Annotated in this window: 47 protein-coding genes and 2 pseudogenes (1 of these 49 running past the window's edge); 27 read left to right on the forward strand and 22 right to left on the reverse strand. The window is 72.3% G+C overall.

What is annotated here, in order from left to right:
- Positions 1-549 precede the first annotated feature (549 nt).
- The 6 genes and pseudogenes from ACFZCD_RS19970 to ACFZCD_RS19995 form a co-directional block, all read right to left on the reverse strand.
- Positions 550-960, reverse strand: a pseudogene (locus ACFZCD_RS19970) (Asp23/Gls24 family envelope stress response protein); the annotation flags it as partial.
- Between the two features lie 313 nt (positions 961-1,273).
- Complete coding sequence (locus ACFZCD_RS19975; RefSeq protein ID WP_391832576.1) at positions 1,274-1,429, reverse strand: DUF6131 family protein; 156 nt, start codon at positions 1,427-1,429, stop codon at positions 1,274-1,276.
- A 516-nt stretch (positions 1,430-1,945) separates the two neighbouring features.
- Complete coding sequence (locus tag ACFZCD_RS19980) at positions 1,946-2,119, reverse strand: CsbD family protein (protein WP_391832578.1); 174 nt, start codon at positions 2,117-2,119, stop codon at positions 1,946-1,948.
- A 94-nt stretch (positions 2,120-2,213) separates the two neighbouring features.
- The gene (locus ACFZCD_RS19985; RefSeq protein ID WP_391832580.1) at positions 2,214-2,387 is read right to left on the reverse strand and encodes a hydrophobic protein; all 174 of its coding nucleotides are present in this window, start codon (positions 2,385-2,387) and stop codon (positions 2,214-2,216) included.
- Positions 2,388-3,726: 1,339 nt separating this feature from the next.
- Positions 3,727-4,596: a slipin family protein gene (locus tag ACFZCD_RS19990; protein ID WP_391832582.1), complete on the reverse strand. Its 870-nt coding sequence runs from the start codon at positions 4,594-4,596 to the stop codon at positions 3,727-3,729.
- A gap of 166 nt (positions 4,597-4,762) precedes the next feature.
- Positions 4,763-5,587, reverse strand: a complete 825-nt coding sequence (locus ACFZCD_RS19995; RefSeq protein ID WP_391832584.1) for a DUF5994 family protein — start codon at positions 5,585-5,587, stop codon at positions 4,763-4,765.
- 186 nt (positions 5,588-5,773) lie between these two features.
- Here ACFZCD_RS19995 and ACFZCD_RS20000 point away from each other — a divergent pair, with 186 nt between their 5' ends.
- On the forward strand, positions 5,774-6,535 hold the full coding sequence (locus ACFZCD_RS20000) for a hypothetical protein (protein ID WP_391832586.1): 762 nt from the start codon (positions 5,774-5,776) through the stop codon (positions 6,533-6,535).
- Between the two features lie 354 nt (positions 6,536-6,889).
- Positions 6,890-9,574: a magnesium-translocating P-type ATPase gene (gene mgtA / locus ACFZCD_RS20005; RefSeq protein ID WP_391832588.1), complete on the forward strand. Its 2,685-nt coding sequence runs from the start codon at positions 6,890-6,892 to the stop codon at positions 9,572-9,574.
- Here mgtA and ACFZCD_RS20010 read toward each other — a convergent pair.
- From ACFZCD_RS20010 to ACFZCD_RS20025, 4 genes are all read right to left on the reverse strand, one after another.
- Positions 9,522-9,779, reverse strand: a complete 258-nt coding sequence (locus tag ACFZCD_RS20010; protein WP_391832590.1) for a chloride channel protein — start codon at positions 9,777-9,779, stop codon at positions 9,522-9,524. The genes mgtA and ACFZCD_RS20010 overlap by 53 nt on opposite strands.
- A 168-nt stretch (positions 9,780-9,947) precedes the next feature.
- Positions 9,948-10,103 (reverse strand): hypothetical protein, encoded by a 156-nt coding sequence (locus tag ACFZCD_RS20015; protein ID WP_391832592.1) that lies wholly within the window; start codon positions 10,101-10,103, stop codon positions 9,948-9,950.
- Positions 10,104-10,211: 108 nt separating this feature from the next.
- Entirely contained in the window at positions 10,212-10,628 is a 417-nt protein-coding gene (locus ACFZCD_RS20020; protein WP_391832594.1) for a VOC family protein, read from the reverse strand.
- 10 nt (positions 10,629-10,638) lie between these two features.
- Complete coding sequence (locus ACFZCD_RS20025; protein WP_391832596.1) at positions 10,639-11,220, reverse strand: helix-turn-helix transcriptional regulator; 582 nt, start codon at positions 11,218-11,220, stop codon at positions 10,639-10,641.
- Between the two features lie 190 nt (positions 11,221-11,410).
- Between ACFZCD_RS20025 and ACFZCD_RS20030 the strand changes: the two genes are divergently transcribed.
- Positions 11,411-13,798, forward strand: a complete 2,388-nt coding sequence (locus ACFZCD_RS20030) for an ATP-binding cassette domain-containing protein (protein WP_391832598.1) — start codon at positions 11,411-11,413, stop codon at positions 13,796-13,798.
- Between the two features lie 90 nt (positions 13,799-13,888).
- Here the strand turns inward: ACFZCD_RS20030 and ACFZCD_RS20035 are convergent, their stop codons facing one another.
- Positions 13,889-14,398 (reverse strand): carboxymuconolactone decarboxylase family protein, encoded by a 510-nt coding sequence (locus tag ACFZCD_RS20035; protein WP_391832600.1) that lies wholly within the window; start codon positions 14,396-14,398, stop codon positions 13,889-13,891.
- A 157-nt stretch (positions 14,399-14,555) separates the two neighbouring features.
- The gene (locus tag ACFZCD_RS20040; protein WP_391832602.1) at positions 14,556-15,212 is read right to left on the reverse strand and encodes a hypothetical protein; all 657 of its coding nucleotides are present in this window, start codon (positions 15,210-15,212) and stop codon (positions 14,556-14,558) included.
- Positions 15,213-15,432: 220 nt separating this feature from the next.
- Here ACFZCD_RS20040 and ACFZCD_RS20045 point away from each other — a divergent pair, with 220 nt between their 5' ends.
- Together ACFZCD_RS20045 and ACFZCD_RS20050 are read left to right on the forward strand one after the other, a co-directional pair.
- Positions 15,433-17,454, forward strand: coding sequence for an FAD-dependent oxidoreductase (locus ACFZCD_RS20045; RefSeq protein ID WP_391832604.1), 2,022 nt, complete (start codon positions 15,433-15,435; stop codon positions 17,452-17,454).
- A 56-nt stretch (positions 17,455-17,510) separates the two neighbouring features.
- Positions 17,511-18,026, forward strand: a pseudogene (locus tag ACFZCD_RS20050) (PadR family transcriptional regulator); the annotation flags it as partial.
- Here ACFZCD_RS20050 and ACFZCD_RS20055 read toward each other — a convergent pair.
- A complete protein-coding gene (locus ACFZCD_RS20055) occupies positions 18,010-19,041 on the reverse strand; it encodes a DUF6114 domain-containing protein (RefSeq protein WP_391832606.1) in 1,032 nt (343 codons plus the stop codon). The pseudogene ACFZCD_RS20050 and the gene ACFZCD_RS20055 overlap by 17 nt on opposite strands.
- Entirely contained in the window at positions 19,032-19,631 is a 600-nt protein-coding gene (locus tag ACFZCD_RS20060; protein WP_391832608.1) for a DUF6230 family protein, read from the reverse strand. The genes ACFZCD_RS20055 and ACFZCD_RS20060 overlap by 10 nt, the downstream gene beginning before the upstream one ends.
- A 331-nt stretch (positions 19,632-19,962) precedes the next feature.
- Between ACFZCD_RS20060 and panD the strand changes: the two genes are divergently transcribed.
- A complete protein-coding gene (gene panD, locus ACFZCD_RS20065; protein ID WP_391832610.1) occupies positions 19,963-20,334 on the forward strand; it encodes an aspartate 1-decarboxylase in 372 nt (123 codons plus the stop codon).
- Positions 20,335-20,340: 6 nt separating this feature from the next.
- On the opposite strand, the gene ACFZCD_RS20070 is transcribed toward panD, so the two are convergent.
- Positions 20,341-28,041, reverse strand: coding sequence for an SDR family NAD(P)-dependent oxidoreductase (locus ACFZCD_RS20070; RefSeq protein ID WP_391832612.1), 7,701 nt, complete (start codon positions 28,039-28,041; stop codon positions 20,341-20,343).
- A 258-nt stretch (positions 28,042-28,299) separates the two neighbouring features.
- On the opposite strand from ACFZCD_RS20070, the gene ACFZCD_RS20075 reads away from it, so the two are divergent.
- Both ACFZCD_RS20075 and ACFZCD_RS20080 read left to right on the forward strand, forming a co-directional pair.
- The gene (locus tag ACFZCD_RS20075; protein WP_391832614.1) at positions 28,300-29,484 is read left to right on the forward strand and encodes an Ig-like domain-containing protein; all 1,185 of its coding nucleotides are present in this window, start codon (positions 28,300-28,302) and stop codon (positions 29,482-29,484) included.
- 340 nt (positions 29,485-29,824) lie between these two features.
- Positions 29,825-30,847, forward strand: a complete 1,023-nt coding sequence (locus tag ACFZCD_RS20080) for a hypothetical protein (RefSeq protein WP_391832616.1) — start codon at positions 29,825-29,827, stop codon at positions 30,845-30,847.
- Here the strand turns inward: ACFZCD_RS20080 and mtnB are convergent.
- From mtnB to ACFZCD_RS20100, 4 genes are all read right to left on the reverse strand, one after another.
- A complete protein-coding gene (gene mtnB / locus ACFZCD_RS20085; RefSeq protein ID WP_391832618.1) occupies positions 30,806-31,510 on the reverse strand; it encodes a methylthioribulose 1-phosphate dehydratase in 705 nt (234 codons plus the stop codon). The genes ACFZCD_RS20080 and mtnB overlap by 42 nt on opposite strands.
- Entirely contained in the window at positions 31,507-32,232 is a 726-nt protein-coding gene (gene mtnC / locus ACFZCD_RS20090) for an acireductone synthase (RefSeq protein ID WP_391832620.1), read from the reverse strand. Before mtnC ends, mtnB begins: the two co-directional genes overlap by 4 nt.
- A gap of 22 nt (positions 32,233-32,254) precedes the next feature.
- Positions 32,255-33,034: a 2OG-Fe dioxygenase family protein gene (locus tag ACFZCD_RS20095; protein ID WP_391832622.1), complete on the reverse strand. Its 780-nt coding sequence runs from the start codon at positions 33,032-33,034 to the stop codon at positions 32,255-32,257.
- A 145-nt stretch (positions 33,035-33,179) separates the two neighbouring features.
- On the reverse strand, positions 33,180-34,178 hold the full coding sequence (locus ACFZCD_RS20100; protein ID WP_391832624.1) for a beta-ketoacyl-ACP synthase 3: 999 nt from the start codon (positions 34,176-34,178) through the stop codon (positions 33,180-33,182).
- A 306-nt stretch (positions 34,179-34,484) separates the two neighbouring features.
- Between ACFZCD_RS20100 and ACFZCD_RS20105 the strand changes: the two genes are divergently transcribed.
- The 14 genes from ACFZCD_RS20105 to ACFZCD_RS20170 all read left to right on the forward strand — a co-directional run bounded on the left by ACFZCD_RS20105 (position 34,485) and on the right by ACFZCD_RS20170 (position 50,654).
- Positions 34,485-35,294: a thioesterase family protein gene (locus ACFZCD_RS20105; RefSeq protein WP_391832626.1), complete on the forward strand. Its 810-nt coding sequence runs from the start codon at positions 34,485-34,487 to the stop codon at positions 35,292-35,294.
- Positions 35,295-35,403: 109 nt separating this feature from the next.
- Positions 35,404-37,185 (forward strand): fatty acyl-AMP ligase, encoded by a 1,782-nt coding sequence (locus ACFZCD_RS20110; protein WP_391832628.1) that lies wholly within the window; start codon positions 35,404-35,406, stop codon positions 37,183-37,185.
- 12 nt (positions 37,186-37,197) lie between these two features.
- Positions 37,198-38,190 (forward strand): acyl-CoA desaturase, encoded by a 993-nt coding sequence (locus tag ACFZCD_RS20115; RefSeq protein WP_391832630.1) that lies wholly within the window; start codon positions 37,198-37,200, stop codon positions 38,188-38,190.
- An 8-nt stretch (positions 38,191-38,198) separates the two neighbouring features.
- The gene (locus ACFZCD_RS20120) at positions 38,199-39,146 is read left to right on the forward strand and encodes an acyl-CoA desaturase (RefSeq protein ID WP_391832632.1); all 948 of its coding nucleotides are present in this window, start codon (positions 38,199-38,201) and stop codon (positions 39,144-39,146) included.
- Between the two features lie 88 nt (positions 39,147-39,234).
- Positions 39,235-39,534, forward strand: a complete 300-nt coding sequence (locus ACFZCD_RS20125; RefSeq protein ID WP_391832634.1) for an acyl carrier protein — start codon at positions 39,235-39,237, stop codon at positions 39,532-39,534.
- Positions 39,535-39,548: 14 nt separating this feature from the next.
- Positions 39,549-40,661 (forward strand): fatty acid desaturase, encoded by a 1,113-nt coding sequence (locus ACFZCD_RS20130; protein WP_391832636.1) that lies wholly within the window; start codon positions 39,549-39,551, stop codon positions 40,659-40,661.
- Entirely contained in the window at positions 40,658-41,521 is an 864-nt protein-coding gene (locus ACFZCD_RS20135) for an alpha/beta fold hydrolase (protein ID WP_391832638.1), read from the forward strand. The genes ACFZCD_RS20130 and ACFZCD_RS20135 overlap by 4 nt, the downstream gene beginning before the upstream one ends.
- Positions 41,518-41,700 carry a rubredoxin gene (locus ACFZCD_RS20140; protein ID WP_391832640.1) on the forward strand — a complete coding sequence of 61 codons (183 nt, stop codon included), beginning with the start codon at positions 41,518-41,520 and terminating at the stop codon, positions 41,698-41,700. Before ACFZCD_RS20135 ends, ACFZCD_RS20140 begins: the two co-directional genes overlap by 4 nt.
- A 47-nt stretch (positions 41,701-41,747) precedes the next feature.
- Complete coding sequence (locus ACFZCD_RS20145; protein WP_391832642.1) at positions 41,748-42,974, forward strand: cytochrome P450; 1,227 nt, start codon at positions 41,748-41,750, stop codon at positions 42,972-42,974.
- Positions 42,975-43,373: 399 nt separating this feature from the next.
- On the forward strand, positions 43,374-44,024 hold the full coding sequence (locus ACFZCD_RS20150; protein ID WP_391832644.1) for a hypothetical protein: 651 nt from the start codon (positions 43,374-43,376) through the stop codon (positions 44,022-44,024).
- Between the two features lie 159 nt (positions 44,025-44,183).
- Positions 44,184-45,590, forward strand: coding sequence for an MFS transporter (locus ACFZCD_RS20155; RefSeq protein ID WP_391832646.1), 1,407 nt, complete (start codon positions 44,184-44,186; stop codon positions 45,588-45,590).
- Positions 45,591-46,134: 544 nt separating this feature from the next.
- Complete coding sequence (locus tag ACFZCD_RS20160) at positions 46,135-47,205, forward strand: hypothetical protein (protein WP_391832648.1); 1,071 nt, start codon at positions 46,135-46,137, stop codon at positions 47,203-47,205.
- Between the two features lie 446 nt (positions 47,206-47,651).
- Positions 47,652-48,722, forward strand: a complete 1,071-nt coding sequence (locus ACFZCD_RS20165; RefSeq protein WP_391832650.1) for a hypothetical protein — start codon at positions 47,652-47,654, stop codon at positions 48,720-48,722.
- Positions 48,723-48,854: 132 nt separating this feature from the next.
- Entirely contained in the window at positions 48,855-50,654 is a 1,800-nt protein-coding gene (locus tag ACFZCD_RS20170; protein ID WP_391832652.1) for a prolyl oligopeptidase family serine peptidase, read from the forward strand.
- A 283-nt stretch (positions 50,655-50,937) separates the two neighbouring features.
- Here ACFZCD_RS20170 and ACFZCD_RS20175 read toward each other — a convergent pair whose 3' ends face one another.
- From ACFZCD_RS20175 to ACFZCD_RS20185, 3 genes are all read right to left on the reverse strand, one after another.
- Positions 50,938-51,678 carry an RraA family protein gene (locus ACFZCD_RS20175; RefSeq protein WP_391832654.1) on the reverse strand — a complete coding sequence of 247 codons (741 nt, stop codon included), beginning with the start codon at positions 51,676-51,678 and terminating at the stop codon, positions 50,938-50,940.
- A gap of 98 nt (positions 51,679-51,776) precedes the next feature.
- On the reverse strand, positions 51,777-52,088 hold the full coding sequence (locus ACFZCD_RS20180) for an AzlD domain-containing protein (RefSeq protein WP_391832656.1): 312 nt from the start codon (positions 52,086-52,088) through the stop codon (positions 51,777-51,779).
- Positions 52,085-52,810 (reverse strand): AzlC family ABC transporter permease, encoded by a 726-nt coding sequence (locus ACFZCD_RS20185; protein ID WP_391832657.1) that lies wholly within the window; start codon positions 52,808-52,810, stop codon positions 52,085-52,087. The genes ACFZCD_RS20180 and ACFZCD_RS20185 overlap by 4 nt, the downstream gene beginning before the upstream one ends.
- Before the next feature lie 178 nt (positions 52,811-52,988).
- Here ACFZCD_RS20185 and ACFZCD_RS20190 point away from each other — a divergent pair, with 178 nt between their 5' ends.
- The 5 genes from ACFZCD_RS20190 to ACFZCD_RS20210 all read left to right on the forward strand — a co-directional run.
- Complete coding sequence (locus ACFZCD_RS20190; RefSeq protein ID WP_391832659.1) at positions 52,989-53,519, forward strand: CGNR zinc finger domain-containing protein; 531 nt, start codon at positions 52,989-52,991, stop codon at positions 53,517-53,519.
- A gap of 135 nt (positions 53,520-53,654) precedes the next feature.
- The gene (locus tag ACFZCD_RS20195) at positions 53,655-54,602 is read left to right on the forward strand and encodes an ABC transporter ATP-binding protein (RefSeq protein WP_391832661.1); all 948 of its coding nucleotides are present in this window, start codon (positions 53,655-53,657) and stop codon (positions 54,600-54,602) included.
- On the forward strand, positions 54,599-55,594 hold the full coding sequence (locus tag ACFZCD_RS20200; RefSeq protein ID WP_391832663.1) for an ABC transporter permease: 996 nt from the start codon (positions 54,599-54,601) through the stop codon (positions 55,592-55,594). Before ACFZCD_RS20195 ends, ACFZCD_RS20200 begins: the two co-directional genes overlap by 4 nt.
- A gap of 51 nt (positions 55,595-55,645) precedes the next feature.
- Positions 55,646-56,032, forward strand: a complete 387-nt coding sequence (locus ACFZCD_RS20205; protein ID WP_391832665.1) for a GntR family transcriptional regulator — start codon at positions 55,646-55,648, stop codon at positions 56,030-56,032.
- A gap of 68 nt (positions 56,033-56,100) precedes the next feature.
- On the forward strand, positions 56,101-56,965 hold the 5' portion of the coding sequence (locus ACFZCD_RS20210) for a hypothetical protein (RefSeq protein ID WP_391832667.1). The gene runs 335 nt beyond the window's last position; 865 of the gene's 1,200 nt are visible here — the first part of the coding sequence; the start codon lies at positions 56,101-56,103; its stop codon lies beyond the right edge, outside the window.

Consider the following 56,965-nt stretch of genomic DNA (forward strand, 5'->3'; position numbering starts at 1 on the left):
GGGTCGGATCGCCGGACAGGCCCTGGGGGTTGTCGTCTGACTGGGGTCAGCCGAGGGGCAGCCCGCCGAGGAGGTCGCCGAGGAGGGGGGCAAGGGGTCGTGGCTTTAAAACCCGCCGTCCCGACGGTAGCCCTCGGAGAGGTAGCGGCTGAGGACTGCGCCGGCCGGTCTCGGGCAAAACGTGTGACCTCCCCCGCAAAACCAGGGCCTGTCCGGTGGGTCGGATCGCCGGACAGGCCCTGGGGGTTGTCGTCTGACTGGGGTCAGCCGAGGGGCAGCCCGCCGAGGAGGTCGCCGAGGAGGGGGGCAAGGGTGGCCAGAAGCCCAGCGAGCGCGTCCATGTGAAACTCCCATCGATGAGTGGTCTATGTGATCTGAAGACGATCGGGCCGTCCTCCAAGGAACGGCCAGGCGGCCGTCATCACTCGTACGAGCGCGCTCAAAGGACCTGCAGTGGACAGGCCGGCCTTGGGGCGGCACTGGTCCGTGGCTGTCCGCGTCGCCTCCACGCGCCCGACCCCGCCATAAGATGCCGGCTCCCGGCCGGAATTCGAGGCCGGCCATCCGCTCCACTGCCGCAATAGCGCTCTCCCGCACGTCCTGGGTAACCTCGGTGATAGCAACGCCGTATTCGACGACCACGGCCAGGTCGACGGCGGCTTGGCGCTCACCCACCTCGACCTTGACCCCGCGAGTGACGTCCGCACGCCCGCCGGGGACCTTGTCGCGGACTGCCCCCATGGTGCGGGCAAATCCCCCGCCCAAGGCGTGAATTCCGGGCGCCTCCCGCGCGGCCATGCCCGCGATCTTCGCCACCACCTCGTCCGCTATCGACGTCTTGCCTCGGGCCGCGGCTGCCTGCGGCCCGGCCGGTTTGGCTCGCGATGCCGTTTCCCTCAGCCCGCCGGACTCGCCTGTGACGGGTTCGTGCACGCCCTCGCCGGTCTGCTCAACCACCATCAGCCTCCTCTTCACATGCCCGGCGCTCCGGGCTGCGTTTCCACCATCTCCGCTTCCTGGTGTTCACCGGGGTCGGATGCCCGGCCGCCACCTCCCCCCGGTCCTTCCCGGTCAACGGTGCCGGCATCCTGAGGAACTCCGGCGTCGCATCAACCTCCCCGTGCGCTGCGCCCCCTTGCTCGCAGATCCGAAACCGGGCGCACCAGGTAACGGTTTCTGCTACTTGCCGCAGGTTGTCACCCCCTGCCGCTCACCCCGGGGGGAGCGGCTCACAGACCGACGCCGACGGGTCTCACTCAGCGAGGGGCTGCTCCTACCAGTAGTGCCGCCGTCCGCCAACTGCGTGGCCCAGGCTGCCCAGGAGGAACAGGGCCGCCCCGACGACAACCAAGACGATTCCGGCAGTCCACAAAAAGGCGATCTTGGCCAGGAACGCCACCATCAGCAGAACAGCTCCGATGACAATCATGGTTTGCTCTGATCATGCACAGCCCCTACCCCCTCCATCGTCCTCCCCCCTGACCCCACCGCCCCCCAACGACAACTGCCGATGAGGTCAGGGGAGGACTTGCCACACCCGCCGCTCCACCAGCCGGAGAGTGCTGCCGGAGTGCGAGCTGTGGTTTCTCCCCCTCCACGTCGGTGCTCTGCTTCCTTGCAGGGCGTGCGGAGGGCACGCCCTCCCCACGAGGGGGTGACCGGGAGGTGGGTTGTGGCTTCGCTGAAGGCGACGGCATGTCGCACTCGGGGTCGAAGCCCTGTTCCAGTGCCTTCCTCCGGCCCGGCCGAGTCCGGTGAAGAACACGGCGGCCCCGGCGGTTGGGGCGATGACTGCGGCTAGGCACATGGCTGCCCTTTCCGGTTTCCGGTGCGCGGACCGGTCTGCTCTGCTTCATTCACCTCAGCCTCTGCTCGCTCGTGCCCCGCATCGGTGCTGCCGGGTGGTGCCCACGCGACGCGGGTACGGCCCGGGGCGGTCCGGGGGTCAGTGCTTGAAGGCGTCCTTGGCCTTCTCGCCGGACTGCTTCAGGTTGCCCGCGACCCGGTCCGTCTTCCCTTCGGCCGTCAGCCGCCTGTTCCCGGTAATCCGCCCGAAGCTCTGTTTGATCCTGCCGTTGAACACTTGCCCCTTGTCCCTGATCTTCTTTGCGAGGCTCATAACGTCCCTGATTTCGTTTTCGTCCCTCGGATGCGGATTTCGCACAGGCCGCCATTCCTGCCGGACGAGACGGGGCCTGACACGGATACACGGATTACCGGCGGTTCCCGGCGTACCGACGTCCGCCGCTGCGGCCGTGACGGTGGCGTGCAAAACCCAGGATCCAGACGATCAGCACCACGGCCGCAGCGATCCACAGCAGATGCGCGACGAAGCCGAACCCCAACAGCACCAGGGCCAGCAGGAGAAGAGCAATCAAGACGATCATGGTCGGGCCTCCGGATGAGCCAGGGAGGATTCCCTGAGTTCCGCGGGGTCCGGGCGAAGCTGGACGGGAGGGTGGCGCCCGGAGGATGCCGGAGCGCCGTAGTCCTTCGCCGTGATGGCCAGTCAACGCCCGGGAGTGCTCCCTGTCAACGAACTGGCAGTACTGGCTCGTTCCGGCCCCGGAGCCGGTACTGACGGGGTTCGCGAGGGAGCGGTGGAGGCTTCCACCGGGTCGGCCGGCGGCAGGACGTGATCCTCCCACCAGGACAGGCCCATGACACCGGCGAGCAGGGCGACGGGGGTGAGAGCGGAGAGGATCAGCGCGTACATGAGTACCGCCTGCCATCTGCGTGCGACATGGACGGGCAGCAGAACGCTGCCCGCGAGGGGCGCACCGGGACCGGGCCAGGATCGCGTGGCGCCGGTGGACGCGGGAGCGGCCCCCGGTCGTGGCGGGGAAGTCCTGCGCCCCCGATGCGCAGAGTGCGCCCCGGGGGCGCACGGGGGGCGTGCTCGATGCCGCCGGGGGCCGGGGCCACACCGCTGCAGGCTAGTCCTCCCTGACTCATCCGAACAGGCTTGTGGGATCGGCCTGTTCGGTTCCTGTCCGCGGTGCATGGGCGGAGCTACGCTGTGCGGCGAGGCCCTGGTCCCCGGCAGCGTGAGATCCCTTCCGCTCCGAGGAGGCGTGCGATGCGCGTAGGTGCCGGAATCTCCCGCACCGCCCTCGGGCAACCGCCTTTCTGCGAGGGTCGCCACCCGCGCCTTATCGTGCCGCCGGCCCTGGTGCTGATCCCAGGTGTCGGCCATGAGCCGGCGGCACGAGTCCCCCGGTCAGTGGAAGGAACCGCAGCGCGACGCCGAAGCGGCAGGGCCCCGGAACGTTCCCGGAACAGCCACCGTCCCGATCAAGACGTCCGGGGCTGCCCGGCCGGTGCCATCTCCAGGGCCGGCGCCGCCCGGCACGCGCTGCACATCTCGCGAACCCGGGAAGAGACCAAGAAATCCCCTGAGTTCGGCAAGGGCAAGCACCTCGGCGACACCGACTACCACCGCGGCGTCGGCTCTGCTACCGGCTCCGCAGCCGCTCTCCGGCCGGGCAGGGCCATCACGCAGGGAAGGCCCTGCGCACCCGTAACGGCCCGGAGGCAGCAGGAGAAGACACTTCGGGCGGGCCTGACGGGGACGGCTTGCGAGGGCTCAGGAGTGTGCTGGGCGGCCGGCCGAGGGAAATCTCCTGCTCGCCGGGAAGAACCAGCAGCTCAGGCAGCAATCAGCCCGCGTGCCGGGGCGCATCCTGACCGCCCCGGCCGCAGGATCGTCGGAAAGTGACTCAGCGCCTACTTCCCGGGGGCGTGAGTGCCCCCATTGACCGGTAAGTCCTGAGCTGGTGGCTTGGTCGCCGAGGGGACTGATGTGTCCGGCACCGGCGGGGCTGCGGCGGCTGCTTCGCGGGCGAGGAAGGAGCCGAGTTCGCCGATGGTGCTCATCAGGGGTGCGGGGAAGACGACGGTGGTGTTCTTGTCGACGCCGATCTCCACGAGGCTCTGCAGGTTGCGGAGTTGCAGAGCCAGGGGGTGGGCCATCATGGTGTCGGAGGCGTCCCCCAGTGCGGCGGCGGCGAGCGACTCGCCCTCGGCCCCGATGATCTTCGCGCGCTTCTCCCGCTCGGCCTCCGCCTGGCGGGCCATCGCCCGCTTCATGCTCTCGGGAAGCTGGATGTCCTTCAGCTCGACCAAGGTGACCTCCACGCCCCACTCCGCGGTGGTGACGTCGAGGATTGCGCGAATGTCGAGGTTGATGCGGTCCGTCTCCGACAGCGTCTCGTCGAGAGTGTGCCGGCCGACGACTTTCCGCAGGGTGGTCTGCGCGATCTGGTCGATCGCTGCGTAGACGTTCTCGATCGCGATGACCGACTTCACGGCGTCGACGACGCGGAAGTAGGCGACCGCGGACACGTCGACGCTCACGTTGTCCTGCGTGATGATGCCCTGGGACTGGATGGGCATGGTGACGATCCGCAGTGACACCCGGTGCAGGACATCGGCGAACGGAATGATGAACCGCAGACCAGGGGCGCGCTCCCCGGCGAGCCGACCGAACCGGAACAGCACCCCCTTCTCGAACTGCTTGACGACCCTGGTGGCCATCGTCAGCCCGATCAGGGCCAGGACAACGACCACCACCACGACGAAGATCAAAGCTGCCATGTCCCACTCCCCGGAATCGGGTCCCGCCGCTCCTGCATGCGGGCCCCGGGCAGTACGTCAGCGACGCGGGTGACGCCCCGTGTGCCGGGGCCCGTTCGCTCTGCGTGCGGCCTGGTCCGTACCTGTTGGTGCTCTTTGCCCTGGGCCCGGTGTTTTCCGCCGGCATTCACCGCGGGCGGGCCGGGCGGGGGAGCGTGACCGGGCTCCCGAGGGCGAACGGCGCGGTACCGCCACCCATCCCCCGTGCCTGTTCCCCGCCATGCCCGGTCTCCTGGGCGCCGGGAGGCTTCTCGCTCGCGATCAAGGTGCTGGCGGTGCAGTGGTTGTGCGGGTCGGCTGCGGCGGCCATCAGCCGGGCGGCCGTGGGCTCGCTGCTCTCCGGCGGTATGACCAGCAGGTCCCAGCGGCCGTCGGTGTAGGAGAGCAGCAGGAGCTTGTGCGGGTCCTGCTCCGCCTCGAACCAGCCCACGTGCACCACATGCCCGGTGACGGGTATCTTTCGCGGGATCACCGGCCAGTAGGCCGGGTTCACCGTGATCCGGGTGATGCGCGCCCAGCGGTGGTCCAGCACATCGGTCAGGGCGGGAAGTTCCCGTGCGAGATCGCGGGAGCGAGGCCACCAGGCCCCGTCCAGGAGACCCCGGTCCGCAACCGCCGGCTTCAGCGCCAGACGCGCCAGTGGGCGCACCGGTGGCGGGGAAACGCCCTCTTTGAGGATCAACGCAGGTTTGATGGGCGTCGTCATGAGACGGACCTGACCCCGGACGCGTTGATGCGCGCCCGGCATAGCCGCTCGCCGGGAACGGCACGACACGGAATCGGTGCACGGAATGTTCCCAGCGGCCTCAGCATACTCCGGCGGGGCAGCTCCAAGAGCTGGGATTCGCGAAATTCTCGCGGCAGAGCGACGGGTCCCACGGTGGGCAGAAGGGCAGGTTTCCTGTGTTTTCACGGCGGAGGCCCGAACGGATCTTCGTGGAGAATCAGCCATGCATTTCCGTGCATCAGCGGAAATTTCGTTATAACGGAAAGGCCTGGAAATGCTACCGCGCTCACTATTTTCGGTTGGGTAGTGTAGCGTCGGAGTCGGTTGTTCATTGGCCGCCGGTGACCGCTCCTGCGGGACGTTTGGGTTTTCTGCCCAGCCACCACCGGTCTCAGTGCCATGAAAGTCCTGATGCGAAACACTCGCACAATTCTCGCCCTTTCCGGCGTCACGGTTCTGGCCGCCGGCGCCGCCGTGCTTCTGCCCGGGACCGCGCAGGCCCGGCCTGCGTCCGTCGCGTGCGACGAGACAGCCCTGGTCACTGCGGTGACCGCGGCGAACGCAGCCGGCGGCGGGACCGTCACCCTGACACCCGGCTGTACGTACGTCCTCACCGCCGGCCACGGCGACGACGGAGTGAACGGTCCTGCCGGCTTGCCGGTCATCACCACCCCCGTCACGCTCGAGGGCAATGCCAACACCATCACCCGTGCGGGAACGGCGCCCGCGTTCCGCATCGCCCAGGTCGGTCCCACCGGCGGCCTCACACTCAAGGCAGTCACGCTCAGCGGCGGTCACGCGGCCGCGACCGGCCACAACAACGGCGGGGGCATCCTCAGCTCCGGTGCGGTCACCCTCACCGGCAGCCAGCTCTCGGGCAACACCGCCGACGGTCTGGGCGGTGCTCTCTCCAGCACCGGCACGGCGTCCGCGGCGACGCTCACCAGCAGCACCGTCAAGAGCAACACCGCTCACCAGGGTGCCGGCATCGCCAGCGTCAACGGGACGCTCACCCTGACCAGCAGCGTGGTCAACGCCAACACCGCCACGGTGAACCCCGGCGGCATCTACTACACCGCCGGCTCGGCAACACTCAACACCTCCACCGTGACCGCCAACATCGCGACCAACTGCACCGGCAGCCCCTCGCCCGTCCCCGGCTGCATCGGCTGACAAGCCGCTGCGCACCGAAGACCCGGCAAGCCGGCCACGGCCGCTCCTTCACAGGGAGCGGCCGTGGCGTTTCCCGGGGTGTGGACGACAGGGCCGGTCAGGCCTGGCGCGGGCGCGAGGCCTGACCGGCAGATCCGGTCGGCCGGTCCGGGTGCTGGTTGCGTGACGAGGGCAGGACTACGCTGTGGGCCGATGCCCCGGCCCCCGGCAGCGTGGAGCCCGTTCCGCTCCCTGGAGGTGCGTGGTGGGCGCAGATGCCGGAGTCACCCTCATCACCTTCATGTGCCGCGGACCCGGAACACCACCTGTCCTCGAACTGCCCGGCGGTTTCCGGTCGATGGGCCTGGTGAGCATGTGGCCGTACAGCGGCCGGGCGCAGTGAACCTCACCGTGCCGGCGCGGCCCCCGGCCCTGGCGGACGTCGCGGCGGCGGCCTGTCTCCCGGGCGAGGAGGTACTGCACGGGCTCGGGGTGACGCGCAAGGGCCTGTCGGCGCGGGAAGCGGCTGAGCGGTTGGCCCGGTGGGGGCCGAACGCGGTCTCCTCGCACCGGGCCCGTCTGCTGCCGGTGTTGTGGCACCAGCTGCGGTCACCGCTGCTGTGCCTCTTGCTGGTTGCTGCGGCGGCTTCCTACCTGGTCGGCGAGCGCAGCGATGCGGTGATCATCGGTGTGATCGTGGCACTGTCCGTCGGGCTCGGCTTCGTCAATGAGTACCGGGCCGAGAAGGCGGCCGAGGCACTGCACGGCCAGGTCCGCCACCAGGCCGTGGTGGTGCGCGGCGGTCACCCGGCCGAGGTGGAGATCACGGCCCTGGTCCCGGGTGACATCGTGGAACTGCGGCTCGGTGACATCGTTCCGGCCGATGTACGGCTGCTCGAGGTCACCGGTCTGGAGTGCGCAGAGTCGGTGCTGACCGGCGAGTCCATGCCGGTGGCCAAGGACACGGAGGCTGCTTCGGCCGGTGCGGCGTTGGCCGAGCTGTCCGGCTGCGCACTGATGGGTACCGTCGTACACGCCGGCAGTGCCCGGGGAGTGGTGGTGGCCACCGGCGCGGTCACCGAGTTCGGGAAGATCGCGGCCGGGCTGGGCACGCATCAGCTGGAGACCGGGTTCCAGGTGGGGTTGCGCCGCTTCTCCATGCTGCTGGTGTATGTCGCGGGAGCGTTGACCACGTCGATCTTCGTGATCAACGTAGTGCTGCACAAACCGCTCATGGACGCCTTGCTGTTCTCCCTGGCGATCGCGGTGGGGATCACCCCGCAGTTGCTGCCCGCGGTGGTGTCCACCAGTCTGGCCGCCGGTTCCCGGCGGATGAGCCGGCTCGGTGTACTGGTCAAACGACTGGTGTGCATTGAGGACCTGGGCGACGTCGACGTGCTGTTCACCGACAAGACCGGAACCCTGACCCAGGGCCGCATCGAGTTCATGCGGAGCCTGCCCGCCGACGGCGAGGACGCGCCGGCGGTACTGCGCTGGGGCCTGCTGTGCACGGAGACCGGCGACGACGACGGTCCGGCGGTGGGGGGCAACCCGCTGGACGCAGCCCTGTGGAAAGCCCCGGCTGCGCAGCGTCAGCGCCAGGCTCTGGCCGGGTACACGCAGGTCGCAGTGGTGCCGTTCGACCACGAGCGGCGCATGGTCTCCACCGTGGTCCGCGACTCCGCGGGCACGACAGTCCTGATCACCAAGGGCGCTCCGGAGAGCGTTCTGGAACGCTGCACATACGTACCCGAAGCAGCTCGGAAGGCACTGGACGCCGAATTCGCGGCAGGCAACCGGGTGGTCGCCGTCGCTACCCGCGAGACCCCCGGGCTCGACCACCCCGCTGCCGCCGACGAGCACCACCTGCGGCTGGCCGGCCTGCTGGTCTTCCTCGACCCGCCCAAACCCGACGCGGCCGAGGCCGTGAGCAGGCTGGCCGGACTCGGTATCGCCGTGAAGATCGTCACTGGTGACAACCCCGTGGTCGCCGCGAAGGTCTGTCACGACCTCGGCCTGACCTCGGCAACTGCGTTGACAGGAGCCGACCTCGCGGCCCTGGACGATACCCGGCTCGCCACCGCGATCGCACACACCACGGTATTCGCCCGGGTGAGCCCGGAGGACAAGGCCCGCGTCGTCCGGATCCAGCGGACGACGGGACGTGATGTCGCCTTCCTCGGCGACGGGGTCAACGACGCCCTGGCCCTGCACGCCGCCGATGTGGGCATCTCCGTCGACTCTGCCACCGACGTCGCCAAGGACGCCGCCGACGTCATCCTGCTGCGCAAAGACCTCAACGTCCTCGCGGACGGCGTCGTGGAGGGACGGCGGATCTTCGCCAACACCATCAAGTACGTGCTCATGGGGACGTCCAGCAACTTCGGCAACATGTTCAGCGCGGCCGGCGCCTCGCTGTTCCTCGGCTTCCTGCCGATGCTGCCCTCCCAGATCCTCCTCAACAACCTGCTCTACGACACCAGCCAACTGGCCATCCCCACCGACCACGTGGACGAGGCACAACTGCGCCGCCCCTCACACTGGGACATCGGCTTCATCCGCCGCTTCATGGTCTGCTTCGGGCCGATCAGCTCGGTGTTCGACTTCGCGGCCTTCGGGGTCATGTTGTGGGTCTTCCACTCCGGGCCCGCCCAATTCCGGACCGGCTGGTTCGTGGAATCCCTCGCCACCCAGACCTTGGTGATCTTCGCGATCCGCACGCGCCGCATTCCGTTCTGGCGCAGCCGCCCTGGCCTTCCGCTGACCCTGGCGGCCCTCGGCGTCACCGTCATCGGTGCCGTCCTACCAGCCACCCCACTGGCGCACACGCTTGGATTCCGCCCGCTTCCCCCGGCTTTCTTCGCCGCTCTGGCCGCCATGGTGGTCTGCTACCTCGCCCTCATCGAATACGGCAAGAGGCTCTTCTACCGGACCCTGCCCACCCCTCCGCCCGCAGCTCCTCGGCCGTCCGCCGACCGCCGGTATCTGCGGCGCCGCACCGCCCGCTTCAGCACCGCAGGCCGCTTGAGCCACCGGTCCCGCCTTGCCGGAGGCAGCTGATCCGGCGCGCCGGATACGCGGGGAGTGCCGACGACCTGACGGCGGAGCCTGGCGAAAGCTCGACCGCCGGCAGAACGGCTGCCACGGGCGAGTTGAAGGTGGCCGCCATGCCGGCGGCGGCGCCGGCCATGAGCAGCGTCTTGCGCTCGGCCGCCGTCAGGTGCCGCACCTGGGTCATCAGGGAGCCGATCGCGCCGCCGGTCATGGTGATCGGCCCTTCGGCACCGAACGGCCGCCGGTGCCGATGCTGATCGCGGCGGAGACGGGCTTGAGCAGGGCCAGCCGCGGGGCAATGACGCTGCCGCGGGTCAGATCGCCTCGATGGCCTCGGGCATACCGTGCCCGAGGATCTTCTCCGAGCCGCACCTGGTCATCACCCCGATGACCAGACCCCCAGGGCCGGGGCGCCGAGGACCAGCCGCCAGGCGGGCCGCGCCTCGCCCGGGGCGATGAGCGACGTGCTGATGCACTGCCGGAAGACGGGGTTGGTGATCAGGCCGATCAGCCGCAGGAGGGCGAGGGCGGCCACGGCCTCCGCCGCCCCGACCGGTAAGGCCGGGGCCGGGAACAGGGCCGTCGACCCGGCCCGCGAGGCTCTCCGGCCCCGCGGGCGGTCGTCCTGCCGTAACGAGGCCGGTCAGCGGGTACGGGGCTGGGTGAAGCGGAGCATGTTGCCGGCCGGGTCGCGGAAGGCGCAGTCGCGGACGCCGTAGGGCTGGTCGATCGGCTCCTGGAGGACTTCGCCGCCGGCCGCGCGGATGCGCTCGAAGGTGGCGTCGCAGTCGTCGGTGGAGAAGATCACGCCGCGCAGCATGCCCTTGGCCAGCAGTTCCGCCATCGCCTGCTTGTCGGCCGGAGAGGCGTTGGGGTTGGCGGCCGGCGGTTCGAGGACGATCTCCACGTCCGGCTGCGCGGGCGACCCGACGGTCACCCAGCGCATCCCCTCGAATCCGACGTCGTTGCGGACCTCCAGGCCGAGGACGTCGCGGTAGAAGGCGAGCGCCTTGTCATGGTCGTCGACGGCGATGAAGCACTGTGAGAGCTTGATGTTCATGCCTCCGACGCTACGAGGCGACGGCGGTTTCCGCTTCTCCGATCCTGACCGGTTCTCCGATGCTGACCGCTTCTCCGGTCCTGACCGGTCGGGCAGCCCTGGCCTCCGGCCCGTCCCCGGCCTCCGGCCCGGCCTCCGGCCCCGCCTCCGTCCCGCCCGTGCCCCGCCGGCCGGCCCCGGCCGGTCCGCCGTTCCTGAGCGGTCGCGTGAGGATCTTGGCCACGCACGCCGGGATCGCGGCCCCCGCCTCGTGGCGGCGGGCCCGGTAGGCGCTCGGGCTCTCGCCCACCAGCTCGGTGAAGCGCGAGCTGAACGACCCCAGCGAGGTGCACCCGACGGCGAAGCAGACCTCCGTCACGCTCAGGTCGCCCCGCCGCAGCAGCGCCTTGGCGCGCTCGACGCGGCGAGTCATCAGATAGCCGTAGGGCGTCTCGCCGAAAGCGGCGCGGAAGCTGCGGGAGAAGTGCCCGGGCGACATGAGGGCGACGGCGGCCAGCGCCGGAACGTCCAGCGGCTGCGCGTAGTCGCGGTCCATCGCGTCCCGGGCGCGGCGCAGTCGTACGAGGTCCTCGAGTGTCACGTGAACCAGCATCGCACGGCACCGGCGAGCCGAAGCCGGACGATCATGAGGGTGGCGGAGCGGGGGATATTCTCGGCCCGCAGCCCGGGCGACGCCGCCGGCGAAGACCGGAGCGACGGCCCCGCCGCACGCCCCAGGCCCCACGCCGCACGCCCCACGCCGCACCGGCGGGGACAGGCAGGACAGCACGGACGGAGAGACGATGAGCAAGGGCACGAGCACGGCCCCGCAGCCGCCCGCCCCGCACGCCGCCGACAGCCATGACCTGATCCGCGTGCACGGCGCGCGCGAGAACAACCTCAAGGACGTCAGCGTCGAGATCCCCAAGCGCCGGCTGACGGTGTTCACCGGCGTCTCCGGCTCGGGCAAGAGCTCGCTGGTGTTCGACACCATCGCCGCCGAGTCGCAGCGGCTGATCAACGAGACCTACAGCGCCTTCGTGCAGGGCTTCATGCCCACCCTGGCACGGCCCGAGGTCGACCTCCTCGACGGCCTCACGACCGCGATCATCGTCGACCAGCAGCGGATGGGCGCCGACCCGCGCTCCACGGTCGGCACCGTCACCGACGCCAACGCGATGCTGCGCATCCTCTTCAGCCGGCTCGGCAAGCCCCGCATCGGCCCGCCCGGCGCGTACGCCTTCAACGTCCCCTCGGTGCACGCGGCCGGCGCGATCACCGTCGAGCGGGGCGCCAAGAAGGCCGAGAAGGTGACCTTCAAGCGCACCGGCGGCATGTGCCCGCGCTGCGAGGGCCGGGGCGCGGTGTCCGACATCGACCTGTCCCAGCTGTACGACGACAGCAAGTCGATCAACGAGGGCGCGTTCACGATTCCCGGCTACACCGGGGGCGGCTGGAACTCCCGGCTCTACGCCGAGTCGGGGTTCTTCGACCCGGACAAGCCGATCCGCAGGTTCACCAAGAAGGAGCTCCACGACCTCCTGCACCGCGAGCCGGTCAGGATGAAGATCGCGGGCATCAACATGACCTACGAGGGGCTGATCCCGCGGCTCCGGAAGTCGGTGCTGGCCAAGGACAAGGAGGCGATGCAGCCGCACGTCCGGGAGTTCGTGGACCGGGCGGTCACCTTCGCCACCTGTCCCGAGTGCGACGGCACCCGGCTCGCCGAGGGGGCCCGCTCGTCGAAGATCAAGCGGAAGAGCATCGCCGACGTCTGCGCGATGCAGATCAGCGACCTGGCCGCATGGGTCCGCGGCCTCGACGAGCCCTCGGTGGCGCCGCTGCTCGCCGCGCTGCAGCAGACCCTCGACTCGTTCGTGGAGATCGGCCTCGGCTACCTGGCACTCGACCGGCCGTCGGGCACGCTGTCGGGCGGGGAGGCGCAGCGCGTGAAGATGATCCGCCACCTCGGCTCCTCGCTCACCGACGTCACCTACGTCTTCGACGAGCCCACCATCGGCCTGCACCCCCACGACGTCCGGCGGATGAACGACCTGCTGCTGCGGCTGCGGGACAAGGGCAACACGGTGCTCGTCGTGGAGCACAAGCCGGAGACGATCGCGATCGCCGACCACATCGTGGACCTCGGGCCGGGCGCCGGCACGGCGGGCGGCACCGTCTGCTTCGAGGGCACCGTCGAAGAGCTGAGGGCCGCCGGCACCGTCACCGGCCGGCACCTCGGCGACCGGGCCGCACTCAAGGAGACGGTGCGCAAGCCCACCGGCCGGCTTCCCATCCGCGGCGCGACGACGAACAACCTGCAGGGCGTCGACGTCGACGTCCCGCTGGGGGTGCTCACCGTCGTCACGGGGGTGGCCGGATCCGGCAAGAGCTCGCTCCTGCACGGGTCGATCCCGGCCGACGCGGGCGTGGTGCCGGTCGACCAGAGCCCGATCCGCGGCTCGCGGCGGAGCAACCCGGCGACGTACACCGGGCTGCTCGACCCGATCCGCAAGGCCTTCGCGAAGGCCAACGGGGTGAAGCCCGGGCTGTTCAGCGCCAACTCCGAGGGCGCCTGCCCCACCTGCAACGGCGCCGGCGTCGTCTACACCGACCTGGCGATGATGGCCGGCGTCGCCACCCCCTGCGAGGAGTGCGAGGGGAAGCGGTTCCAGGCCTCGGTGCTGGACCACCACCTCGGCGGCCGTGACATCAGCGAAGTGCTCGCGATGCCGGTGGCCGAGGCCGAGGAGTTCTTCGGCGCCGGCGAGGCGCGCACGCCGGCCGCGCACCGCATCCTCGGCCGGCTCGCCGACGTGGGGCTCGGCTACCTCACCCTCGGCCAGCCGCTCACCACGCTGTCCGGCGGCGAGCGGCAGCGGCTCAAGCTGGCCACCCACATGGCCGGGAAGGGCGGCATCTACGTCCTCGACGAGCCGACCGCCGGACTGCACCTCGCCGACGTCGAGCAGTTGCTCGGCCTGCTCGACCGGCTCGTGGACTCCGGCAAGTCCGTCGTCGTCATCGAGCACCACCAGGCGGTCATGGCGCACGCCGACTGGATCATCGACCTGGGCCCGGGTGCGGGCCACGACGGCGGCCGGATCGTCTTCGAGGGCACCCCCGCGGCCCTCGTCGCCGCCCGTTCCACCCTCACCGGCGAACACCTCGCGGCCTACGTCGGCGCGTGACGGCGGCCGTCGCGGCAGTGCGCCGGCCGGCGGCAGCCCCTCGGCCGGCAGCCCCTCGGTCCGGGGCTGCCGGCCGAGGCGCCGTCCCCGTCAGTTCCAGGGGTCGGTGAACGACCGGCCCGGGACCGGCTTGGCGACGAGGGCCACGGGGATGAAGAAGCCGACCTGGCCTATCGCGATGGTCAGGGTGACGAGCGCCTTCGGGTCGTAGTGCTCGGCCACCCGGGCGTACAGCTCGTCGGGGACCCTCTCGGCGTGCGGGGCCGACGGCCGGAGCACCGCCTCCACCAGGGCGAGCGCGGCGCGCTCGGCGCTGCTGAAGTACGGGGAGTCCTGCCACGACGCCACCGAAGTGATGCGCTCCTCGGACTCCCCGGCCTTGCGGAGGAAGCCCGTGTGCAGCACGGTCAGGTAGGTGCTGCCGACGATCTGGCCGGCGCGCAGCTGGACCAGGCTGATCGTGGAGCGCGGCACCGAGTGATTGCCGGCGGCCTTGAACAGCGCCGCCGACACGTCCGCCAGCTCGGGGACGAGCGACACGGGGTCCTCGGTCAGCCGCGGTCCCATGGCGATCTCGGCAGTGATCGAACGGGTTTCCATCGTGGTCTCCTTCGCGCTTTCGCGTTGCTGTCACTGCACTGACGGATCGCGGAGGAGAAATGTGACAGGGGGGAGCGGCCCCGTCCGGCGGCGCGGCGGGCCGCCGGACGGAACCGCGGGGTCCCCGCCGGCGCGGGGGACGGGCCGGCGAGGGGCGTCAGCGGGCGGCGACGAAGGCGTGGCCCGCCTTGTTGCCGGACGAGCAGGACGCCTTCTCAGCAGCGGTCATCTTGCGGGTCTTGACGACCACGGCGTTGCTCTGACCGTCCGTGCCGTTCTTGGCGGGGCCGGTGATGGTGTCGGGGACGTACCAGTAGTAGTGGCCCCACTTCGGGCTGTCGTAGTGGGTCTGCCACGTGCCCGAGACGGTCTGCATCACCTGGGCGCGCGAGATCCAGCCGACCTCGCCGGGCTGCACCGTCATGTTCAGCGAGCTGTTCTCCTCGTGCGAACTCGACCACGTGTGGCCGTAGTTCGCCGTCACGCTGACGTCCACGATGCCCGCGATCTTGCCGCCGGCCGTGACGGAGACGCCGACGGAGTCCGTCGAGCCCACCGAGTCGGACCAGCCCATCGACTGCGTGGCGGCCGAAGTGCTGCAGTTGTAGAGCGAGTTGGAGACCTGGCGGAACTCGCCGAGGAACGCCTTGCCGAGCACGGGCTCGTTGAAGCTGCACTTCCCCTCGCCCGACGCGCAGTCGGCTATGAGCTGCTTGCGGGTGGGCTGGTCGTCGGCGGCCGCCGGTGCGGCCATGGCCGCGGTCATGCCCAGTGCCGCCACCGAAAGGGCCGCCAGTCTGCCGACTTTACGCATTGATTGCCTGTTCAACTTGATCCTGTGCCTCTCAACTCACCTGGTGGAACGGGTGATTCCGGTGTTGCTCTTGAGGCTCGCGTATAGCTTGGGTCAACTACACCAAGGGTTGGTAAAGTTGTAGTTGATCTTGAAATGGTGCAGGACCTTATGCAACTGGTTGCAAAACCCTTGGGGGTGCTTTAGAACTGGTGGGAGGACACCGCGAGAAAGGCCTCCGATGAGCCCGTACCCCCACCTGCTGCGCCCCCTCGACCTCGGGTTCACCACCCTCCCCAACCGCGTGATCATGGGGTCGATGCACGTCGGGCTGGAGGAGGCCGAGCGCGGCTTCGAGCGGATGGCCGCCTTCTACGCCGCCCGGGCCCGCGGCGGCGCCGGCCTGATCGTCACCGGCGGGATCGCCCCCAACGAGCACGGGCGCCCCTGGGCCGGCGGCGCCAAGCTGACCACCGCGGCCGAGGCCGAGGAGCACAAGACGGTGACCGCCGCCGTCCACCGCGAAGGCGGCCGGATCGCGCTGCAGATCCTCCACTTCGGCCGGTACGCGCACCACGCCGATCTCGTCGCCCCCAGCGCCCTGCAGGCCCCCATCAGCCCGTACGTCCCGCGCGCCCTCACCGACGACGAGGTCGAGGCGACCGTCGAGGACTTCGTGCGGACCGCCGTGCTGGCCCGGGACGCCGGCTACGACGGCGTCGAGATCATGGGCTCCGAGGGCTACCTGATCAACGAGTTCACCGCCGCCGCGACCAACCGGCGCACCGACCGCTGGGGCGGCCCGTACGAGAACCGGATCCGCTTCCCCCTGGAGATCGTCCGCCGCACCCGCGAGCGCCTCGGCCCCGACTTCATCCTGATCTACCGGCTGTCGATGCTCGACCTCGTGCCCGGCGGCTCCTCCCTGGCCGAGGTGATCACCCTCGCCAAGGAGATCGAGGCCGCCGGCGCCACGATCATCAACACCGGCATCGGCTGGCACGAGGCCCGCATCCCGACCATCGCCACGTCCGTGCCGCGCGGCGCGTACGCCTGGGTGACGAAGAAGCTCATGGGCTCCGTGTCCGTCCCCCTGGTCACCACCAACCGCATCAACACCCCCGAGCTCGCCGAGAAGCTCCTCGCCGAGGGCCACGCCGACCTGGTCTCCCTGGCCCGCCCCTTCCTCGCCGACCCCGGCTTCGTCGCCAAGGCGCGCGAGGGCCGGGCCGACGAGATCAACACCTGCATCGGCTGCAACCAGGCCTGCCTCGACCACACCTTCAGCGGCCGGATCACGTCCTGCCTGGTCAACCCGCGCGCCTGCCACGAGACCGAGCTCGTCCTCGCGCCCACCCGCCGCCGCAAGCGCATCGGCGTCGTCGGCGCGGGCCCCGCGGGACTCGCCTTCGCGGTGTCCGCCGCCGAGCGCGGCCACGCCGTCACGCTCTACGACGCGGCCACGGAGATCGGCGGACAGCTCAACGTCGCCAAGCGGATCCCGGGCAAGGAGGAGTTCGAGGAGACCCTGCGCTACTTCCGCACGCAGCTCGGCCTGCACGGTGTCGACGTGCGCCTCGGCACCCGCGTGACCGCCGCGGACCTCACGGCCGCCGCGTACGACGAGATCGTCCTCGCCACCGGCGTCACGCCCCGCACCCCGGAGATCCCCGGCACCGGCCACCCCAGCGTCCTCGGTTACCTCGACGTCCTGCGCGACGGGGCCGAGGTGGGCGAGCGCGTGGCCGTCGTCGGAGCGGGCGGCATCGGCTTCGACGTCGCCGCCTACCTCACCGACAGCGGCGACGGCGCGAGCCTCGACCCGCAGACGTACTTCCGCCACTGGGGCGTCGACACCGACTACCGGGCGCCCGGCGGCCTCGGCGAGGCCCGCCGCCCGGCCCCGCCCCGCACCGTGCACCTCCTCCAGCGCAAGACCGGCAAGGTCGGCGCCGGCCTCGGCAAGACCACCGGATGGATCCACCGCACCGAGCTCAGGCACCGCGGCGTCACGATGACCGCGGGCGTCACGTACGACCGCATCGACGACGCCGGCCTGCACATCACGGTCGACGGCACCTCCAGCGTGCTGCCCGTCGACACGGTCGTCCTGTGCACCGGCCAGGAGCCGTGCCGCGAGCTCTACGGGGAACTGGCCGCGGCCGGGCAGAGCGTCCACGTCATCGGCGGCGCCGACGCCGCCACCGAACTCGACGCCAAGCGGGCCGTGCGCCAGGGAACGGAGCTCGCCGCGGAGCTCTGACCCACGGGCCGCCGCATCCCCGTCCGGGGCGACCGCCCGGTCCTTAGGATGCGGGCATGTCCCTCCCGCACGCGATCCTCACCGCGCTCCTCGAAAAGCCCTCCTCCGGCCTGGAGCTCGCCCGCCGCTTCGACAAGTCGATCGGCTACTTCTGGTCCGCCACGCACCAGCAGATCTACCGGGAGCTGAGCCGGCTCGAACAGGCCGGGATGATCCGCGCCCTGCCCGCGGCCGCCCCGGCCCGCGGGCAGAAGAAGGAGTACGAGGTCCTGCCCGCGGGCCGCGACGCACTCACCGCCTGGGTCGCCGGGGCCGACGACCCCCGGCCCGTCCGCGACCCGCTCCTGCTGCGCATGCGGGCCGCGGCCGTCGTGGGCACGGCCGGCCTGGAGGAGGAGCTGCGGCGCCACCTGGACCTGCACCTGCGGCAGCTGGCGGAGTACCGGGCGATCGAGGAGCGCGACTTCCCGCCGGAGCGGGACGGCGAGGAGGACCGGCTGCGCCACGCGGTGCTGCGCGGCGGCATCGGCCTGGAGACCTTCTGGACGGAGTGGCTCACCGAGGCTCTCGCGGCGGTGGGGAAACAGGCGGCGGGAGAGCAGGCGGCGGGGGAGCAGGCAAGCGGAGAGCAGGCAGGGCGGGAGCGGGCGGCGGGGGAGCAGGGGAACGGCCGGGCCTGAGGTCCAGGCCGTCGGCTCCGATGGTGCCGCTCGTCACCAGGGCCTGCTCGGCCGTGACGTCCGTCATGAAGACGAACGGAGGCGAGAGCGGCGGCACGGGCAGCCGGTCCGGGGTGAAGGTGAGGCACAGGGCGCCCTGGACGCAGCCGGTGAGGCGGGTGAGGTACAGCGTCACCCGCCCGCCGAGCCTCAGCTCGTCCGCCGACAGGGTCAGTTCGGCGCCGCCGCCGTCCCGCGTCCGCAGCCGGTAGTCGCTGAGGGTCGCGGCCCGCATGCTCAGCACCATCGCCCTGCGCGGGCCGCCCGCGGTCGGGACGTCGGCGACGCGGGCGAAGGTGAGGCCGTCGGGCGCGAACCGGGTCGTGGTCACGGTCGGGGGCGTACGCGGTGTGGTGACGGGGCCGGGATCCTGCGCGCGGGGGGCGGGCGCCGGTGCGGCCGTCGCCGCGAGGAGCACGAGGGGGAGGACGAGCGCCAGCGGCTTCTGGGGCGGGGGACCGGGCGGGTCCGGCGGCCGCGGGGGCGCCGGAGGCACCGGCCGGACCGGTGTCCACGCGAACCCCATCGCACCGCCCGCGATCCCCAGCAGCATCCCCGCGAGGAAGCCGCCCAGGTTCGTCACCGCGAACGACAGCACCGAAAGGATCACCGCGTGCACCCCGACGTAGTGCCGGGTGTGCGGCAGGAACCACAGGAACAGGCCCGCGACGACGAGCGCGGCACCGATGCCGAGCGCGGCGACGCCTCCCCGCCCCAGACCGACCAGGACCGACACGGGCGCCAGCGGCACGACGGCGATCTCGGCGCCCGCGAGGACGAGCAGGGCGCCGGCCCAGAACGGCCGGGTCCGCCGCCAGCGGCGCAGCGCGGCCGGTTCGCACGGCCGCAGGCGGGGGATCAGAAGCACGCCTTGCCGTTCAGCTTCACGCCCAGGGCCAGTCCCTTGAGCTTGAAGTCGCCCCCGGTGGCGGACCGGGCGTGCGACCGCACCCTGGACACCGACGCCTGCGAGGCCTGCAGCCCGAACTGCCCCGCCTCGCCCCGCATCCCGGGCACGGTGTCCAGCGTGGAGGCGTCGCGGCCGATCTGCACCTGCCCGAAGGCGGCGTCCCCGACCAGATCCTCGCTGTCGAGGACCAGGTTGCTCGCCGTGACCTCCCCGGAGTCGCCACCGGCCGTCAGCTTGAAGACGACGGTGCCCAGCGGCGTCCTGACCTGCGCGGACTGGCAGATGTCGGAGAGCGTCGCGTCGCCGATGCCGAGCAGCGCGACCGGGTGGCCCTCGCCGTCCGCGGACCGGTCGACCTGCACGTACGAGGCGAGGCCCTTGCTCGTCAGCCTGCCCGACGACACCTGGAACGCCGACCCCGAAACGGCGAACGACGACGCCAGCACGCCCTCCGCCATGCCGACGGCCAGCACGGCGACGGCCGCCAGCGCCGGTACGGCGATGACGGCGGCCTTCTTCCAGGAGGTCCTGCCTTCGGGTGGGTTCATGCCCGGCTCCTTCTCAAGTGGTGGCGGTGACGAGGAAGTTCATGGCCGGCTTCGGGCAGGCGAGACCGATGGGCGCGGGCGCGGCCGGGCCGGAACATGAGGCATTTCCGGACCCCCGGTGAATAGTGAACTACCCACCGGTTTCACTCGTTCGAGAGACGGACCGGCGCCTCAAGCCGGGGCGGGGAAGCGTGCCCCCGCCCGTCCCCCGCGCCCCCGCGCCCCCGACCCGATCACCTCGGGGCTGTCCGGTACGCGACCCGTTGTAGGCTGCGGAGACAGCCCTTGACCTGCACGAGCAGGCAGGGAGCCGACGACACAGGAGTTCTCCATGCGCCGCACCATGCTCAAGTCCAAGATCCACCGCGCGACCGTCACCGGTGCCGACCTCAACTACATAGGCTCGCTGACCCTCGACCCCGTGCTGATGGAGCAGGCCGACCTGCTGCCGGGCGAGCAGGTCCACATCGTGGACGTGAACAACGGGTCCCGGCTGGAGACCTACGTCATCGAGGGCGAGCGCGGCTCGGGCGTGGTCTGCATCAACGGCGCCGCGGCCCGGCTGGTCGCCCCCGGCGACATCGTGATCATCATCGCGTACGCGTCGGTCGAGGACGAGGAGGCCCGCGCCCTCAAGCCGCGCGTGGTCTTCGTCGACGGCGACAACAAGGCGATCAGCATCGGCGACGACCCGTCCGTCTGAGCCGCCTCAGTCCCCGGGTTCGTCCCGCCGGGGGGCCGGAGCGCCCCCCGCGAGCCCCAGCCGCGCGTGCACGATCCGCGCGAGGTCCGCGACCGTCCCGTCGCTGCGGAGGAGCTCCATCGGCGGAATGTCGACGTCGTACTGCTGCCGCAGGGTGACCAGCAGCTCCGTGGCCATCAGGGAGTCCAGCCCGTACTCGTCGAGGCGGCGGTGGTGGTCGAGCGTCTCGGCGGGGAGCTCCAGGACGGCGGCGAGCATGCCCGCCAAGGAGTCGGCGATGAAGGCCAGCGCCTCGTCGGCCGGCATGCGCACCAGGTCCTCCAGGAGCCTCTCGTGGCTCCGGGCGCCGCCCTCGACCAGGGTGGGCAGCAGGTCGACGAGGCGCGGAGTGTTGATCGTCGGCAGCAGGCGGTGGGCGGCCACCCAGTTGCAGCGGCCCGCGCAGCCGTGTTCGGCGCCGCCGGCGAGGACGTCCTCGGCCACGGCGAACGCCTCCTCGGGCGTGACCGGCTCCAGGCCCGCCCGGGCCACCATCCGGGTCATTCCGTTGCGCTCCACGTAGCCCGTCCCGCCCAGGGCGCCCCAGACGAGGACCGTACCCGCGAGGCCCTCCTGGCGGCGCCGGCGCACCAGGGCCTCCAGGAAGACGTTGGCGGCCGCGTACGGCGCCTGGCCGATGTTGCCGACAAACGCGGCGATCGAGGAGTACACCACGAACAGGTCCAGGGGGCGGCCCCGGGTGACCGCGTCGAGGACGGCGGCGCCGGCCGCCTTCGGAGCCAGCACGGCGCGCAGGCGCTCGTCGTCGAGGTCGGTCAGCGGGGCGTCGTCCACGTGCATCGCCGAGTGGACCACGCCCCGCACGGGCCGGCCCGCGGCGGCCGCGTCCTCGACGATGCCGCGGACGGCCGCCTCGTCGGTGACGTCGACCGCGTGGGCGCGGGCCGTCACGCCCCGGTCGGCCAGCTCGGCCAGCAGGGCCGGCGCTTCGGGCGACCCGGCGCCGCGGCGGCCCAGCAGGGCCAGGTGGCGGGCCCCGAGGCCGGCCAGCCGCCGGGCGGTCGCCGCCCCGAAGCCGCCGAGCCCGCCCGCGACCAGATACGTCGCCTCGCCGTCGAGGCGGGGCGTGCGCCGCCGGCGCTCGACGGTCAGCGGTTCGTCCAGCGGGTCGAAGGAGACCACGAGCTTGCCGATGTGCCGGGAGTGCTGCATCAGGCGGAACGCCTCGGTGACGCGCGCCGCCGGGTGCACGCTGTGCAGCGGCGGCCGGTAGCGCCCCGTCCGCACCAGCGTGGCCACCTGCCGGAACTGGGCGCGGGCCAGCTCCGGTTCGTGGAGCAGCGCCGTGAGGTCCACCCCGAAGAAGGCGATGTTGCCGCGGAACGGGCGCAGCAGCAGCGGCTTGTTCTCCTCGATGTCCCGCTTGCCCAGTTCGACGAAGCGACCGCCCGGCCGCAGCACCTCCAGGCCGCGGGGAATCGCCTCGCCCGCCAGGGAGTTGAGCACCACGTCCACGCCGCGGCCGCCGGTCAGCTCACGGATCTCCTCGGCGAAGGCGAGGCTCCGAGAGTCGAGGACGTGCTCGGCACCGAGCATGCGCAGCAGGTCGCGCTTGAGGTCGTTGCCGGCGGTGGCGATGACGCGGGCGCCGCGCCGCCGGGCGTACTGCAGGGCCGCGAGCCCCACGCCGCCCGCGCCGCCGTGGACCAGGAGCGTCTCCCCGGGCGCCAGCCGGGCCAGGTGCCCGAGGGCGTAGTGGACGGTGAGGAACGCCACGGGCACGGTGGCGCCCTCGGCGAAGCCCATGCTGCGGGGCAGCCGCCCCACGGCGTGCTCGGCCGTCCGCACGTGGGAGGCGAAGGCGCAGGGCGCCAGCGCGAAGACCCGGTCGCCCACGGAGAGGGTGGTCACGTCCGGGCCGGTGGCGGTGACCACGCCCGCGCACTCCATGCCCGGCCGGCCGGCGAGGGCGCCGAGACCGGAGTCCGGGGTCAGGAAGCCCACGGCCTGCATGACGTCCCGGTAGTTGAGGGCCGCGGCCCGTACGGCGATGACGACTTCGCCGGGCCCGGGCGCCGGGGGAGGCTCGGTCTCCACCCACGCGAGCTCGTAGGCGAGGCCCGGGTTGCGGACCTCCAGGGCGAAGGCGGGCACCTCCGTGCTGCAGGCCCGGCCCTGGGGAGCGGCGTCCGTCTCCTCGACGAGGCGCGGCACGAAGCGGCCGCCTGCGGTGAGGGCGATCTCGTCCTCATCGGTGGGGGTGAGGAGCTCCCGGGCGGCCCGGTGGGCGTCCTCGGTCACGTCGCCCGTGCGCTCCAGCGACAGCCGCCGGACCGTCACGTGCGGCAGCTCGTTGGCGAGCGAGCGGGTGGCCCCCCAGACGGCCGCGTCCTGCGGGGCCAGGGGCCGTTCGGGGAAGGGCAGGGCTCCGCTCGGGCGCGTGACCAGCCACAGCCGGATCCGGCGGCCGTCCGGCACCGTTTCGCAGGCGGCCGCGAAGGCCCGCAGCGCGGCCAGCCGGCGGGTGGTCAGGTCCAGGAGCTCCTCCGGGCCCGGGCCGCCGGACTCCTCCTCCGGGCCGTCCAGCAGCAGGACGGCCGTCATGTCGCCGTCGCCGCCGAGGAGTTCAGTCCACTGCTCCGTTTCGCGCGGGGCGTCCGGGCGGTACGTGACGTGTCCGCCGGCAGCCGCGCCGAGGGCACCGGCCACGGCGGCGGGCAGCGCCGCACCCTCCACGCCCTCACCGGCCACGACCCAGTCCTGCGGATCGCCCCCGCACGGCAGGGGCGTGCTCGCCACGACGCCGTCGGGGGCGGCCGCCAGCAGGACGGACAGCTCGGCCGGCGCGCCGTCCCGCCGCCCGTCGCCGGTACGCGTGACGTCGGTGAACCCGCAGCGGCGCAGCAGTCCGGGCCACTGCGCCGCGGGCAGCAGGACGGAGGCCGGGCGCAGTTCGCGGTCCGTGGCGTGCCAGAAGCCCGCCAGCGTGCCGAAGAGCGGAGCCAGCAGCTCCGGGTCGTGCATCTCGATCGCCATGAGGTGGCCACCGGGGGTCAGCAGACGGCGCAGACCCGTCAGGGCGTGCGCGAGGTCCTTGGCCGTGTGCAGGGCGTTGGCCGCGACGACGAGGTCGAAGGAGCCCGCTGCGAAGCCCTGGCCGAGGGGGTCCCCGTCGAGGTCGAACGCCGCGTACTCCACGAAGTCGTGGGCCGCGAAGCGCTTTTCGGCCCGTGCGACGAGGAGCGGGGAGATGTCCGTGAAGCAATAGCGGGTGCGGTCCACCGGCAGGACTGGCAGCAGGGCGGCGGTGGTGCCGCCGGTGCCCGCGCCGACCTCCAGGACGCGCAGCGGCCGGTCGGCCGGCCAGCGCCGGACCGCCTCCCGGGCGAGCGTCTGCAGCAGCCGGTTGTGCAAGCGCATGGTGGGGGCGATGTCGTAGAACTGCTCGACCCGTTCGCGCCCCCCGTCCCCGTACAGCAGTTCAAGGGGGTCGGTCGCGCCTGTCAGCAGCGCTCCGTAGGACGTGGAGGCGGACGCGAGCAGCGCGATCTCGGCGCCGGCCGCGGGGAAGTCCCGTACGAGCTGCCGCACGTGGTCCGCCAGGCGGGACTCCGTCCGGGTCAGCCGCCACCGCCCGTCGCCGGCCGGTACGACGCCGTCGCCGTGGTGCTGCGCGAGCACGAGCAGGTGCTCCGCCAGACGCCGGTGTGCGGGCAGTACCCCCGCGGCGACGAGGTCGTCGACGGTGAAGGGCGCCGTGGGGTCGGGCAGCAGCCCGGCGACGGTCGCCGGGCTGCCCGCGGCGTAGCACTCCTTCAGGCGGCGGGCTCCGGGGGCCGGGCGGGAGCGGCGCCAGTCGACCTGCAGCCGGGCGACGTCCCGGCCGGCGGCGGCGGCGATCCGCGACGGGGGAGGCAGCGGTGACCGGGCGGCCGGCACGTCCGGGTGAGGCGCGGCCCGCATGACGAGCGCGTAGCGGTTCAGGGGCGTGGTGTGCGTCCGGTCGAGGCGGCGGAGCCGGCAGCCCTCCAGTTCGGCCGTGACCGTGCCGTCGTCGTCGGTCACGGTGACGTCCCAGCAGACCTCGGCCGGGGTGCTGCTGCGCTCGCGCACGTGCACCATGCCCTCGGGCGAGGGCGTCCGCCACACGCGGGCGGCTCCGACGGCGGCCGGCAGATAGCCCCGGCGGCCGCCCGCCATCAGGTCCAGCAGCAGCGGGAACCCCGCCTGCAGGGCGCCGTCCAGGAGCGCGGGGTGGGCCTCGTAGCCGTCCGCGGGCGCTTCGTGGCGGTAGGAGGCGAGCGTCTCGCCCCGCCCCACGCGCAGTTCGCGCAGGGGCCGGAACGCGGGACCGTAGTCCAGGCCGGTCTCGTACAGCGCACGGTAGTGCTCGTCGCCGTCGATCCGCCGGCCGCACCGCTCCCGTACGGCCGCGAGGTCGACCGGCGCGGGCTGCCGCCTCAGCAGTAGCCGGACCTGGCCCCGGGCGTGGACCTGGGGCACGCCCGTGCGCCCCGTGCCGCTCGCGACGGTGAGGATGCCGTCGTCGGGCGACAGCGTGCACTGCAGGTGCACGCTGTCCGGCTTCTCCCGCGGCACCACCAGGGCCCGGGTCAGCTCCAGCGCCCGCACCTCCGCGGGGGCGTCCCACACGCGCCGCCCGGCGGCCAGCGCCATCTCCACGTAGGCGGTGGCGGGCAGGATGACCGCTCCGCCGACGCGGTGGTCGGCCAGCCAGGGCACCAGCACCGGCTCCAGCGCACCGCGCCAGACCGGCCCGGCGAGCGGCAGCCGTTCGCCCAGCAGGGGATGGTCGTAACCGCCGTCGCCGTCCACGCCCGTCCACGCCCCCGGGCCGCCGTTCCAGTGCCGCTGCCGCTGCCACGGGTACGCGGGCAGGTCCGCGACCCGGCCGGGCACGGGGAAGGGAACGCTCCGGTCCAGCCGGGCCCCGCACGCCGTCAGCCGGGCCACGGTGGTCCGCAGGTCCGACGGGCCGTCACCGCCCCGCGCCAGCGTGGGCACGACGGCCACCGGCGCGCCGCCCCGGGCCGCCGTGCGGCGCAGGTGCGGGCAGAGCACCGGGTGCGGCCCGATCTCGGTGAAGACGTCGAAGCCGGCGTCACGCAGGTGCCCGACGGCCGCCCGGAAGTCCACCGGCTCGCGGATGTTGCGCCACCAGTACGCGGCGTCCAGCACCTCCCCGTCGACCGGGCCGCCCGTGACCGTGGAGATCACGGGGATCCGGGCCGGGCCCGGCCGCAGCCACTGCAGCGCGGCCTTCAGCGGTCCCTCGGCGGGGTCCATGGCGCGGCTGTGGAACGCGTACGCGACGCCCACGTCCACGCAGGCGACGCCCTCGCCGGCCAGGTCCGCGGCCAGCGCCGCCAGCTGTTCCGCCGGGCCGGAGACCGTCACGTGACGGTCGGAGTTGACGCAGGCGACCTCCAGGCCGGGGCGGCGGGCGGCCGCCTCCGCCGCCTCCTGCAGCGGCAGCGGGACGGCCAGCATCCGTCCCGTCCCCGCCGTCCCCGCCTGCGTGCTGCCGCGCACGGCCACGAGCCTGGCCGCGTCCTCCAGCGACAGGACTCCGGCGACGTGCGCGGCCGCGATCTCGCCCACGCTGTGGCCGACCACGGCCGCCGGGACCACGCCCCGCCGCCGCAGCACCTCCACGATGCCCACCTGGACAGCGAACAGCAGGGGCTGGGCAACCTCCGTGGCCGCCAGCCGTTCCTCCGGCGCCCCGGAATCGGCCAGCAACCCGGCGACCGACCAGCCCAGATGGGGCGCGAAGGCGGCATCCGCGGCCAGCACGGCCTCCCGGAAGCCGGCGTCGCGGTCGAGCAGGTCCGCCCCCATGCCGGCCCACTGGGCGCCGTTACCGGCAAACGCGAACACGACCCGGCCGTCGGCAACGGCCTGACCGGTGGCGCCGTCCGGCGGGGGAGCGGGGTGCGGGGCGGCTGCGCCGTCCGACGGGGGCGCGGCGAGCCCGGCTGCGACGGTGGTGCGGTCCGGCGGTGTCCCGTCACCGTGTACGGGGGTTGCCGTCCCGGCGGGTCGTGTTTCCGCCGCATCCGCCTGCGGAGTTGTGCCTTCCGGCCGCGAGGCCGGGCTCTCCTGCGAGGTGCCCTCACCGGAGGGCGCCGCCGCCCCCGCCACCAGCCGTTCCAGTCGTTCCCCCGCCTCTTCCGGGGTCGTGGCGAGGACGACCGCGCGGTGCGGGTGAAGGCCGCGGCGCAGGGCGGCCGTCCAGGCCAGGTCGTAGAACTCCTCCGGCCCGGCGGCCGCCAGGCGGCGGGCCGTGCGCAGGGCCGCTTCCCGCAGGGCGGCCGCTGAGCGCGCCGAGACCACGACGGGGCGCTCTCCGGGGGCCGGTGTCTCGCGGGCCGCGGGCAGGGGCGGCGGCGGGGCGACCACGACGTGGGCGTTGGCGCCGCCGAAGCCGAACGAGTTGACGCCCACCACGGACCGCTCGCCGACCTCCACGGGGAGCGGCTCCACGACCGGGCGCAACCGCAGCCCGGAGAAGTCGATGTGCTCGCTGGGCGGCGTGGCGTGCAGCGTCGGCGGGACGACCCCGTGCTGCAGGACGAGCATGGCCTTGAGCAGCCCGGCCATGCCGGACGCGGGTTCCAGGTGCCCGAGGTTGGACTTCACCGAGCCCACCGGCAGGTCGCCCCGGGTGCGGCGCACGCCCAGGGCCCGGCCGATGGCCAGGCACTCGGCGGGGTCGCCGGCCGGGGTGCCGGTGCCGTGTGCCTCCACGTAGAGGACGTCGTCGGGATCCACGCCGGACCGGTCGTACACGTCCCGCAGCAGCTGCTCCTGGGCGCGGGGGTTGGGGAGCGCCAGCCCCATGGTGCGGCCGTCGCTGTTGCAGGCCCCGCCCGCCAGCACGGCGCGGACGCGGTCGCCGTCCGCGAGCGCGTCGGAGAGTCGTTTCAGCACCACCATGCCGCCGCCCTCGGCCCGGACGTAGCCGTCGGCGCGGGCGGAGAACGGCCGGCAGCGGCCGCTGGGGGAGAGCATGGCCGCCTGGCAGAAGCCCACGAAGTGGTACGGGCTGAGCAGGAGGTTGACCCCGCCGGCCAGGGCGCACCGGCTGGTGCCGTCGAGCACCGTGCGGCAGGCCTGGACGAGGGCGACGAGGGAGGAGGAGCAGGCGGTGTCCACGATCAGACTGGGCCCGCGCAGGTCGAGGAAGTGCGAGATCCGGTTCGCGGCGATGGCGGAGGCCGCCCCGGACATGGTGTACGCGTTGACGCCCTCCTCCGAGAGCATCTGCAGGGCGCCGTAGGAGGTGTCGGAGATGCCGACGTGGACGGCCGTGTCCGAGCCGGCCAGGGCCGCGGGGGCGATGCCCGCGTCGTCGCACGCCTCCACCGCCAGCTCCAGCAGCAGCCGCTGCTGCGGGTCCATCTGCGCGGCCTCCTTGGGGGAGATCCCGAAGTAGTCCGCGTCGAACGAGGCGATGTCGTCGAGGAATCCGCCCGCTCCCGTATAGCTCTTGCCGGGCCGCGGCACGGCCGGGTCGACGAACCGGAAGGCGGGGAACCGGTCGGCCGGCACCTCCGTGACCAGGTCGCGCCCCTCGTCGAGCGCCTCCCGGAGCCGGTCCGGCCCGTCCACCCCGCCGGGCAGCCGGCAGGCCGCCCCCACCACCGCGACCGCCCGGTCCGCCGCTTTCCCGTCCCACTCCATCGGCCGTCAACTCCCCGCGGAAGAGCGTCGATTGGACACACCGGACGCCGTCCGGTACGACGACTGTGGGGGAGCCGGGGCCCGGGCGGGGTGGAACGGGGGGCGGGGTCACCCGTGAGGGCGAACCACTCGGCCGGACACTCGACCGGGCCTTCCGATACACAAACGTTTCTTTTCTTCCTGCAACCGTACAAGCGTGTGGATCATCTCTACGGGCGAAGGAAAAAACACGCAGAAAGCCAGAAAGGTCGTCTCACCGTGCACGTCGGACCGGGTCGTCGCTCCGCCCTGTGGGCATCCGCCGCTCTCGTGGGATCGCTGGTGCTCAGCGCCTGTTCGGGTGGCTCGGGAGAGGCCGGCCTCGACGCCGGGCCCGAGCCGAAGATCACCGTCACGCCGGGCGACGGCAAGGACGTCAAGTTCGGCTCCCCGATATCCGTGCGCGCCGAGGGCGGACGGCTGACGGACGTCGAGGTCAAGGACGCCAAGGGCAACAAGGTCCCGGGCCGGCTCGCCGACGACGGCGCCTCCTGGACCTCCGACGGCAAGGCCGGCCCGCAGACGACCTACACCGTGCGCTCCAAGGCCAAGGGCGGCAAGGAGGGCAAGGGCAAGGAGGCCATCGCGAGCGCGACCTTCACCACGCAGGCGGCGACCAGCGTGAACAAGCTCTCCAACACTCCCTCCGCCGGGCAGACCGTGGGCACGGGCATGCCCGTCTCGATCCTCTTCGACCACCCCGTGGACAAGAGCAAGCGCGCCGAGATCGAGAAGTCCCTGACGGTCACCTCCGAGCCGAAGGTGGAGGGCGCCTGGGGCTGGGTGAAGGACTGGTCCGGCCAGGACCGCATCGACTGGCGGCCCAAGACCTACTGGCCCAGCGGCACCAAGGTCTCCGTCAAGGGCCTGCTGGCCGGCGTCGACTCCGGCGAGGGCGGCGTCTTCGCCCGCAACTACGACTTCGGCTTCAGCATAGGCGCCGACCACAAGGCCGTCATCGACGTGCCCTCGCACACCCTCACCATGTACGAGGACGGCAAGGCCGTCGGCACCATCAAGGGCTCCGCGGGCTCCCCGGTGGACCCGACCCGCGGTGGCGTCCACACCGTCCGCAGCAAGAACGCCGACGAGGTCATGGACTCCGCCACCATCGGCCACGGCAACGAGTGGATGCTGGACGCGAAGTGGGTCACCCACCTCACCGCCTCAGGCACCTTCCTGCACTCCGCGCCGTGGAACGGCTCCATCGGCGTGGAGAACAACAGCCACGGCTGCTTCGGCATGACCACCGCCGACGCCAAGCGGGCCTACGACTTCCTCCCCATCGGCTCCACCGTCGAGGTCAAGAACACCACCAGCACCAAGGTCACCGACCCCGGCAACGGCCTGGAGGTCTGGCAGGAGTCCTGGGAGCAGTGGCAGAAGCGCAGCGCCCTCAAGTGACCGCCGCGGCCCGGCGGAAGCCACCCTGCCGGCCGGCCGCGCCGATGCCCTCCCGCCCCCATGGCGATCACGCCCCGCGATGCCCTGCCCCGGGCTCGCGGGGCGCCTGGCGTGCGGACTAAGGCCCGGGGCCTATGCAGTGAGCTCCGAATGCGCCCGGCGGCCCCAATGCGCCCAAGCGAGATATGGTTGTCGTTTTAATAGCGGCGTCAACAGGGCAGCACTCAGCCAGGCCCGGGCGGAACGCACGGGGCGGAGCACGTTCTCCGCGCAGGCCGGGGCCCGGCACCGCGAAAGGATCGAGATCGGCTCAGCGCGGCCCTGAAGGAGGCTGGCCTCGATGCCACAGGACATCGCCCTGGACATTCCTTTCCCCAAGCGGCTCAACCCCTATGTGGAGGTGGCGCGGGCGCGCAACCAGCACTGGCTCGTCTCGACGGGCCTGCTCAGCAGTCCGCACAACGTCGAGCGGTACCGGACCTGGCGGATCGAACGGCTCGCCGCGGGGTTCCTGCCCGGCGTGGGCGTCAACGACCTGACGTTCGGGCTCGCCGTGCAGAGCTTCTTCTTCTTTTTCGACGATCTCTTCGACAGCGGGCTGGGAGAGGACCCCGCGGCCACCTACGAGATCTGCCACGAGATGGCCGCCCTGGCCCGCCAGGAGCCGGGCACGGCGGACGTCAGTCCGAGCTTCCCGCTCGCGCGCGTCTGGACCGAGCTGTGGGAGCAGGCGCAGCTGGGCATGTCGGCGGCCTGGCGCACCCGCGCCGTTCGGCACTGGGAGGAGTACTTCCTCACCTACGTCTCGGAGGCCGTCAACCGGCGCAGCGGCACGGTCCTCGGCATGGACTCGTACATGAAGCTGCGGCGCCTCGGCATCGGCAGCGAGGTCGTCGTGGACGTCTCCGAGCGCTGCGGCCACTTCGAGGCGCCCCCCGAGATCCACCAGAGCATGTGCGTCCTGGAGGCCCGGGCCATCACCGCCGAGGTCGTCACCCTCACCAACGACCTGCACTCGCTGGAGAAGGACCTGGCCAACGGGGAGCTCAACAACGCCGTGCTGCTGCTCGGCCTGGAACACCAGTGCTCGCGCGAGGAGGCCATCGGCCACGTCCAGCAGATGATCCGCCGCCGCACCACCCGGTTCCTGCAACTGGAGGCCGAGGCCGCCCGGCTCTGCGAAGTCTTCGGCTTCGGCCCCGAAGAGCGCGAGAACACCCGGCTCTTCCTCGACGCCAACCGCGCCTGCATGCGCGGGAACCTCGACTGGAGCAACGAGACCGGCCGCTACAGCGAGATCGGCGTCCTGCACGTCAACCGGTCACCCAGGATCGAGGACGTGGTCGCCCGCACCGCCGAGTGACCGCCGCCGGGCACCGGCCGGAGGCTCCTCCCTCCGGCCGGCCGGCCCTCCTTCCTCCAGGAGCTCCAGCTCCAGGAGCCACTCCACGACCTCCGTCCGGTGCCGCGCCTCGCGCGGATCCGCACCCCACACGTACAGCCCGTGCCCGGCCACCACCACCGCCGGCACCCGCGGCTCGCGGGCCGCCTCGAGCCGGTCGCCCAGCACCCGCATGTCCTGGCTGTTGGCGATGACCGGCAGGACCACCCCCGGGCCGTCGGCCGGCTGCCCGAGGCCCTTCAGCATCTCCAGGTCCCGCAGGACGATGCCCGCCGGCCGGCGGCGGCCCATCGCCACCGACGCCACCGTGTGCACGTGAACGACCGAGCCCGCGCCCGTCACCCGGGCCACCCGCGCGTGCAGCGCCGCCTCCGAAGACGGCCTGCCGTCCCCCACGGCCGCGCCGTCGCCGTCGACCAGCACCACGTCGGCCGCCGTCAGTTCGCCCTTGTCCAGACCGCTCGCCGTGACCGCGAGCCGCAGCGGCTCCCGGCCGGTGACCACCGACAGGTTCCCCGACGTGCCGCGCATCCAGCCGAACGACGCGAAGCGCGCCGCCTCCGCGGCCAGCACCGCACCGGCCCGCTCCAGGTCCGCGCCGTCGTGCCCGCCGGCGCCGGTCACGGCCCGCCGTCCGCGCGGGCGACCTCGATGCCCGCGAACGACCCGGCCTCCGGGTGGCCGCCCGTGCCCTGCGCGTAGTACGGCTCGCCCGGGCGCCGCACCCCGGCCGTGAGCCAGCCCGCCGCCCGCGCCGCGTCCAGCTCCGCCGGCCGGTCCGACAGGAACAGGGTGCGGCCCGGCGGCGCGCCGATGGCCCGGCTGATCGTCCGGTACGAACCCGGCGACTGCTTCGGCCCGGCGTTCTCCGTGTCGTACAACCCCTCGACCAGCGGCAGCAGATCGCCCTGCGCGCTGTGCCCGAACCACGCGCGCTGCGCCGCCACGGAACCGGACGAGTACACGTGCAGCCGCACCCCGCGCGCGTGCCACCGCCGCAGCGCGGGCACCACGTCCTCGTAGAAGTGCGCGACCAGCTCGCCCCGGGCGAACCCCTCGGACCACACGATGCCCTGCAGCGTCTTCAGCGGCGTGGCCTTGCGGTCCTCGTCCAGCCAGGCGTTGAGGACCTGCTCGATCCGCGGGGCGTCCGCGGCCGGCTCTCCGAGGAGCGTACGGACCTGCTCGGCGGCGCGCCGGACCGCCGGCTCCCCGGCCCGCTCCGTCAGCAGGGGGCCGAACCGGCGGCGCGAGTACGGGTAGAGGACGTCCACGACGAATCCGGTGGCGCTCGTCGTGCCCTCGATGTCGAGGACGACGCTGTCCGCGTCGAACCGCAGGCTCACGCGGGCCGTCCCGGCCGGGCGATCAGCAGCCGGGGTCACGGGGGTCGCCGGGGTCGCCGGGAAAGAAGTCGACCAGCAGCATGTCCCGCACCCCGGAGGCCGCCCCCGGCGCCGGCCGCACCGGCGAGACGCCGTGCAGCAGCCGGCGGTCGTCGAGGACGATCGTCTCCAGCGGGGCCGTGAGCACGGCCCGGTGCAGCGGGCGGCGGCGCAGGTCGTACAGGCAGGACTCCGCGCCGCGGACGTCCTCGCGCCGGATCAGCACCTGGGCCACGTAGCAGTGCCCGTCCTGGTGGACGCCCTCCGGGGCCGGGTGGCCCTCGGCGCCGGCCGTGGCGGTGACGCGTATCTGGTGCACCCCGCAGGCGTCCATGCCGGCCCGCGGGCCGGGGAGGTGGCGGCGGAGGGCGTGCACGACCGCCCGCAGCACCTCACCGCCGGCGACGGCGCCGGTGAGCGGGGCGAACAGGCGCTCCACTCCGCCGTGCACCTTGTTGACGGACGCGTCCTGGAAGAACGCGGCGTGCGGGAGTGGCTCCAGCCGGTCCGCGCGGATGCGGAAGCGGCCGTAGCGGCGGAAGCGGTAGGGGGTGTCGGTGCCGAGGTGGGCGTCGGCCGGCAGGTCCTCCCACGACTCCGCGAACTCCTCGACGGCGCCCGCCGGGACCCCGCCCAGGGCGTCCCGCAGCAGCTCGGGGCCGAAGTGACCGAAGGGCGGGCCGCCGGGGCCCGCCGGTGCGCCGGATGGCGTGCGGGGCGGGCGGGGGGCTGCGGCGGGTGCGCCCGGTGGACTGGAGGTCATGGTGGTTCCTGCCTTCGTACGGGGATGCGCCTGGTACCGACAGTAGGCCGATTACCGGATCGGCTGGCCGGAATGCATCGTTCGGCCGGGCGTCCGGAAGTGCGTTCCCGTAAGAGGACGTTCAGTGACCGGTGCCGCCGGCCGCTCAGGGCAGCCGTACGACCTGGGCCCCCCACGTGAGCCCCGCGCCGAAGCCCAGGAGCAGGGCGAGCCCGCCGCTGCCGGCGGTGCCCAGCTCCTTGAGGCGGGCCACGGCGAGCGGGACCGAGGCGGCGGAGGTGTTCCCGCTGTGCACCACGTCGCGGGCCACGGTGACGTGTGCGGGCAGCGCCAGCCGCTGGCCGACGGCCTCGATCATGCGCAGGTTCGCCTGGTGCGGGACGAACGCGTCGAGGTCCGCGGCCGTGATCCCGGCCGCGTCCAGGGCCTCCCGGGCGACCGTCGGCATCTCCTCCATGGCCCAGCGGAACACCTCGGGCCCGGCCATCCGCATCACGGGCCACGTCCCGGCCGGGTCCTCCCGGAGCGCGTCCCACGCGGCGTCGTGCGCGATGAGCCGGGCGCGGCTGCCGTCCGAGCCCCAGACGACCGGGCCGATCCCCTCGCTCTCCTGCGGGCCGACGACCACCGCCCCCGCCCCGTCCGCGAAGAGGATCGCCGCCGACGGGTCGTCCGGCGCGACGATGTCCGTCATCTTGTCGGAGCCGACCACCAGCACGTACTGCGCGGTGCCGTCGCGCACCATGGCCGCGGCGACCGCGAGGCCGTAACAGAACCCCGCGCAGGCGGCGTTGAGATCAAAAGCGGCGGCGCGGATTCCGAGCCGGTCGGCAATCTCTGCGGCGCCTCCCGGGCTCTGCCGCAGATACGACATGGAGGCGAGGACGACCGCGCCGAGCTTTCCCGGGGCGATACCGGCGTCGGCGGCGGCCTTCCGCGCGGCTTCCACCGCCATATCGGTCACCGATTCGTCCGCTGCCGCATATCGGCGCTCGACGATGCCCGTGCGGCGCTCAATCCACTCCGCGGTACGGCCGGTGCGGGCGGCGACTTCCGCATTGCCCACCACCCGGTGGGGGCGGTACGCGCCGATGCCCAGAATTCCTGCACCGTTCACTGCAGTTCGCTGCGTCAATCCGAGCATCAGGCTCCCCCAAGCCGCCTCTGAACGTGTTGGCGGCGAGAACTATCCCCGGGTGGGTTGGAGGACGCAACCCACTGCCGTAGAGAGTGTGCGTGGTGAACGTCACGCCGCTCCGAGGATTCGAATGCACCGTGATGCGGGTCACAAAATATTCTGCTTGCTTGGTGACACACGGCCCTTCTACGGTCCTCGTGTGATCCAACTCGGCACTTTGAATGGCGCGTTGCCAGGAACCGAGCACCACCACACTAATCCGCCTCTCCTCCGCACCGCCGCCGCCTTGCCGGCCGCCGGGTCGGAGGAGACATGACCAGCACGGCTTCACCGCTTTCCCCGGTGGCGCTCCTGGACCGGCCGTCCGGCCCCGGGATCGCCGCCGGAAGTCATCTGCACGGCTTCGGCGGCTTTCACGGCGGCCTGACGCTCGCGCTCATGGCTTCCGCCATGCAGGACGCCGCCCGTAAGGCGTCCCCCGGCCTGCGGCTGCAGAGCGCAACGGCGCGTTTCCTGCGGCCGATCGGCGATGATTTCCGCCTGGAGACCTCGCTGATCCGTGCCGGGCGCACCCTCACCACTCTCGGTGCCCAAGCGGTTACCGAGAAGGGTATTCACGTAGCGGGATCGGCCGTCTTCGGAAATCCGGAGCCGGCCGAGTGGCAGCCCTTCGCCCCGGCTGCTCCGGACGCCCCGGCGCCGGAGGAGTGCGAGGTCTTCGTCATTCCGCCCGAGTTCGTCGCCATCTCCGCCTACCTGGAGATCCGCCCGGTCGGTCCCAACCGGCCCTACGCGGGCGGCACCGAGCCCGAGCTGATCGCGTGGATCAGGATCCTGGAGGACGAACGGCCGCCGGACGCGGCGCGTTTTGTGTTTCTGATGGATTCACTCGCACCGTCCTACGCGGCGGTGCTCTCGACGCTAGCGTTGGTGCCCACCGTGGAACTCACGGTACGGCCCGGCAGCAATCTCGAGCAGGCGTCCTCGCCGTGGATCCTGCTGCGCGCACGGACCCGTTCCGCCACGGCCGAGGGCTGGGTCGACGAGGAGATCGACGCCTGGGGGAGGGACGGCGCCCACCTGGGCTCCGCACAGCAGCTCCGCATCATCCGTACCGGCTGACAAGGGCGACAGCCGCAGGTACGGCGCACACCAATTTCCGCGGGCCGCCGCGCACCGGTGACACCGGGCGCCGGCCGCCGCGTAACAGAACTGAAATCACGGGGGCGTTGTGGACGACATAGCGGGGCGGGCCCGTCCGGCATTGCCCGGGCTGCCCGGCATTCTCCGGGAGCGGGCGGCCGGGCCCCGGCGCACGGCATTCCGCTTTCTTGCCGACGGTACCGGCGACGAGGCCGTCGACTGGACTTACCACGACGTGTACGAACACGCCGGCCGTATCGCCGCGGACCTGCTGAGCCGCGAACTCACCGGGCGCCGCGTCGTGCTGGCCCTCGATCCCGGGCTGCACTACATCGCCGCCCTCTTCGGGATATTCCGCGCCGGCGCCACCGCGGTGCCGTCCTTCCCGCCCACCGGGAAACGCGCGGTGGCCCGCTTCGCCTCCATCGTCGTGGACAGCACCCCCGACGTGATCATTGCCGACCGGCGGCTGGAGAGCCGCGTCGGGCAATTCACCGCGGAACTCCCCGCAACGGTGCGCGCGCCGGAATGGCTGTTCGTCGACGACGCGTACTTCCTCGGCCCGGTGCCCGCCGAATCCGTGCCGGACGTCGTTTCCGACCCGGCACTCCTGCAGTACACCTCGGGATCCACCGGTGATCCGAAGGGAATCGTGCTCACCCACGAAAACCTGGTGAGCAACTGCCGGGCCCTGGAACACAACATGGGGTACGAAGCCGACCGGGTCGGCTGCACCTGGCTGCCGCCGTACCACGACATGGGCCTCATGGGCACGATCATGCTCGCGGTGCACGGCGGATGGCCGCTCGTGCTGATGGCACCCGCCCATTTCGTCCAGCAGCCGTACCGCTGGCTCAAGGCGATCACCGACCACAAGGTCACCATTTCCGTCGGACCCAACTTCGCCTTTGACATGTGCACTTCGGGCATCACCGACGAGGAACTGGAAACGCTCGACCTGAGCACCCTGCGCCAGGTCTTCTGCGGCTCCGAGCCCGTCTCCCGGGTGACCCTCGACAAGTTCCGCGAGCGATTCGGCCCCCGCGGCTACGACGAGACGTCCCTCATTCCCTGCTACGGGCTGGCCGAGGCGACGCTCTACGTGTCGGGAAAGCCCACCGGCACCCCGCTGCGCACCGAACGGCTCGACAAGGAAGCCCTGGAGAACGGCATCGTCCGCCGGTCCGTGCAGGAGGACGGGGACGGGGAGCCGGGGCGGGGCGCGCACATCGTCAGCTGCGGCACCGTCGCCGACGGGCACGAGGTCACCGTGGTCGACCCGGAGAGCCTGCGTCCGGTCCCGGCCGGACGGGTCGGCGAGATCTGGGTCACCGGGCCCAACGTCGCCCAGGGCTACTTCGGCAGGCCGGACCTCACCGCCGCCACGTTCGCCGCGCGCATCGCCGGCGGCGACGGACGCACCCACCTGCGCACCGGCGACCTCGGGTTCCTCCTCGACGGGGAGCTGTTCATCACCGGCCGGCTCAAGGACCTCGTCGTCATCGCCGGCCGCAACCTCTACCCGCAGGACATCGAGCTCACCGTCCGCCGGGCCCACGAGCAGGTGCGCGGCTGCGCCGCCTTCTCGGTCCCCGGCGAGCAGGGCGAGCAACTCGTGGTGGTGGCCGAGTACCGCGGCACCGCCCGCCGGCTGGCCGCGGAGGGGGCGGCCGTGCTGGAGGGGGTGATCGCCGCGGTGACGGCCGAGCACGGCGTCCGGCCCGCCGACGTGCACTTCGGTCCCGTCGGCGCGATCCCGATGACCACCAGCGGCAAGGTCCGCAGGGACGCGACGCGCAAGGCCTACGTCCAGGGGACGCTGAAGAAGCTGGTCCCCGCCGCCGACGACACGCCGCAGGCCGTGCGGTGACGGGAGCCCACCATGACGATGTCGCCTGAGTCACCCGGGACCGCCGCATCCGGCGCCCCCCGGACGTCCCGCCCCGCCGCGGCCCCGCAGCAGGTGGCGGCCGACACCGACGCCTCCGCCCGCCGGCTCGCCTACCTCACGGTCGGCGTCCCCACGCTGGGCTTCGCCGGTGCGCTGGTCTTCGCGTACCACTACGGCTTCACCGGCACCGACCTCGGCCTGCTCCTCGGGATGTACCTGCTGACCTCCCTGGGCGTGGAGGGCGGCTTCCACCGCTTCTTCTCGCACCTGTCCTTCGCGGCCAAGCCGGGCGTGACCGCCTTCTGGGGCATCGCCGGCAGCATGGCGGCGCAGGGCCCGGTCGTCTTCTGGGTGGCGACCCACCGCCAGCACCACGCGTTCACCGACCGCGACGGCGACCCGCACTCGCCCCGCCCCCTGCAGGACGGGCGGAAGTTCCCGCGGCTGCGCGGCCTGTGGCACGGGCACGTCGGCTGGCTGTTCACCGTCCGCCGGCAGAACTGGAGCAAGTACGTTCCGGACCTGATGAAGAACCGGCTCGTGATGAAGATCAACGAGTACTACTTCGTCTGGGTCCTGGCCGGACTCGCGCTGCCCGCCCTGCTGGGCTGGGTACTCACCGGCGGCAGCCTCCGCGGCGCGGCCGGCGGGCTCCTGTGGGGCGGGCTCGCCCGCATCTTTCTCCTCGACCACGTGACCTGGAGCGTCAACTCGGTCGGGCACACGCTGGGCAGCCGCCCCCACCGCACCCGCGACAACAGCCGCAACGTCGCGACGCTCGCGCCCTTCTCGGTCGGTGGCTCCTGGCACAACAACCACCACGCCCAGCCCGCCCTGGCCCACAACCGGCACACGTTCTGGCAGATCGACATCGCCGGCGGCTTCATCCGGCTGCTGGACGTCCTGGGCCTGGTCACCAACGTGCGCTATCCCAAGCGCGCACGGCCCGCGCAGAAGCTCCGAGTGGATCCGAACAGAAAGTGAGCGGCCCCGTGTCTTCCGTTACCGCCGACCCGCTCGCGTCGGCGATCGTCAAGCTCGACCCCGCCAGCGCCCGCATCAAGCGCTTCTCCGCGCTCACCACCATGACGCTGCCCCTGCTCGGCACCGTCGCCGCCGCCTGGTTCCTGTGGACCGGCAACTTCACCACCACCGACCTGGTGCTCTTCGCCGTCATGTACTTCGTGCACATGGGCGGCATCACCATCGGCTTCCACCGCTACCTCTCGCACAAGGCGTTCAAGACCTCGCCCGTGTTCGAGGGCATCATGATGATCACCGGGTCCATGGGGGCCCAGGGCCCGCTGATGTTCTGGGTCACCACCCACCGGCGCCACCACCGCTTCAGCGACCGCGAGGGCGACCCGCACTCGCCGAACCTGCACGGCTGGAGCATCAAGGCCCGGCTGCGCGGCCTCTGGTACGCGCACATGCCGTGGATGCTCAGCGACGAGACCTCCAAGTGGAGCGTCTTCGCCCCCGACGTCCTGCGCGACCGCCGGCTGATGTGGTACAGCCGCACGTACCCGGCCTGGGTCCTCACCGGCCTGCTGATCCCGGCCGTCGCCGGCTTCGCCGTCGAGCAGACCCCGATGTCGCTGCTGACCGGCCTGGTCTTCGGCGGGTTCGCCCGCATCTTCGTGGCCAACCAGGCCGCCTGGTGCGTCGGCTCGATCTGCCACGCCATCGGCAGCCGGCCCTTCGACAACAAGGACCGCAGCGCGAACAACTGGCCCGTCGCCGCCTTCACCTTCGGCGAGGGCCTGCAGAACAACCACCACGCCTTCCCCGGCTCGTACCGCCACGGCGTGACCTGGTGGGAGCCGGACCTGAGCGGCTGGCTCCTCTTCGGCCTGGGCAAGGCCGGGGTCGTCTGGGACCTGAGGGAACCGGACAAGGCCACCATCGAGCGCAAACGGGCCATGAAGCAGGCCGCGTAGCCGCCCGCGCCCCCACAGCAGTGCCGCCACCCGCAGCGCTCTCACGCACAGCGCTGCCACTTCCGGAAACCAGCAGGAGCGTAACCACATGTTCGGACGCAAGAAGGACGCCCAGCGGATCCAGGGCCCGCTCACGGAGGAATCCCTGCGCCAGTGGCTCGTCGAGCACCTGGCCCAGCGGATCGAGGTGGCGCCCGCCGACATCGACACGCAGAAGTCGTTCGAGGCCTACGGGCTCGACTCGCGGGTCGCCGTCCAGGTCTCGGGCGCCCTGGAGAAGGTCGTCGAGCGCCGGCTCTCGCCCGGCCTGCTCTACGAGCACCAGACCATCGACGACCTGAGCAGCTATCTGGCGCAGGAACTCAGGCTGTCCCGCCGGACCGGCTGAAGGGAACCACGACGATGGGGGCATACAACTTTCCGTCCGCTCCGGACCGTGCGTTCGAGGATTTCCTCCGCAAGTCCGAGCAGATCGAGGGCGAACGGCTCGCGGGGGCCATCCCGAGGGAGTACTTCGAACCACGGGTGGGCCGCGGCCTGCTCGGCTTCGCCGTCAGCTGGGTGCTGTACATCGGCGCCCTCGTCGGCATCGCGTACTCACCGCACTGGCTGCTGTGGATCCCGCTGTGGATCGTCGCCGGCCTGGGCGGCTGGGGCCTGCACTGCATCGCGCACGACTGCGGGCACGGCTCCTTCTCCCGCTCGCGCAAGTTCAACTTCGCGATCGGGCACGTCTCGCTGCTGCCACTGATCTACCCGTTCCACGCCTGGCGCCACGTGCACAACCTGCACCACAGCCACACCAACAACCTGGAGCTGGACACCGACTGGCGTCCCGTCCCGGCGGCGCTCTACGACCGGATGCCGCTGCACGAGAAGATCATCTACCACGGGACGCGCACCTGGGCCTTCTGGGGCGGCACCATCAACTACTGGCGGGAGTCCGGCTTCCGGCCGGGCTACTTCCCCAAGCGGGAGGCGCGCCGCGACGTCCGCCGGTCGATGCTCTTCGTCCTGGCCGTCATGGTCGCCTACTTCGTCCCGCTCATCTGGTTCACCGGCTTCACGGGCTTCCTCATCTACTTCGTCGCCCCGTGGCTCGCGACCCACGCCTGGTTCAGCGCCACGACGCTGATGCACCACAGCTCCAGCGACATCCCGTACCTGACCAACGAGCACTGGACGCGCAACGCCAGCCGCCTGCTGGTCACCACCGACTTCGTCTACCCGAAGTGGCTGCTGTTCCTCACGCACAACATCTCCATCCACACGGCCCATCACGTCGCCCCGGTCGTCCCCTTCTACAACCTGCAGAAGGCGCAGAAGGCCCTCAAGGACGCCTACCCGGGCATGGTCCGCGAGGAGCGGGTGAAGCTCGGCCAGCTGAGCACCATCATCCGGCGGCTGCACTTCTACGACACCGAGTCGGGCTTCTACACCGACTTCAAGCGGACCCGGATCGCCCCGGAGGACGCCAGGCCGGTGCCGGCACAGACGGCGAAAGCCCGGTCATGACGCCCCTCGTCCTGAGAAGGCTCGCCCACGCGGCCGCCGGCGCCCTCGCTCCGGGACCCGGCGGCCGCTGGGCCACCGACGTCTTCAGCCGGACCCGCGCCCTGGGCACGAAGCCCGACAACGTCCTCCCGCTCGGCGCCCGCGGCTTCGACATCCTCGGCAACCCGGACGTGCACGGCGGATACCTGTGGGGCGACGACGACCGGCCCACCGCCCTCCTCGTGCACGGCTGGGGCGCCGACAGCAGCAGCATGTACTCGCTGATAGCCCCGCTGCGGGAACTCGGCTACCGCGTCGCGGCGTTCGACGCCCCGGCGCACGGCGTGAACCGCGGCACGCAGGCCACCATGACCCAGTACACCGCCGCCGTCCGCGCCGCGCTGGACTCGCTCGGCGGGGCGAAGGTGATCGTCGCCCACTCGCTGGGCTCCATCGCCGCCGTCGGGGCGGTGGCCCTGGAGGAGCGGCCGGACGTCGACTGCATCGCCCTGGTCGCCCCGACCTGCACCCTCACCGCGGTGCTGGAGCGGTGGTCCAAGGGCGAGCTGATGCTGTCGCGAGCGATCGTCGACCGCATCTACCGCGAGCTGCACCGCCGCAACGGGGTGCCGGTCAGCCACTGGGACGTCGTCGGCCTCGGCCGTGAGCTCGACATCCCGGTCCTGGCCCTGCACGATCCCGAGGACCCGGTCGTGCCGTACTGCGAGGCCGAGGCCATTGCCGCCGGGCTGCGCGACGTACGGCTCGAAAGGGCCCCGGGCCGTGGCCACATGGGGATCCTGATGTCCCCCGAAGTGAAAAGCGCCATCTCCGCGTTCGTCGCCGAACACGGAATGAGAACTGGAGAGACCATCCCGTGAGCGAAGAAGCCGGGAAAAGGGCATGGATGTGCCTCGTCTGCGGCTGGGTCTACTACGAATCCCTCGGGCTGCCGGAGGAGGGCATCGCACCCGGCACGCCCTGGGAGGAGATCCCGGACGACTGGGAGTGCCCGGACTGCGGGACCACCAAGGCCGATTTCGTCATGGCCCCGCTGTAGACCCGCTGCAGAAACCTGCTGGACACCGCCGGAGACAGAGGAGAGACATGAGCACACCGGTGATGGACCCGGGCCGGGCGATGATGACGCTGCTGAGCCCGGCCGGGAAGCGGGACCCGTACCCGCTCTACGAGGCGCTGCGCTCCTACGGCCCGCTGCTGCCGCTCGGCCCCGGCCAGCTGGTGGTCACCGGGCACGCCGAGTGCGCCCGGGCGCTGCGGGAGCCCGCCCTCCTGTCGACCGACGGGGCCGTGCAGGACACGATGATGCCCGGCTGGCGCGACCACTCCTCCTGGGGGTGGCTCACCAAGAACATGCTCTTCAGCAACAACCCCGACCACGACCGCTACCGGCGCTTCTTCAGCGTCGGTTTCACGCCACGGCGGATCGCCGCGCTGCAGCCGGCCGTGGAGCGGCTGATCGGCGGACTGGTGGACCGGCTGGCCGCGCTCGGCGCGGACGGCGAACCGGTCGACTTCATGGACGAGTTCGCCTTCCGCGTGCCCATGGCCGTGATGGGCGAGCTGCTCGGCATACCCGAGGAGGAGCAGCCGGGCTTCCGGGGCCACGTCGGCGCCATCACCACCGCGCTGGAGCCCATCCAGGACCTCGCCCAGCTGCGGCCGGGCGACGCCGCCATGGAGGAGCTCGCCGTCTACTTCACGGACCTGGTCGCCAAGCGGCGCGCCGAGCCGGGCGACGACCTCGTCAGCGAGATGGTCCGGCAGCTGGACACCACCGGCGGCATCAGCGAGGAGGAGCTCGTCGCGAACTTCATGCTGCTGCTCGTCGCCGGCACCGAGGCGCCCATGGACCTCATCGGCAACGCGCTGCGGCTCGCCGTCGAGCACCCCCAGTACGCCGACGAGCTGCGTGAGGACGACGCGCTCGCGCCCGGCTACGTGGAGGAGGTGCTGCGCTTCGACCCCGCGGCGCAGGCCCTCAACCGCATGGCCGCCGAGGACTTCGACTTCTTCGGGGTCCCGCTCACCGCGGGCACGAAGGTCACGCTCCTGATCGCCGCGGGCAACCGCGATCCGCGGCAGTACGCGGACCCCGGCACGTTCAACCCGCACCGCCGGGGCAACCACGCGCTGACCCTCAGCGGCGGGGCGCACTACTGCCTGGGCGCCGGCCTCGCCCGCATGCAGGCGGAAATCGCCCTCCCCGCGGTCCTGCGCCGCTTCCCGGGCATCGCCCTCGCCGCCGAGCCCACCTTCCGCGACCAGCTCGTCCAACGAGGCTTCGCCACGCTCCCGGTGAAACTGGGCTGAGGGCGCGCCGCGGCGGCGGATGGATGGTGCGGGTGCGCAGGGGGTGACGGGCGCTCGCCCCCATTAATCCCGCCGCGACGGTGCTCGGCCCCTACGGCGGTTTTCGGCGGTGCCGCGCTCACCTTCGGGTGGGTCGGCACCGCCGATCGCGTTGTGGTCGGCTGAGCGCCGCCGCGGCGGATGGATAGTGCGGGTGCGCAGGGGGGGGGTATGGGTGCTCGCCCCCATTAATCCCGCCGCGACGGCGCTCGGCCCCAACGGCGGTTCTCGGCGGTGCCGTGCAGCGAGCAGGGGGCGTACAGGCGCCCGCGCCCGTGATCTCGCAGCCGTGCAGGGCCGCAGGCCGAGTGCACCAGGGGTGCGGACAGCCGTCCGCACCCCTCACGTCATGATGGTCGCGTGAAGCAACACCCCGCACGTCGTAGCCTGTGGACGCCCTCCACCTTCAGTACCGCGACCGGCGCCCTCGTAGCAGAAGCAGGCTGCACCGTCGTCGCGCTGACGCTCTGGCCGTCGGCGCACCCGTCCCCCGTGACGCACACGGGCCCGCTGTCCCCCTCCGAGGACGACAGCGGCATCTTCGGCATCGTCTTCCTGCCGTTCTTCCTGGCCGCCCTCACCGTCGTGGCCGCGGTCCTGGCCGCCGTCCTGGTCATTCCCACCGCATCGCTCGCCCGCCGCCTCGCGGCGCGGTCGGCCCGGCCCGGAAGCGCCCGCGGCGACGGAGGTCGCGACGCCCGCTGGTGGCTGCCCGCCCTGGCCGCCCCCGCCCCCGTCGCCGCGGCCGCCGTACTGGCCGTGACCGTGATGTCCGGTCACCCCGGCGCCCTCACCGCGCACCCCGCGGCCTGCCTGTACTGGTGGCTGGGCGCGACGGCCTGCATCGTCCCGGCCGGTCTGCTGACCCTGTTCGCCGACCGCCGTGCCGCCACCGGCCGCACGGCGTGGCGGCTGCCCATGTGGCTGCTGGGCGGCAGCTGCCTCGCCCCCGTGCTCGGCGTCGTCCTCGTGACGGCGGGAGCCCTGGCCTACCGGGCCGTCACGGGCTGACGCACCCCCGACCTGACAAACCATCAGTACGGCCGCACCGCAGTCCCCAGGCCTCCGGTGCGGCCGTACTGATGTGACGCCTACATCACACCGACGGCCTCCGGGGGACGCTGTATGCTCACGTGAGTTGGAAAAGCCAACTCACTAGCGAGGAGAGCGATGACTCAGACTGCCGCCGGACAGGCGGTCAGCGTGACGAAGCCCGCCTTCGGACCGGTGTTCGCCGTCGTTGTAGCCGGGGTTGCGATGTCCAACCTCGACATGTTCATCGTCAACGTCGCCCTGCCGGACATCGGCACCCAGTTCTCCGGGTCCTCCCTGGCATCGCTGTCGTGGATCCTCAACGCCTACGCGGTGGTCTTCGCCGCACTGCTCGTCCCGGCCGGCAGCCTCGCCGACCGCACCAGCCCCCGGAACGCCTACCTCCTCGGCATCGCGGTCTTCACCGTGGCCTCCGCGCTGTGCGCCGTCGCGCCCGGCGTGTGGCTCCTGGTCGCGGCCCGCGTCGTACAGGCCGTCGGGGCGGCCATGCTCATCCCCTCCTCCCTGGGCCTGTTGCTCGCCGCAGCCCCGCCGGAGAAGCGGATCCCCGCGGTCCGTGGCTGGACCGCCATCAGCGGTCTGGCCGCCGCCCTCGGCCCCGTGATCGGCGGCCTGCTCACCCAGCTCGACTGGCGCTGGGTCTTCCTGGTCAACCTGCCGATCGGTGTCTTCGCACTGCTCCTGGGCGCCCGGGTGCTGCCGCGCATCGCCGCCCGCCCCGCCGCCGCACGGCTGGATCTGACCGGTGCCGTCCTGCTCACCCTGGGCATCGCGGTCCTCGCGCTCGGCCTGGTCAAGAGCGAGGACTGGGGCTGGACTTCGGGCAAGGTGCTCGGCTCGCTGCTGGCCGCCGCCGTCCTGCTCGCGGCCTTCTTCGTCAGCTCGGCACGGCATCCCTCGCCCATCCTGCCGCTGGGCCTGCTGAGGATCCCCGGGGTCGGGCCCGCCACGTTCGCGAACCTCCTGTTCGCGATCTCCTTCGGCGCCATGCTGCTCTCCGCGGTGCTCTGGTGCCAGAACGTGTGGCACTGGTCGCCGCTGAAGACGGGCCTCGCCATCGCTCCCGGACCGGTCCTCGTCCCGGCCTTCGCGATGGGCGTGGGCCCGGTCATCAAGAAGTTCGGCGCGGCGGCGGTCTCCGCGGTCGGCAGCGTGCTCTTCGGCGCCGGCATCGGCTGGTGGGTCTACCGGCTCGACACCGCACACGAATACGCCGCCGGCCTGCTCCCGGGCATGCTGCTCACGGGCGTCGGGGTCGGCATGGTCGTCCCGACCCTGGTCGGCGCCGCCGTGTCCGCACTGCCGCCGCAGAGCTTCTCCACGGGCTCGGCCGTCGTCACGATGGCCCGTCAGGTGGGCTCCGTGCTCGGCGTGGCCCTGCTGGTCGCCTTCATCGGGGCGCCGAAGGGCGCGGACGAGGCCGTGACGGCCTTCGACCACGGCTGGGACTTCGTCCTCGTCGCGACGGCCGCAGCGGCCCTGGCGTGCCTGTTCATCCCCCGTCCCAAGAAGCCAGCCGTGTGACGCCCTGACGCTCACAGGACAGCCACGGCATACGAGCCGGGCGGTCCGCGCGGACACCCCCGACCGCGCGTGACCGCCCGGCGTTTTTCTTCCCGGAATCCCTGATTCAGCATCAGGAGTGATTCAGATCACATCAGTGTGGAGCCGGTGATTCCGGCCTGCGGTGCCGGATGGAGCGCCCTCCGTCCTGTGGATCATGGCTGAAAGTGCATGGGTCGAGGCCTTCCGGTTTGCCCGGGAGGCTTCAGGGAGCTCGGGGTGGCCGGCAAGTGAAGCGCGGGGAGGGGCGGTTGAAGTGAAGGGTGAAGCGGGCATACGGTCTGTTTCCCGGGCCGCCACGTGGCCCGGACCCCGGATCTCGTGCATTTATCTACCGCAAGACGCCCGCAGAACCGGTCAAGCGTCACCATCCGTACAAAACGGGCAGGTTCGGATCTCAAACCCGCATATGATCCGGCCATTGCCCCCCGGCATATTGCGCAGGGTTCACCGGGTGCTGTTTTCTTGCGTCCAGATAAACAGCCACCTGGGGGTATCGCCGATTATGGCAATCAAGATCAACCCGGCGCGATTCAGTCAGTTCGGCCCGGCCGACGGGAGCATCTTCTGCCTGATCACCAATCAGGAGATGGTTCAGGAATTCGAAATCGTCAAGGATGCCCCCTACGCGGAGTACCGGACGATCATCCTGAAGCCCGGTGACGACTTCGAGAAGATGCTCGCTGACGAAACGGTTCCGCAGAATTCCCACTCGCTGGTGATCTCGCCTTACCGGTTCTTTGAGTCCCCGTCCGAGGAAGCGCTCGGCCCGCGCCGCAAGCTGATGGGCATGGCGTGCAACTCGACGCCGACGGACCTCGGCATCATCCGGCACTTCCTGGGCGTCATCGAGCGCACCTCCGCCCAGGAGCAGGCCGAGTTCAGCGACCGTTTCTTCGAGCTCGCCGAATCCACCGACCACCTGGTGTACGTTGACGAACGGCACGGCACCCGCGCGGTCCTGGACCACCTCGCCGACGGCCTGGTCTGGAATCAGCAGGCCGGCCCCCTTGAATGGGGCGAGCAGCAGATCGTACCCTCGGGTGAGATCAGCGTCCTGCCCATGCAGATCGTCGAGTTCGACGAATCGCTGCACCTCCCGCTCGAAGGCAGCATCGCCTTCCGGGGATTCCCGATCCTGCACAACGGCACGCCCTCCTTCCTCCGCAAGGACCAGGCCCGCCTCCAGGGCAAGCTGGCCGGGCTGGAGCACGAGGCGGTGGTGGCCGACGTGCACAAGGGAGCGATCACCTCGCTCCGGCCGTTCCGCCCCGCCGGCGCCCCGGTCGCCGACGTCTTCCAGGCGATGTTCGAGATCGACTCCCGCTACACCCTGGTCTGGGAGATCGGCCACGCCCTCAACACCAGCCTGGACATCGTCCGGGGCAACCACGCGATGAACGAGGTCTACGGCGGCGACCAGGGCTGCCTCCACTGGGGACTCGGGCTCACCCCCTTCACCCAGTACCACCTCGACATCATCTCGCCCGACACCACCGTCTACACCGAGAGCGGTGAAGTGGTGCTCGGCAACAAAGGCGGCGCCCCGAGCGTCCGCATCGCACCGGCCGCCTGAGCGGCCCGCGGCGGACGCGACGGGAGCGCGAAATCCATGAAGACGGGAGGTGATTCCCCATGAAGAAGACCATCAAGGTGCGCAAGAACAGCAACTACCTCGGGACCCTGCTGGGCTAATAGCCCGGTGACCCGGCCGGATCCGAGCCGATGGAGGGTGGTGAGTTCCCGTGAAGAAGACCATCAAGGTCCGTAAGAACAGCAACTACCTCGGGACCCTGCTGGGCTAATAGCCCCGCATCCCATCCATAATAAATAGCCATTGGCGGGAGGTGAGTTCCCATGAAGAAGACCATCAAGGTCCGCAAGAACAGCAACTACCTCGGGACCCTGCTGGGCTGAACCCGGGTGACGGGCTGAAGAATCAGCCCTGGCGCGAGGCGGGTCGAGGTGCTGACTCGACCCGCCTCGCCGACACGCAACACGCATATTGGGAGTGGTGTCGCGATGATTATTGTCCGCCCCGAGGCCTACCGCCAGTATCCGGTCGGCCGCACACACTTCATACTGGTCCTGGAAAAGGCGCTCGAGGGGTTCTTCCGCATCGACGGCGGCAGCCGGTACGAGCAGTGCGCCGTCGTGACGGCCGCCCCCGGCCGCACCCTGGGCGACATCCTGCGCACCGAGGTGCCGGACAACTGCGACGTCCTCGTGATCGCCACCGCCGACGCCCTGCTGACCGCTCCGTCCGCCGACATCGGCCCCGGCCGTACGGTCGCCGCGATCCGTGCCGGCCAGGGCCCGCTCGCCCTCGACCAGGCGGGCACCGTCCTCACCGGCCTGGAGAAGACCGACCCGGGCGAGGTGCAGGCCCGTGCCGACCGGCTCACCTCGGCCCTCGCCGCCTCCGGCGGGCTGCAGTTCGAGGAGACGCTCACCGGCTCCGTGGCCAAGCTGACCTACCTTCAGCCGACGTGGTCGCGGACCGACGCCGGTGTCTTCCAGCCGGGTGCGGTCCGGACCGCACCCACCGGCCGGCTGCGCCTCGCCGCCGACATCACCGGCACCGAGCTCTCCGGCCAGATCACGGTCAAGGGCTGGCCCGTCGTCCGCGCCCGCAGCGCGAGCGCCGACCGCCGCCACGAGATCTACGAGCAGCTGACCGGGCTGTCGCACTACCCGCTCGTGCTCACTGTGGAGAACGGCGCCGTCACCGACCTCAAGGCCGCGGCCACGGGATCCGGCACGGCCGCGGCCGAGCTGGAGCGGCTCTTCGCCGAGCACCCGGACCACGCGCTGGTCTCCGGGATCGAGTTCGGCCTGAGCAGCGGGACGCAGCCCCTGCCCTTCAACACCGAGGCCAACTCGGCCGCCGCGGGCAAGGCCGCCGTCTCCGCCCACATCGTCCTGGGCGCCCTGCCGCAGACCCCGTACCAGCTCACGCTGGCCTGCTCCACGAGCACGGTCACGGCCCTCGGCAGCAGCGAAGCCCTGGCCGGAGCCGGCACGGAGGCCGGCGGCGAGCGGCCCCGGCGCCGGATGAACAGGGTCTCCTCGGCGAGCTGCGGCTGCCACTGACGCGCACGGCACACCACGCGCCCGGCGGTCCGGGCTGCCCGCCGGCCGCCCCGGCCCACCGCCGGGGCCGGCCGATCGCTGCGCGAGGACCGGGGGCGCACACCTCAGGGAGCCATGGGAGGAACCCCCTCGATGACCACGACCGCACCCCGGCAGCACCTCGCCGACGGTCCCGTGTGGGAACGGCGCTTCCGCGCCCCCCGCCACACCCTCCCGGCCTGGGCCAAGAGCGCGCCCGACCGCTGCGTCTTCGTCAGCGACCTCTCCGGCATCGCCCAGGTCTACGCCTGGGACCGCGCCGCAGGCACCTTGCGCCGCGTCACCGACCGCCCCGCCGGCACCCAGCAGTGCGCCATCGAGGCGTCCGGGGAGGCCGTGTGGTGGTTCGACGACGGGGACGGCGACGAGTACGGGCAGTGGATGCGCCAGCCCTTCGCGGGCGGCCCCGACACCCCGGCCGTGCCGTCCACCGGCCGCTACTGGCCCTCGGGCCTGGCCGTCGGCCTCGACGGGCACGCCCTGCTCGGCTGCTCGACGGAGGAGGGCGCCGCCGTCCACCTCGTCCTGCCCGGCGGCGCGGCCCGCCCGCTCTACCGGCACGACGAACCCGCCTACGCCGTCGACCTCTCCCGCTCCCTCGACCTGGCCGTCATCGCCCACAGCGAGCGCGGCGACCTCTGGGACCTGGGCGTCCGCGTCCTCACCACGGACGACGGCACCACCGTGGCCGACCTGGCCGACGACGAAGAAGGCGGCCTGGAGGCCGTGGGCTTCTCGCCCCTGCGGGGCGACGCGCGGCTGCTGCTGCAGCACCAGCGCGACGACCGCTGGGAGCCCGTCCTCTTCGACCCGCGCACCGGCGAGCGCACCGAGCTGCGCCTCGGCCTGCCCGGCGACGTGTCCGTCCAGTGGACCCAGGACGCCCGCGCGCTGCTGGTCGTCCACGACCACGAGGCCCGCTCCACCCTCCACCGCTACGACCTGGGCAGCGGGCGGCTGGAGCGCCTCTCCACCCCGGCCGGCGTCATCGCGCACGCGCGGACCCGGCCCGGCGGCGACGCCTGGCTGCTGTGGTCGAGCTCGGCCCGCCCGCCGGAGTTCCGCGGGCTCCTGGAGGAGCCGCGGCTGCCGCTGCCGGACCAGCCGCCGCCCCCGGCCGCCTCGGCCCGCGACCTGTGGGTCGACGGCCCCGGCGGCCGCATCCACGCCCTGCTGAACACGCCCGCCGGGCCCGGCCCGTACCCCACCGTCTTCCTGCTGCACGGCGGCCCCGACGAGCAGGACGAGGACGCCTTCGACCCGGCCGTCGCCGCCTGGACCGACCACGGTTTCGCCGTCGTGCGCGTCAACTACCGCGGCTCCACCGGCTACGGGCGCGCCTGGACCGAGGCGCTGCGGCGCCGCGTCGGCCTCACCGAGCTGGAGGACGTGGCCGCGGTCCGGGAGTGGACGGTCGCCCGGGGCGTGGCCGATCCCCGCCGGCTGGTCGTGGCGGGCTGGTCGTGGGGCGGCTACCTCACGCTGCTCGCGCTCGGCACCCAGCCGGGGGAGTGGGCGCTGGGGCTCGCGGGCGCGCCGGTGGCCGACTGCGCGGCGGCGCACCACGGCGCGATGGAGGAGATCAAGGCACTGGACCGCAGCCTCTTCGGCGGCTCGCCGGACGAGGTGCCCGAGCGCTACCGGGAGTCCTCGCCGCTGACCTACGTCGACGCCGTGCGCGCGCCGGTGCTCATCCTCGCCGGGGCGCAGGACGCCCGCTGCCCCGTGGAGCAGGTGCGGGACTACGCCGGGCGGCTCGCGCAGCGCGGCGTCCCCCACGGTCTGCACGTGCACGACGGGGGGCACAGCGTGACCGGCGTGGAGGAGCGCGTGGCGCTGTTCCGCCGGCAGCTGGAGTTCGCGCGGACCCATCTGCCGCCGGCCGGCCCGTAACGCCTCCTGCGAGCCGCCCCCGGTCGCGCCGGGGGCAGGGCGCAGCGGGCTCTGGTCCGGTCCCCGGCGGCGGGGGTCCACCGGGAACCGGGCCGGAGCCCGCTGTGCCTGTACCGACGTCGACGGCATGGGGAGAGGAGCCCTCCTTGAACGGATCGGTGAACGGACTGGCCGTGCTCGCGTTCTCGTCGCGCCTGCGGGACGGGATTCCGGAGCCCCCTCCCTGGTCCCGCCGGCATCTGCTGCTGCGGCGGGGCCTTCCCTCGTACGTCCCCGGGCCGGCCTACTCCAGCGCCCCGTCGATCTGGGCCAGATGGGAGCGGAACGCATAGCCGGGGTCGGCGCGCCGCCGTTCCAGGAAGCGGTCCCAGCTCAGCTGCTCGCGCAGGCTGACGCCTTCGAGGGCCAGTTCGGCCTGGGCCCGCTCCGCCCGGACGATCCGCCCGGCGAGGACCGTCACGTCCTCGCGGGCGGCCGCCGGGACGAACAGCACGCCGTCGGAGTCGGCCGCCACGCCGTCGCCGTCCCGCCCGGCGATCCGGGGGAGGACGGGCGCCGCCGGGCGGCCGGGGCCCAGCCGCGGGGAGGCGGGGCAGGGCCCGAGGCTGAACACCGGCAGGCCGATGGCGGCCAGTTCGTCCGTGTCCCGGTGGCAGCCCCACACCACGATGCCCGCGATGCCGGCCTGCCGGGCCTCGATGGCGACCAGGTCGCCCACGCAGGCCTCGTCCGTCCGGCCGGAGTTGTCGATGAGCAGGACGTCGCCCGCGGCGGCCGCGTCGATCCCGGCGAGGATCGAGACCACGCCCTCGTCGTGCTGGACGCGGCGCACCGGACCGGTGCAGCGCATGCCCGCCGCGACCGGCGCGAGCGGCAGGGGCGGCAGCTCGACCGCGGTGCCCAGGCGGACGCCCGCGTCCCACAGGGCCGAGGTGGGCAGCGGTGCCGGGGTGCCGGCGGCGGTGCCGTCCGGTGCGGCCGTGACGCCCGTGCTCTCCACGGGGGGCGTGGATGCCGTGGTCATGGGTGCCTCCTTCCGGTCGGGGAGCGGGGGGCGGGGGGAACGGGCGGGGGAGAGCACGGTCTCCGCGGGACGGCTGCGGGGGCTGCCCGCGGTCCCGGTCAGCCGGTCACCAGCCGGGTGAGGGCCGTGGCCGCGGCGCCGAGCACCACCACGAGCAGGGTGGGCCACTTCCGCCAGACGCCGAAGGCGCCGACGACGAGCCCGACCGCACGGGCGTCGACGACCAGCGACTTGCCCTGGCTGAACATCTGGGTGGCGATCAGCGCCGCCAGCAGGGTGGGGGCCATGAGCGTGACGACGCGCTGCATGGCCGCGGGCAGTTCCTCGCCGCCCAGCAGGACGGGGCCGGTCGCCTTGAGCGCCATGGAGACGGCGCCGACCAGGAGCACGGCGAGCCACAGTCCGGTCATTTCCTCAGTCCCAACAGGCAGGCGGCGGTGGCGGCGATGAGGGGGACGCCCGGTGAGGCGAAGGGGACCAGCGCCAGGGCGATGGCGATCCCCAGGATCGAGGCGGCGAGCGCCTTGCGGCTGGTGATCTGCCCCTTGAGGAGGGCGATGAAGAGGACGGGCGAGACCACGTCGAGCCCGAAGCGCTCGGGGTCCCCGAGGTAATGGGCGCCGAACAGGCCGACCGCCGTGCCGCCGACCCAGGCGGCGTAGACCAGCACGCCCGCGCCGAGCAGCCGGCCGCGCGAATAGCGGCCGTTGCCGACGTGGCCGACGGCCCAGGACTCGTCCACCACCAGCTGGGCGGAGAGGAAGCGCTTGAGGACGCCGCCGGTCATGGCGGGGGCCACGCTGATCCCGATGGGCAGATAGCGGGAGTTGAGCAGGACGGCGGCGACGATCGCCGCGGCGACGCCGCCGCCGGTGCCGAGCACCGAGGCCGCGGCGAACTGCGCGGACCCGGCGAAGGTGGTCAGCGACATCACCACGGGGGCCAGCACGCCCATGCCCGCGGCGCGGGCCACGATGCCGAAGGAGACCGCGAAGCCGAAGACGGCGATCGCCAGGGGCACGGCGGCCCGCAGACCGTAGAGTGCTTCCTCCCGGAATCCCGCGGCGGGGGCGGTTGTTTCCCCGGCGGTCTCCCCGGTCGCGGTCGCGGGGGCGGCGTCGGAGGCGGGCACGGAGGGCGGGGACGGTGACGCCAACCCCTCTGCGGGTAATGCCTCTTGAGAGTCCATCGACGTCCTCCGCGGACATGCGGCCAACAGGAAACAGCGCCTCCGTACGTGATGCGGTGGCGTCTACGAGCAGCCATAGTACGGAGTCATGGTGAGGTTTACTAGTTACTCAGACGATTCGGTGACCCTGGCTGAGGACCTGGTCAATACCTACAACATCGTGCGCAATGTGGAGAAGATGCCCGATGTTGCGGCCTTGTCCGCCCTGCTCGACGCCCACGGCATCCACCCGCCGGCCGCCCCCACCGAGGCGGACCTCGCCGCGGTGCGCGCCCTGCGGCCCGCGCTGCGCGAGGTCTTCGGCGCCCCGGACGCGGCGGCGGCCGTCGCCCTGCTCAACGACGTCCTCGCCGGCCACCGCGCCGTCCCGCACTACACGGACCACGACGGGTCGTGGCACCTGCACGTCGCCGCGCCCGACGCCCCCCTCGCCGACCAGTACGCGGTCAACGCCGCCATGGGGCTGCTCACCGTGGTCACCGTGAGCGGCATGGAGCGGCTCCACGTGTGCGTGGGCCACCGCTGCGCCGAGGTGTTCGTGGACACGTCCCGCAACCTGTCGCGGCGCTTCTGCTCGCCGCAGATCTGCGGCAACCGCGCGACCGCGGCCGCCCACCGGGCCCGCCGGAAGGCCGCGGGCACGCCGGCCTGAGCCGGAACCGCGCCCGATGCGCCGGGCATTGCCCTATTTGTCCACACCCGTACCGGATATTGACAGCGCGGGGGTGGTCTATATGCTCATTCCACTAGCTGACTAGTGGAATGAGCAGGAGACGGGCGGGGTGGGATGACTTCAGCCGACGACGCCGGCCGCTGGGCCGTCGAGGCGCGGGGACTGGGCAAGCGCTACCGGCGCCGCTGGGCCGTGCGGGACTTCTCCGTCCGGATCCCGGCCGGCACGGTCTGCGGGCTCGTGGGCCCCAACGGGGCGGGCAAGAGCACGCTGCTGGGCCTGGCAGCCCGCATCGTCCGGCCGACGGAAGGGGATCTGCGGATCTTCGGATCTCCCGTCGCCGACTCCGCGGTCCTCGCCGGCACCGCCTTCCTCGCCCAGGACAAGCCGCTGTTCCCGCGGTTCACGGTCGAGGAGACGCTCCGCCTGGGCCGGGAGCTGAACCCGCGCTGGGACCAGGAGGCGGCCGAGCGGATCGTCCGGTCCGGGAAGCTGCCCCTCGGCGCCCGCACCGGCAGCCTCTCCGGCGGGCAGCGCTCCCGCCTGGCGCTCGCGCTGGCCTTCGGCAAGCGCCCCCGCCTGCTGCTCCTCGACGAGCCGATGGCGGACCTCGACCCGCTCGCCGCCCACGAGATCGGCGGCCTGCTGATGGCCGAAGCGGCCGAGCAGGGCACCACCGTCGTGATGTCCTCCCACCGGCTGGCCGACGTGGCCACCATGTGCGACCACCTCGTCGCCGTCGACGGCGGCCGGGTCCGCCTCGCCGGCGGGACCGAGGAACTGCTCGCCGCCCACCGGCTGGTGACCGGCGTGCACCTCACCGAGAGCGTCCCCGCGGAGATCGCCCGGCACACGGTCGTCGAAGCGCGCGCCGTGGGCCGCCAGTTCACCGCCCTCATCAGGCCCCGCGGTCCGGTCGAGGGCGCCTGGAAGTCCGTCGAACCCACCCTGGAAGAGGTCCTGCTGGGCTACATGCGCTCTCCCTCCGCACCCCCCATGCTCACCACCGAGGCCCGTGCCGACGGCCCGCAGAACCAGGAAGACGAAGAGGTGGCGGCATGAGCAAGGCCGTACAGCACCCCGGCGCCCCCGCCGCCGCACAGCCCGGCAAGCAGCCGCCCCGCATCCTGCGCGGCCTGCCCTGGCTGGCCTGGCGCCAGCACCGCACCGCCTTCGTGGCCTGCCTGCTGCTGGCCGCGGCCGGCTGCGTCCACATGCTCTGGCAGCGCCACGTGACGCTCTCCTGGCTCGACCCCGCCCGCACCCACGGCCCCCTGAAGCTCGTCGAGGCCTCCGGGCAGGCGTACGCCGAGTCGTTCCGGAACGCCGCCACGCTGATGTCGCTCGTGCCCGTCGTCGCGGGCGTCTTCCTCGGCGCCCCGCTGATCTCCGGGGACCGCGAACGCGGCACCGTGAAGCTGGTCACCACCCAGTCGGTCACCCGCGGCCGCTGGCTCGCCGTCAAGCTCGGCACGGCGGCGCTGATCGCCGTCGCGTGCTCCGCGGCGCTCTCGGCCGCCTTCACCGCCTGGTGGGAACCCGCGCACGACCTCTTCGAGGGCGGCGTGTGGACCTCGGACAACGTCTTCCTCAACACGGGCCCCGTGCCCGTGGCGCTGGCCCTGCTCTACCTCGCCGTGGGCGTCGCGTGCGGCCTGTTCGTCCGCCGCACCCTGACCGCCATGGGGATCACCCTCGGGTTCGCCTTCGCCTGGGACCTCGTCGTGTCCCACTACCTCGTGCGGTTCCTCGCGACGCCGCGCGTGCTCGTCAACCCGGTCGAGGAGGGCCAGCCGAAGCTGCCCGAAGGCGCCGTGCGGCACGACAACTGGACCGTCGACGCGCACGGCGGGCTCCACGGCTTCGGCACGTGCTTCAACGAGCGCACCCCTGCGGAGTGCAGGACGAACAAGGGCATCGTCGCCGAACGCCTGGAATACTTCGGGTACGACCAGATGCCCGGCATGCAGTGGACCTACGCCGCGCTCGTGCTGGCCGCGGCCCTCGCCCTCCTCGCCCTCGTCCTGTGGTGGGGCCGGCGGCGCGCGCTGTGAGCCGCACGGCACGGTCGCCGCACGCCGGGACGGGATGAGGGGGGCTGCACCATGGTCGAGTTCAGGATCGACCGGCAGAGCGGCATGGCCGCCTACCTGCAGATCGTCCAGCAGGTCCAGGAGGCGCTGCGCCTCGGCATCCTCACCGCCGGGGACCAGCTGCCCACCGCCGCCCGCGTCGCCGCCGACACCAAGCTCAACCCCAACACCACGCTCAAGGCCTACCGCGAGCTCGAACACCTCGGGCTCGTGGAGGCCCGGCCGGGCGTCGGCACGTTCGTGAGCGCCTCCCCGGTGCGGCCCCGCTCCCTCGCCGACTCCCCGCTGCGCGGCGAGCTGGCCGACTGGATGCGCCGGGCCCGCCGCGAGGGCCTCGACTGGACGGACGTCTCCGCGCTGATCACCGCCGCCCGCACGGAGCACTATCCCGCCGTGTGACCGCCCGGCCCTCCGCCGCACCGCACCGCGCGCGCCCGTGCGCCCCCGACGAAATGGCATGACCGCCCATGACGGCTCTCGTACCCGACTCCTCCACCGCCGGCCCCGGCGCGATACCGGCCCCGCCCGAGCCGTCGGCGCAGCAGCGAGTGAAACGTATCTTCCGCTTGGCGCTGCCCGCGCTCGCCGTGTACGCGGTCACCACCGTCCTCCACTTGCTGATCCTGGCCGTCATGAGCGGCCCGGACGGCCCCGGCCTCCGCGGGCACCTGCTCGCCTGGGACGGCAACCTCTACGTGAGCATCGCCGAACACGGATACCCGCACGGCTACTCCCACGGCGAGGACGGCGCCCTCGCCGGCAACAACCTCGCGTTCTTCCCGCTGTTCCCGATGCTGATCCGCGCCGTCCACGCCGTCACCGGCCTCGGCTGGGGCACCTCCGGCATCGTCGCCGCCCACCTCGCGCTGATCGGCGCGCTGCTCGCCGTGCACCGGCTGCTCGCCCGGCTCCACGGGAAGCGCACCGCGCTCTTCGCGATCGTGCTGCTCGCCGGGGCCCAGCCGATGGCCGTGTCCTTCCTCATGTCCTACAGCGAGTCGCTCTTCCTCGCCCTGGCCGCCGGCACGCTCCTCGCCGCGCACCGCCGGGCCTGGCTCACCGCCGGAACCCTGGCGCTGCTCGCCGGGCTGACCCGGCCGGCCGCCGCGGCCGTGGCCGCCGCGCTCGCCGTCGCCGCCGGCCTGCACCTGCTCCGCGAACGCCGCGTCCGACCGCGGCCCCTGGCCGCCGTCGCCCTCGGCTGCCTCGGCACGCCGCTCTACCTGTGGTGGGTGGGCCGGCGCGCCGGCGACCCCGGCGCCTGGTTCCGCATCCAGGAAGCCGGCTGGGGCACCCACTGGGACAACGGAGCGTCGTTCCTCCGCTTCCTCG

Source organism: Streptomyces sp. NPDC008001 (assembly GCF_042958085.1).
GTDB lineage: Bacteria > Actinomycetota > Actinomycetes > Streptomycetales > Streptomycetaceae > Streptomyces.

Coding starts and splice junctions, on each gene's coding strand:
- ACFZCD_RS19975 (WP_391832576.1), bottom strand. CDS start 1,429: ATGATTGTCATCGGAGCTGTTCTGCTGATGGTGGCGTTCCTGGCCAAG.
- panD (WP_391832610.1), top strand. CDS start 19,963: ATGCGCCGCACCATGCTCAAGTCCAAGATCCACCGCGCGACCGTCACC.
- ACFZCD_RS20070 (WP_391832612.1), bottom strand. CDS start 28,041: ATGGAGTGGGACGGGAAAGCGGCGGACCGGGCGGTCGCGGTGGTGGGG.
- ACFZCD_RS20180 (WP_391832656.1), bottom strand. CDS start 52,088: ATGACCGGACTGTGGCTCGCCGTGCTCCTGGTCGGCGCCGTCTCCATG.
- ACFZCD_RS20010 (WP_391832590.1), bottom strand. CDS start 9,779: ATGACCGGCGGCGCGATCGGCTCCCTGATGACCCAGGTGCGGCACCTG.
- ACFZCD_RS20160 (WP_391832648.1), top strand. CDS start 46,135: ATGGCAATCAAGATCAACCCGGCGCGATTCAGTCAGTTCGGCCCGGCC.
- ACFZCD_RS19995 (WP_391832584.1), bottom strand. CDS start 5,587: ATGGCTGATTCTCCACGAAGATCCGTTCGGGCCTCCGCCGTGAAAACA.
- ACFZCD_RS20170 (WP_391832652.1), top strand. CDS start 48,855: ATGACCACGACCGCACCCCGGCAGCACCTCGCCGACGGTCCCGTGTGG.
- ACFZCD_RS20205 (WP_391832665.1), top strand. CDS start 55,646: ATGGTCGAGTTCAGGATCGACCGGCAGAGCGGCATGGCCGCCTACCTG.
- ACFZCD_RS20020 (WP_391832594.1), bottom strand. CDS start 10,628: ATGAACATCAAGCTCTCACAGTGCTTCATCGCCGTCGACGACCATGAC.
- ACFZCD_RS20130 (WP_391832636.1), top strand. CDS start 39,549: ATGGGGGCATACAACTTTCCGTCCGCTCCGGACCGTGCGTTCGAGGAT.
- ACFZCD_RS20115 (WP_391832630.1), top strand. CDS start 37,198: ATGACGATGTCGCCTGAGTCACCCGGGACCGCCGCATCCGGCGCCCCC.
- ACFZCD_RS20165 (WP_391832650.1), top strand. CDS start 47,652: ATGATTATTGTCCGCCCCGAGGCCTACCGCCAGTATCCGGTCGGCCGC.
- ACFZCD_RS20060 (WP_391832608.1), bottom strand. CDS start 19,631: ATGAACCCACCCGAAGGCAGGACCTCCTGGAAGAAGGCCGCCGTCATC.
- ACFZCD_RS19980 (WP_391832578.1), bottom strand. CDS start 2,119: ATGAGCCTCGCAAAGAAGATCAGGGACAAGGGGCAAGTGTTCAACGGC.
- ACFZCD_RS20030 (WP_391832598.1), top strand. CDS start 11,411: ATGAGCAAGGGCACGAGCACGGCCCCGCAGCCGCCCGCCCCGCACGCC.
- ACFZCD_RS19990 (WP_391832582.1), bottom strand. CDS start 4,596: ATGGCAGCTTTGATCTTCGTCGTGGTGGTGGTCGTTGTCCTGGCCCTG.
- ACFZCD_RS20100 (WP_391832624.1), bottom strand. CDS start 34,178: ATGCTCGGATTGACGCAGCGAACTGCAGTGAACGGTGCAGGAATTCTG.
- ACFZCD_RS20175 (WP_391832654.1), bottom strand. CDS start 51,678: ATGACCACGGCATCCACGCCCCCCGTGGAGAGCACGGGCGTCACGGCC.
- ACFZCD_RS20195 (WP_391832661.1), top strand. CDS start 53,655: ATGACTTCAGCCGACGACGCCGGCCGCTGGGCCGTCGAGGCGCGGGGA.
- ACFZCD_RS20200 (WP_391832663.1), top strand. CDS start 54,599: ATGAGCAAGGCCGTACAGCACCCCGGCGCCCCCGCCGCCGCACAGCCC.
- ACFZCD_RS20105 (WP_391832626.1), top strand. CDS start 34,485: ATGACCAGCACGGCTTCACCGCTTTCCCCGGTGGCGCTCCTGGACCGG.
- ACFZCD_RS20045 (WP_391832604.1), top strand. CDS start 15,433: ATGAGCCCGTACCCCCACCTGCTGCGCCCCCTCGACCTCGGGTTCACC.
- ACFZCD_RS20035 (WP_391832600.1), bottom strand. CDS start 14,398: ATGGAAACCCGTTCGATCACTGCCGAGATCGCCATGGGACCGCGGCTG.
- ACFZCD_RS20000 (WP_391832586.1), top strand. CDS start 5,774: ATGCGAAACACTCGCACAATTCTCGCCCTTTCCGGCGTCACGGTTCTG.
- ACFZCD_RS20080 (WP_391832616.1), top strand. CDS start 29,825: ATGCCACAGGACATCGCCCTGGACATTCCTTTCCCCAAGCGGCTCAAC.
- ACFZCD_RS20095 (WP_391832622.1), bottom strand. CDS start 33,034: ATGACCTCCAGTCCACCGGGCGCACCCGCCGCAGCCCCCCGCCCGCCC.
- ACFZCD_RS20040 (WP_391832602.1), bottom strand. CDS start 15,212: ATGCGTAAAGTCGGCAGACTGGCGGCCCTTTCGGTGGCGGCACTGGGC.
- ACFZCD_RS20125 (WP_391832634.1), top strand. CDS start 39,235: ATGTTCGGACGCAAGAAGGACGCCCAGCGGATCCAGGGCCCGCTCACG.
- ACFZCD_RS19985 (WP_391832580.1), bottom strand. CDS start 2,387: ATGATCGTCTTGATTGCTCTTCTCCTGCTGGCCCTGGTGCTGTTGGGG.
- ACFZCD_RS20135 (WP_391832638.1), top strand. CDS start 40,658: ATGACGCCCCTCGTCCTGAGAAGGCTCGCCCACGCGGCCGCCGGCGCC.
- ACFZCD_RS20145 (WP_391832642.1), top strand. CDS start 41,748: ATGAGCACACCGGTGATGGACCCGGGCCGGGCGATGATGACGCTGCTG.
- ACFZCD_RS20025 (WP_391832596.1), bottom strand. CDS start 11,220: ATGCTGGTTCACGTGACACTCGAGGACCTCGTACGACTGCGCCGCGCC.
- ACFZCD_RS20155 (WP_391832646.1), top strand. CDS start 44,184: ATGACTCAGACTGCCGCCGGACAGGCGGTCAGCGTGACGAAGCCCGCC.